Genomic DNA, 56,319 nt, shown 5'->3' with positions numbered 1-56,319 from the left:
CGCCCGCCCCGCGCTCAGCTGCGCCGGATTGGGCCGCGCGGAGCAGCTCCCTGCAGCGAACGCGACCCACCGCTCTCAGGAACCGCCGTCGGTCCACACCGGACCGTCCGCCGCGCCGAGCAGCGCGTCGCGGAGATCCCGCTTGAGGACCTTGCCCGCCGCCGACACCGGCAGCGCGTCGACGACGAAGACGCGGCGCAGCCGCTCGTAGTGCCGGACGGCGCCGTTGATCGCCACCGCCAGATCGGCCACCACCTCCGGTCCCGACCCTGCCGACAGCACCACCGCCGCCGTCGGGACCTCCCCCACCGCCTCGTCGGGCAGGCCGACCACCGCCGCCGTCAGGACCTCCGGACGCGCGACGAGACGCTCCTCGAGCTCGCGGGGGTACACGTTGAAGCCCTTGAACAGCAGCATGTCCTTGACCCGGTCCACCACCGACACCAGCCCGTCGTCGTCGACGACGCCGATGTCGCCCGTCCGCAACCAGCCGTCGACGAGCGTGTCCGCGGTCTCGTCGGGGCGGTCGTGGTAGCAGCGCATCACCTGCGGGCCCCGCGCCCAGATCTCACCGCGTCGCCCCACCGCGACGGGGTCGTCGCCGGGTCGCCCGGAGCTGACCTCGAGCAGCGCGAGCTCGGTGTCGGCGATCGGGACGCCGACCGTGCCGATCCGACGGTGCGCCGAGCGCGCGGACGGCGAGGTGCACAGCGCCATCGTCGCCTCGGTGAGGCCGTAGCCCTCGAGGACGATCGCGCCCGGCATGAGCGCCGCGATCCGCTCGGCCTGCGCGACCGCCATCGGGCTCGCCCCGGAGGTCACCGACCGGACGCTGGACAGGTCGCGGGTGCGGGCGTCGGGGTGCGCGAGCAGCGCGTGGTACATCGCGGGCGCCCCGGAGAGGGTGGTCGCGCGGTGCCGCTCGACGTCGGCGAGGTAGGCCGCGGGGTCGAAGCGGTCCTGGACGACGGCGGTGGTCCCGGTGACGAGCCCGATCGTCAGGCCGTTGGTGCCCATGGCGTGGAACCACGGCGCGACGGCGATCGACACGCCCTCCCCCACGCGCACGGGGTGCTCCTCGGGCGGGGACGTCTGCTCGACGGTGATCCCGCCCCGGACGTCGGGCGCGGGCACGGCGCCGGAACCGGAAGCCACGTACTGCAGGACGTTGGCGACCACGTTGGCGTGCGTGAGCTCCACACCCTTGGAGCGGCCGGTGGTGCCGCCGGTGTAGGCGAGGTGGGCGAGCGCGACGGTCGGGTCGAGCTCGACGTCGGGCGGGGTGTCGGTCGGGTCGGCGGGCAGGTCGAGCCGGCGCCCGTCGGTGCCGATCACGTCGGACAGCGTGGTGTCCCGGCTGATCACCGCGACCACCCCGGCGTCCTGGAGCTGGGCGCGCAGCAGCTCGGGCGGGAGCACCGGGCTCGTCAGTGCCACGGTGGCCCCCGCGAGCAGGATCCCGTGGTAGGCGACGGGCCAGACGAGCGAGTTCGGCAGGTGCAGGCCCACCGCGTCCCCGGGGCGGACGCCGCGGGCGACGAGGGCGTGGGCGACCCCGCACGCCTCGGACCACAGGTCGTGGAAGCTCAGCGCCTCGTCGTGGTGCACCAGCGCGGCGCGGTCGCCGAACCGCCGCGCGGCGCCGTCGAGCAGGGCCCCGACGGGGACCAGCGGGAGGTCGATGGAGATCGGGGAGCGCAGCGTCGAGCCCGTCGTCATGACCGGGGAGTCTGCTCCTCCGCGATGTGGATTTCCTGTCGCTGGACGCCGGCAACGACGCTTTCCTGGCACGACGGCGGCTCAGAACAGGTCCCGCTCCACCCGCCGGTTGCGGCCGCTCCCCTTCCACGCCCACGTCCCGACGACCTGGCCCGCGCGCACCACCGTCGGGCGGAAGATGCCGTTGTTGCCCGGGCAGATGCGGTCGGCGAACGCCACGTCGAGGACCTGGGTGCGGTCGGCGTAGCCGAGGACGAACTCGTCGAACCCGGGGAGGAGCAGTTCGTCCGGGACGGCGGCGGCCGCGAGCCGGTCGGGGGTCTCCGGGTCGTGGAGCAGGCCGTCGGTCTCGGCGAGGTCGGGGCGGGCGCCCTCGATCGCGATGGTGACGTCGGCAGCGGGGATGCCGGTCCAGCGGGCGAGGTCCTTCCGGTCCGCCGGGCCGTGCGAGCGGAAGAAGCGGCGGGCCCACTCGGCGAGGGCCTCGTCGCGGTCGAGTCGCCGGGGTGCGGGCACCCACTCGTCGAGCAGGACGAAGGCCTGCTCCTTCGCCGATGGTCGAGCTCCGCTGCGCTCCGTCTCCGACGGGGTGGCGAACGGTCCCTGGACGAGCAGGCCGCGCTGGCAGAGCACGCTCAGGGCGTGGTAGGCGCGCGACGACGTGAGATCGAGCCCCGCGTCCGTCCAGCACTCGACCATCTCGGCGCGGGTCCGCCGACCGCCGCCACGCAGCGCCTCGGCCGCCACCTCCCCGGCGCGGTCGAGGGTCTCCTCGGCGAGCCCGAGGCCGGCGCGCCGTTGCGCGGCCGCGGCCAGCGGCCGGGGCGTCCCCAGCGGCAGCATCCAGGCGAGGTCCTCGGCCGCCACCACGTGCAGGGTGCCGCGCATCGGCCAGGACCGGACGATCGCGCCCTCGTCGAAGGCGCGGCGGACCGCGTCGACGTCGCCGGTCGTCGTCCGCAGCGCGAGCGACTCCAGCACCCCGGGCAGGTCCTGCCCCTGGGCGCACCCCAGCCACGCCGCCGCCTCCGCGGGACCGGCGCACCGCTCCCCCACCAGCCGCTGCGCGGCCAGCCGGAGGAGCCCGAGTGTGTTCTTCACGAAACCTGATCCTGGCAGCATCTCGTCGCATGACCTACTGCGTCGCCGACTACCTGGCCGACCGCCTCGCCGAGGTCGGGGTCGAGCACGTCTTCGGGGTGCCCGGGGACTACAACCTCGCGATGCTCGACCACGTCGTCGGCCACGACCGGCTGCGGTGGATCGGCTGCGCGAACGAGCTCGACGCCGGGTACGCCGCGGACGGGTACGGGCGGCTGCGCGGCATGGCGGCGTTGGCCACCGCGTTCGGCGTCGGCGAGCTGTCGGCCATCAACGCGGTCGCCGGGAGCTTCGCCGAGCACGTGCCGGTGGTGCACGTCGTCGGGGCGCCGTCGACCGACCACCAGTCCGCGCACCGCATGGTCCACCACTCGCTCGGCGACGGCGTCTTCACCCACTTCATGACGATGCACGAGGGCATCACCTGCGCGCGGGCGGCGCTCACCGCGGAGTCGGCGTGCGCCGAGATCGACCGGGTGCTCGTCGAGGTCCGCGACCGGCACCTCCCCGGGTACCTCCTCATCCCGACCGACGTCTCCGCCGCCGCGGTCGACCCGCCGTCGGGAACCCTTCCCGCGCCGGTGGACCACACCGACCCGGAGGCCCTGGAGGGCTTCGTCGAGAGCGCCCGGGCGCTCCTGGCGAAGGCGGGTTCGGTGGACCGGGTCGGGGTGCTCGCGGGCCTGCTCACTCACCGCGTGGGCGGCCGCGAGGTGCTGCGGGAGCTGCTGGACGCCGGGCCGGTCCGCCACGCCACCGACGTGTGGTCGAAGAGCCTCGTCGACGAGAGCGTCGCGCACTTCGTCGGCACCTACGCGGGTGCCGCGAGCACCGAGGAGGTGCGGGCCGCCGTGGAGGACGCCGCCGCCCTCGTCGTGGCGGGCGTCTACTTCACCGACCTGACCAGCGGGTTCTTCACCCAGCGGATCACGCGGTCACGGACGATCGAGCTCGGGGCGCGAACGGCGAGCGTCGGCGCGGCGACCTTCTCGCCCGTCGAGCTGCCGACCGCCCTCGCCGCGCTCGTGCCGCTGGTGCGCGAGCTCGCCGCGCAGGACGGGGTCACCGCGCCGCGGCCCGCCTCCGCCCCGGCACTCGCGGCCTCGGACGCGGCCGAGCCGCTGACCCAGGACGCGCTGTGGGCCGAGGTGGCCAGATTTCTGCGCGAGGGCGACGTCGTGCTCGCCGACCAGGGCACCTCGTTCTACGGGGCCTCCACCCACCGGCTGCCCCGGGGCGTCGACTTCCTCGGGCAGCCGTTGTGGGCGTCGATCGGCTACACGCTCCCCGCGACGCTCGGCGCCTGCCTGGCGCAGCCCGACTCCCGCGGGGTCCTGCTGATCGGTGACGGCGCGGCGCAGCTGACGGTGGCCGAGCTCGGGACCATCGTCCGGGAGGGGCTGGCTCCGGTGATCGTGGTCGTCGACAACGACGGGTACACCGTGGAGCGCGCGATCCACGGGCCGACCGAGCCCTACAACGACATCGTCCGCTGGGACTGGACCGCCGCCCCCGCGATGTTCGCCCCGGGCGGCGGCGCGACCGCCTGCCGGGCGACCACCGTGGGCGAGCTGCGGGAGGCGCTGCGGGCCGCGCGGGAGGACCCGACGACGACTGCGATCGTGCAGGCCGTGGTGCCGCGGGACGACGTGCCGCAGCTGCTCGCCGACCTGACGAAGGCGCTCGGTCAGGCCGGTTCGCGCTCGAGTTCCTGAGCGAGGAACTCCACGGTCATCGCGTCGACCTGGCGCGCGGCGTCGGTCTGCGGGGCGGGCTCCACGCCCGGCTCGTCGGCCAGCGCGTGCCCCATGTCGTTGACGACCCGCAGGTCGGCGCGCACGCCCTGCTCGCGGCGCATGTCGCGCAGCCGGCCGGCCGGGTAGAGGAACGCCTCCGTGTCGTCGTCCGCGCCGACGATGCAGCGCACCGCCGTGGCGCCGAACTCGTGGGAGCGCCAGACCAGGTCCATCCGGTCGGCCACCGCCGTGGACTCCGGCGTCCAGGTGTAGTCGATCCCGTACTGCCGGGCCAGGAGGTCGACGACCGGCCGCAGCTGCACCAGCGGACTGATCAGCACCGCCGCCCGCGCCTCGACCGCCTTCCCGACGACCGCTCCTCCCGCCACCCCGGCGCCTGCGGAGCCGCCGACCACGGCGACCGGGCCGTCGCCGAGACCGTGCGAGGCGCGGAGCTCGTCGAGCAGGACGGGGAGCTCCGCGACCGCCTGCTCGTTGATCAGCCCGTGCCCGTTGCGCACCGGCTCGGCGAACATCTGCGCCATCAACGCGTCCTCGCCCGGGAAGCGGTCCCCGCACAGCGGCAGCCCCGGGTAGAGCTTCCACGCGTCGAGCCCCGCGAGCGGCAGCGCGGCCGCGAAGGCCCGCTCGGTGCGGGGCGCGTCCATGAGGTGCCAGGCGACGACCAGCGGCGCGTCGGCACGTCCCGACGACGGCGGCTCGAGCACGTACGGAACTCCGGCGGCGGAGGTGCTGTACATGGTCCAATATGGTAGCTGGACGCTGTACAGTTGGGCAATGAGGTCCCCCGGACAGCGCGCCGGCCTGAGCCGCCCCGTCGTCGTGACCGCGGCGCGCGCGGTGCTCGACGACGGCGCATCGTTCTCCATGCGCGCGGTGGCCGGACGCCTGGGGGTCGCCCCGAACGCGCTGTACAGCCACGTCGACGGACGGGACGGGCTGCTCGACGCCGTCCTCGACGACCTGCTCGGGGCCCTGCCCACGCCCGACGACGGCGACCCGCGCGCTGGACTCGTGGAGCTGATGACCGCGACCCACGAGCTGCTCCTGGCCCACCCGCGGCTCGTGCCGCACTTCGTGGCCCGACAGGGCTCCCGGGGCCCGAACGCGCAGCGGCTCGGCGAGACGATGCGGACGTGCCTCGCGGCCGCCGGGGTGCGAGACCGGGCGGCCCAGGACACGGCGGTCCGGGTGCTCGTCGTGCACGCGATCGGAAACGCCGCGCTCGGGGCGGCCGCGGACGGGGCGCCGCTGCCGCCCGAGGTGCTGCGCACGACCTACGCGGCAGGGTTGGCGTGGCTCGTGGACGGGGCGCTGGGGTCGGCCGCTGCTCCTGAGCGAAGGGCCCCTTCAGTCGGGTAGACGGGACGTGGGCGCCCTTCGCCACCACGGCCCGCTGTGAGCGAAGGGGCCCGTCGGTCGATCTGTCCGACGGAAGGTGCCCTTCGCTCAACAGGAGCCGGCCGACTCAGGCGCGCAGTGCCGCCCCGTGCCGCTCCCCCGCGAGGGCGACCGCCGCGTCGCGGGCGGCCCCGGCCTCCTCGAGGGTCAGCGTCCGGTCGGGTGCGCGCAGGCGCAGGGCGAACGCCAGCGACCGCCGGCCCTCCCCCACCTGGGCCCCGGAGTAGACGTCGAAGAGCCGCACGTCCTCGATCAGCTCGCCGCCGCCCTCGACGAGGTCGGCCTCGATCGCCGCCACCGGCACGTCCTCCGGCACGACCAGCGCCACGTCGAGCAGCACCGGCGGGAACGCCGAGACCTCGGGGCGGGCGAGCACCTCGCGCACCGGCAGCCGGTCGAGCTCCAGCTCCATCGCGCACGTCCGCGGCGGCAGCCCGAGGGCCTCCAGGACCTTCGGGTGCAGCTCACCCGCGTGTCCCACGAGGACGCCCTCGACGTGCAGGGCCGCGCACCGACCGGGGTGCCACGGGGCGTGCCGGTCGTTCGACACCGTCGGCGTCGCGCCGTACACCGCCGCGACGGTCCGGGCGGCCTCGACGGCGTCCGACCACGTCGCGGGGCGGCCATCGCCCCACCAGCCCTTGGGCTCCCACGCGCCGGTGAGCACGGCGCCGACCCGCAGCGGCTGCCGCGGGAGCGCGTCGAGCAGGGCGGCGATCTCCGTGTCCGACGGGCGGTGCTCGGTCCCGACGACGGGTGCCTCCAGCGGCGGGCCGTCCGGGCGGGCGACCTGCCCGACGTGGAAGAGGGCGAGGTCGCGCAGGCCGCGGGAGACGTTCCGGACGACGGCGTCGAGGAGGCCCGGGAGCAGGGTCGTCGCCATGAGCGACCGGTCGGCGTCGAGCGGGTTCGCGAGCCGGACCGCGGTGCGGCGGGGGTCGTCGTCGTCCAGGCCGAAGGCGTCGAGCACGGCGGGCGACATGAACGGCGAGGGCAGGACCTCCTGGTAGCCGGCGTCGGCGAGCGCGTGCGAGACCTGCCGGCGGCGGCGCTGGGCCATGGTCAGGCCGGTGCCGCCCGCGAACACCGGGAGCTCCGACGGGATCACGTGGTAGCCCTCGAGGCGCAGGACCTCCTCGACGAGGTCGGCCGGGCGGGTGAGGTCGGGACGCCACGTCGGGGCAACGACCGCGACGCCGTCGCCCCCCACCTCGACCGCGCAGCCGACCTGGACCAGGCGCCGCACGCTCGCACCCCGGGGGTACGTCACGCCGGCCACGCGGTCGGGCAGGTCGAGCGGCACGGTGATCGTCGGGATCGGCGCCTCGGTGCCCTCGGTGAACGACCCCACGTCGGTGACCCCGCCGTCGACCGTGGCGCTCCCGTAGTGCGCGAGCAGGGCCGCCGCGCGATCGGTCGCCGCGCGGGCCACCGCCGGGTCGACCGCGCGCTCGAAACGGCGGGCGGCCTCGCTGGGCAGCTTGTGCCGGCGGGCGGTGCGCGCCACCGACGCCGGGTCCCAGGTGGCGGCCTCGAGCAGGACGCCGGAGGTCGTGGGAGTGACCTCCGTCGACGCCCCACCCATGACGCCCGCGAGACCGATCGGACCGGAGTCGTCGGACACCACGACGTCGTCCGGGTCGAGGGCCCGGCTGACGTCGTCGAGCGTCGTGATCTTCTCGTCGACGCGCGCCCGGCGCACCACGACGTCACCGGTGATGCGCGCGGCGTCGTAGGCGTGCATCGGCTGCCCGAGCTCGAGCATCACGAAGTTCGTGACGTCGACCGCGAGCGAGATCGGGCGGATGCCCGCGAGCAGCAGCCGACGGGTCATCCACCACGGCGTCGGCGCCGTCGGGTCGAGGTCGGTGACCCGGCGGGCGACGAAGCGACGGCACCCCGACGCCGGGTCGACGACGACGGACGCACCCGGCTCGCTCGTTGCCGGGACCCCGTGGTCGATGGCGGCCGGGTCCCCGAACGGCGCGTCGTAGGCCCCCGCGAGCTCGCGGCCCATGCCGCGGATCGACAGCGCGTAGCCGCGGTCGGGGTTGACGGCGACGTCGAGGACCGCCTCCGCGTCGCCCTCGGCGAGCCCGAGCAGGGGCGCCGCGTCGGTGCCGGGCTCCGCGGTGTCCGGCGGCAGCACGAGGATGCCGGCGTGGTCGTCGCCGAGGCCGAGCTCGTCGAGGGCGCAGAGCATGCCGTCGGAGACGCGGCCGTAGGTCTTCCGTGCGGCGATCCCGAAGTCGCCGGGCAGCGTCGTCCCGGGGAGGGCCGCGACGACGAGGTCGCCGACCGCGAAGTTCGTGGCGCCGCAGACGATGCCCTGAGGCTGCCCCGGGTCGCTGCCCCGCGTGCCGACGTCGACCCGGCAGAACCGGATCGGCTTCTTGAACTCGGTCAGTTCCTCGATCTCGAGGACCTTCCCGACGACGAGCGGGCCGGGCACGGCCTCGAGCGCGACGACGTCCTCGACCTCGAAGCCGACCCGGATGAGCGCCTCCGCGAGGTCGTCGGCGGAGGGGTGCTCCGCGAGACCGACGTGCTCGGTGAGCCAGGAGACGGGGACGCGCACGGGTTCTCAGGCCTTTCGGATGACGGGAAGGATCAGGGCTCGACGGCGAACGCGCTGGTGAAGCGGACGTCGCCCTCCACCATGTCGCGCATGTCGGGCAGCCCGTTGCGGAACATCAGCGTGCGCTCGAGCCCCATGCCGAACGCGAAGCCCGAGTAGACGTCGGGGTCGACGCCGCAGGCACGCAGGACGTTCGGGTCGACCATGCCGCAGCCGCCCCACTCGACCCAGCCCGCGCCGCCCTTCTTCTGCGGGAACCACACGTCGGGCTCGGCCGACGGCTCGGTGAAGGGGAAGTACGACGGCCGCATCCGGATGCGGGAGTCGGGCCCGAACATGGCGCGGGCGAACGCGTCGAGCGTGCCCTTGAGGTGGGCCATGGTCAGGCCCTTGTCGACCGCGAGGCCCTCGATCTGGTGGAAGACCGGCGTGTGGGTCGCGTCGAGCTCGTCGGTGCGGAACGTGCGGCCCGGGCACACCACGTACACCGGCAGGTCCCGCTCCAGCAGGGTGCGGATCTGCACCGGCGAGGTGTGGGTGCGCAGCACCTGCTTCGCGCCGGGCGGCTGTACGTGGAAGGTGTCCTGCATCGTGCGGGCCGGGTGGTCGGGCAGGAAGTTCAGCGCGTCGAAGTTGAACCACTCCGACTCGACCTCGGGCCCCTCGGCGACCTCCCAGCCCATCGCGACGAAGACGTCGGCGATCCGCTCGGAGGTCTGGGTGAGGGGGTGGCGACTGCCCCGCGCGTGGCGCGTCGTCGGCAGCGTGACGTCGACGGCCTCCTCGCCCAGCACCCGCTCGTCGCGCTCGGCGAGCAGGACGGCGTAGCGCTCGTCGTAGGCGCTCTGCACCGCCACGCGGGTCTCGTTGACCCGCTTGCCCGCGTCGGCCTTGGCCTGCGGCGGCAGCGACCCGATCTCGCGACGCGCCAGCAGCACCGGCGAGCGGTCGCCGAGGTGGGCGGGCTTCAGCGCGGTGAGGGCGTCGAGCGTGCTGGCGCCGGCGAAGGCACTGGTCGCCTCGTCGCGCGCGGCCTCGAGCGACTCGGGGGCCAGCGCGGAGACCTGCTTGGGGTCGAACGAGTCGTTGGTGCCGGACATGCTCGGCGGACGCTCCTGCTCTGCGACGGTCGGTGCGGTCCGAGTCTATCGAGGGGGTCCGACAGCGTTCACAGCCTGCGTCCCGCCGGCCGTCATCTCCTGCGCCCGCACCGATGCGTAGAGGCAGACCGCCGCGGCCGTCGCGAGGTTGAGGCTCTCGGCACGGCCCCGGATCGGAACCCGCACCCGGTGGTCGGCGGCCGCGGCGACCTCCGTCGGGACCCCGTGCGCCTCGCTGCCGAACACCCAGGCGGTCGGCCCGGCCAGGAGGTCGTCGGTGGCGGGTCCGAGCTCGGTCTCCCCGCCCCCGTCGGCGACGACGAGGGCGAGCCCGGCTCGGCGCAGGAGGTCGAACCCGGCTCCGTCGATGCCGGGAGCCCGCTCCCGCAGGACGGGGAGGTGGAAGAGGCTCCCCATGCTGGCGCGCACGGACTTCGGGTTGAACGGGTCGACGGAGGCGCCGACGAGCAGGACAGCGTCGGCGCCGGCCGCGTCGGCCGTGCGGATCACGGTCCCGGCGTTGCCGGGGTCGGCGACGTCCACGAGCACCGCGACGAGGCGCGGGTGTGGCGGCAGCTCGGCCGGGGGCTGACGACAGACCAGGACGAGACCCTGCGGGTGCACCGTGTCGGTGAGGCTCGCGATCGCCTTCTCGGTGACGAGGGCGGTGCGGATCCCGGCGGCCCGGGACCGGATCAGCAGGTCGCGCTCGCGGTCGGCGACGGACTCGGTGACGAAGAGGTCGGTGACGGCTCCCGGGTCGGACTCGGCCCGGGCCACCGCGTCGTACGCCGGGCGGACCCCTTCGAGGAGGAACCGCCCGGTGTCCTCACGCGCCGCGCGCCGCAGCAGCTTGCGGGCTGCCGCGACGCGCGGGGTGCGCTCGGTGAGGAGCTCGCTCAGGCGGCGTCCTCGGTCTTCTCCGCGCCCTTGGGCACGTCGGCCACCGCGGCCTTGGCGGCCTCGACCAGCGCCGTGAAGGCGGTCGGGTCGGAGACGGCGATCTCGGCGAGGACCTTGCGGTCCGCCTCGATGCCGGCGAGCTTGAGGCCCTGCATGAACCGGTTGTAGGTCATGTCGTTGGCCCGGGCCGCCGCGTTGATGCGGGTGATCCAGAGCTGCCGGAAGTCGCCCTTGCGCTGCTTGCGGTCGCGGAAGGCGTAGGTCAGCGAGTGGAGCTGCTGCTCCTTGGCCTTGCGGTAGAGCCGGGAGCGCTGTCCGCGGTAGCCGCTGGCGGCCTCGAGAACCGTACGGCGCTTCTTCTGGGCGTTGACTGCGCGCTTGACGCGTGCCACGTCGTCCTGCCTTCGATCGTGTCGGGGGCGGTCACCGGGGCGTCACGGCGACCGGATGGTCAGAGGGCTGCTCAGATACCGAGCATCTTGCGGATGCGGCGGTCGTCGGACTTGGCGACCTCCGTCTGACCCGCGAGACGGCGGGTGTGCTCGCTGGACTTCTTCTCCAGCAGGTGCCGCTTGCCGGCCTTCTCGCGCAGCAGCTTGCCGGTGCCCGACACCTTGATGCGCTTCTTGGTCCCGGAGTGGGTCTTGTTCTTCATCCGTCCTCGTCCTGGTCGTCCTGCCGTCCCGGGGTCATGCGTCGCGACCCGGGCGGGGGCGGCTCCCGCCACCGCGGGGCGGGCCGTACCTGACGGTACGGCCCGCCTCCGCGACGTCAGGAGGTAGGCGTGGGCTCGGCGGCTTCGGTCTCCGCCGCGGCCTGGGCCTGCTGCTTCGGCGTCTTCGCGACCTTCTTGTTGGGCGCGAGCACCATGGTCATGTTGCGGCCGTCCTGCTTCGGTGAAGCCTCGACGAACGCGAGATCGCCGACGTCCTCGGCGAGCCGCTGGAGCAGCCGGAAGCCCAGCTCGGGGCGGGACTGCTCGCGACCACGGAACATGATCGTGACCTTGACCTTGTGACCCTGACCGAGGAAGCGGGTGACGTGACCCTTCTTCGTCTCGTAGTCGTGCGGGTCGATCTTCGGCCGGAGCTTCTGCTCTTTGATCACGGTCTGCTGCTGGTTGCGACGCGACTCGCGGGCCTTCTGCGCGCTCTCGTACTTGAACTTGCCGAAGTCCATGAGCTTGCAGACCGGCGGGCGCGCCTGGGCCGCGACCTCGACGAGGTCGAGGTCGGCCTCCCGGGCCAGCCGCAGGGCGTCCTCGATGCGGACGATCCCCACCTGCTCGCCGTTCGGACCGACCAGACGGACCTCGGGCACGCGGATGCGCTCGTTGATGCGCGTCTCTGCGCTGATGAGTTCTCCTCGGGTTCGACAGTGTTTCCGGCCGCAACCCGGCGAGAGGTGTCCTTGTTCCCTCACGACGTCGGGCCCCGCGCCGGTGAGCACGCTGTGCTCGTGACGGGGGCCCTGACTCGTACCGATCGGACTCGTCGTCGGTCGACTTCCCGACGACGGGTCTTTCGGTCGTCCCTCGCGGGACGACTGATGACCGGACCCGGCCACCGGGGGCGGCTCGGGTGGGAGACGGGCTCCACTTGCCGCTCGACGCACACGGTTGCGCGCGACGAGCTGGTCGCTCACACCGAGCGTACCACCCGCCGCGTGTCGGACTCCCCCGGCGTGTCCGCGCCCCGTCCCGAGGGTGACGCCAGGCAGGCTCCGCGGCCTCCCGGGATGCCTGATGTCAACCTCGGCGCGCGGGGTCAGCCCCGCAGCTCGACCGGCCGACGCGAGAGTGACACCAGACAGGCTCCGCGGCCTCCCGGGATGCCTGGTGTCACCTTCACGGCGGGGGTCAGCCCGCCTTGGCGCGCGTGCGCTTGGCCGGCGCCTTCTCCGGCGTGACGAGTTCGGCGAGGAACTGGCCGGTGTAGCTCTCCGGCACGGCCGCGATCTGCTCGGGCGTGCCCTCGGCCACCACCGTGCCGCCGCCGTTGCCGCCCTCCGGACCCATGTCGACGACCCAGTCGGACACCTTGATGACGTCGAGGTTGTGCTCGATCACGAGCACGGTGTTGCCCTTGTCGACCAGCCCGTTGATGACGCCGAGGAGCTTGCGGATGTCCTCGAAGTGCAGGCCCGTGGTCGGCTCGTCGAGGATGTAGATCGTCCGGCCCATCGAACGCTTCTGCAGCTCGGAGGCCAGCTTCACCCGCTGCGCCTCACCGCCGGAGAGCGTCGGCGCGGGCTGTCCGAGCCGGACGTAGCCCAGGCCCACCTCGGTCAGGGTCTTCAGGTGTCGGTGGATCGCGGTGATCGGCTCGAAGAACTCCGCGGCCTCCTCGATGGGCATGTCGAGGACCTCGGCCACCGTCTTGCCCTTGTAGTGCACCTCGAGCGTCTCGCGGTTGTACCGGGCGCCCTTGCACACCTCGCAGGGCACGTAGACGTCCGGCAGGAAGTTCATCTCGATCTTGATCGTGCCGTCGCCCGCGCAGGCCTCGCAGCGCCCGCCCTTGACGTTGAACGAGAACCGGCCGGGCCCGTAGCCGCGGACCTTCGCCTCGTTGGTCGAGGCGAACAGCTTGCGCATGTGGTCCCACACGCCGGTGTAGGTCGCCGGGTTGGAGCGCGGCGTGCGCCCGATCGGCGACTGGTCGACGCGCACCAGCTTGTCGAGGTGTTCCAGACCGGTCACCCGCGTGTGCCGCCCCGGCACCTGCCGGGCGCCGTTGAGCTTGTTGGCCAGGACGGTGGCGAGGATGTCGTTCACCAGCGTCGACTTGCCCGAGCCCGACACGCCGGTGATCGACACCAGGCAGCCGAGCGGGAACGAGACGTCGACGTCGTGCAGGTTGTGCTCGCGGGCGCCGACCACCGAGATCTGCCGCTTGCGGTCCCGCGGGCGACGGATGTCGGGCACCGGGATCGCGCGACGCCCGGAGAGGTAGTCGCCGGTCATCGACGCGGTGTTGGCGAGCAGCTCGGCCACCGACCCCGAGTGCACCACCTGGCCGCCGTGCTCCCCCGCCCCCGGACCGATGTCGACGACCCAGTCGCTGGCCCGCACCGTGTCCTCGTCGTGCTCCACGACGATGAGGGTGTTCCCCAGGTCGCGCAGGCGGGTGAGCGTGTCGATGAGCCGACGGTTGTCGCGCTGGTGCAGCCCGATCGACGGCTCGTCGAGCACGTAGAGCACGCCGACGAGACCGGAGCCGATCTGCGTGGCCAATCGGATGCGCTGCGCCTCGCCGCCGGAGAGCGTGCCGGCGGCGCGGGACAGCGAGAGGTAGTCCAGCCCGACGTCGAGCAGGAAGCCCAGGCGCGCCCCGATCTCCTTGAGCACGGCGCCGGCGATCACCTGCTCGCGCGGGCCGAGGACGAGGCCCTCCATGAACGCGGCCGCGTCGGCCACCGAGAGCGCACACACCTCGGCGATGGACATGTCGCCGAGCTTCTCGTGGCGCAGCGTGACGGCGAGGATCTCCGGCTTGAGCCGCGTGCCGGAGCACACGGGGCACGGCACCTCGCGCATGTAGCCCTCGTAGCGCTCCCGCGCGCTGTCGGACTCGGCCTGGTCGAGGCGGCGCTCGAGGAACGGGACGACGCCCTCGAAGGCGGCGTAGTACGAGCGCTCGCGGCCGTACCGGTTGCGGTAGCGGACGTGCACCTGGTCGTTCGACCCGTGCAGCACCGCCTTCTTCACCGCCGCCGGCAGCTTGCGCCACGGGGTGTCCATGCGGAAGCCGACCGACTCCGACAGCGCGGTGAGCAGGCGCTGGAAGTAGTCCGCGGTCTGCCCCATGTTCCAGGGCGCGATGGCCCCGTCGGCCAGGGAGAGCTCGTCGTCGGGAACGAGGAGCTCGGGGTCCACCTCCATCTTCGTGCCGAGGCCGCTGCAGGCCGGGCACGCGCCGTACGGCGAGTTGAAGGAGAACGCGCGCGGCTCGAGGTCGTCCACCGCGAGCTGGTGGCCGTTCGGGCAGGCCATCTTCTCGGAGAACCGGCGCTCGCGCTCCGGGTCGTCCTCGTCGAGGTCGACGAACTCGAGCACGAGGATGCCCTCGGCGAGGCGCAGCGCGGTCTCCACCGAGTCGGTGAGGCGCTGCTTCGCGCTGGCCTTCACCGACAGCCGGTCGACCACCACCGCGATGTCGTGCTTCTCCTGCTTCTTCAACGTCGGCGGCTCGGCGAGCGGGTACACCGTGCCGTCGACCAGCACGCGGGAGTAGCCCTGCCCCTGGAGCTGGGCGAACAGGTCGACGTACTCGCCCTTGCGCCCGCGCACGACGGGGGCGAGGACCTGGAACCGCCGCCCGGACTCCATCGCGAGGACCTGGTCGACGATCTGCTGCGGGGTCTGCTTCGAGATGATCTCCCCGCAGGTCGGGCAGTGCGGAGTCCCGGCGCGGGCGTAGAGCAGCCGCAGGTAGTCGTAGACCTCGGTGATCGTGCCGACGGTCGAGCGCGGGTTGCGGCTGGTCGACTTCTGGTCGATCGACACCGCGGGCGAGAGCCCCTCGATGAAGTCGACGTCGGGCTTGTCCATCTGCCCGAGGAACTGGCGTGCGTAGGCCGAGAGCGACTCGACGTAGCGTCGCTGCCCCTCGGCGAAGATCGTGTCGAAGGCGAGGCTCGACTTCCCGGAGCCGGAGAGCCCGGTGAACACGACGAGGCTGTCGCGCGGCAGGTCGATGTCGACGCCCGTGAGGTTGTGCTCACGGGCGCCCTTGACGACGAGGCGGTCGGCCACGGATCAGCTCCCCAGGCGGTTCGGACAGGCTGGTGCTCGCCTGTCATACCCCCGGGCACCGACAACATCGTGCGGCCGCGACTCGGCGGGGGTTCTCCTCCACTGTAGGAGCCGTTGTCCAGGTCGCCCGCCGGGCCCGGATCCGGGCGGTCAACGGCCGCTCCACGACGGCGGGCGCGGACACGCCCCGTCGTCGGGAGGGGTGATGTGCGGTGAACGGACGAGCGGGTACGCCTCCCGGGTGACCGGCGGGCGCCACCGGTCTCGACGCATCGAACCCGCCCGACCCGGGCAGACTGTCCGACGTGGAGCTTCTCGACGAGTACACCGGCCACGTCGACCCGGAGGGCCCGGCCGCCCGGCGCGACCTCGACGCCGTGGCGATCACCAAGGTCTCGGTCGGCCCGATGGACAACAACGCCTACCTGCTGGTCGACAAGGCCACCGGGTCGACGCTGCTCATCGACGCCGCGAACGAGGCGGAGCGGCTGCTCGACACCGTCGACACGGTCGCCGAGCGCGGGAACACGAAGACGATCATCACCACCCACCAGCACTGGGACCACGTGCAGGCGCTGGAGGCGATGACGAAGGAGCTCTCGCCGGAGACCTACGCCCACGAGCTGGACGCCCCGGAGCTCCCGGTGGCGCCCGACCACACCGTCGGCGACGACGACGAGGTCCGCTTCGGGGAGTCCTTCGTCGAGGTGATCCACCTCGACGGGCACACCCCCGGCTCGATCGCCCTGCTCTACCGCGACCCGAACGGCACGTCGCACCTGTTCACCGGCGACTCGCTCTTCCCCGGCGGCCATGGCAAGACCGCCACGGTCGACCACCACAACGCCCTGATGAACGACCTCGAGCGCAAGGTGTTCGACCGCCTCGACGACGAGACCTGGGTCTACCCCGGCCACGGCGACGACACGACGCTCGGCGCCGAGCGCCCGCAGCTCCCGGAGTGGCGCGAGCGCGGCTGGTAGATCCCGTTCCCGACGCCGGGTCGGTGCCGGAGGCTCAGGCCCCCGGCATCGCGGCGCCCGGTGCGGGCACGCTCCGGCTCATGAGGGACCGGGCGAGCTCGAGCACGAGGTCGCGCTCGTAGACGACGGCGTACTGGTACTCCCCGCCGAAGGTCTCCCGCGCGACCAGGGCGGCCGACACGTGCGGGCCGACCACGATGACGTCCCACTCGGCGTGCAGCGGGTCGCCCTCGCCGAGGTCGGCGCCGCGGACCCCCGGCAGCGGTTCGGGGCCGGCGCCGAGCAGGACGACGAGGCTCGTCTCGCGGGCCGCGCGCGCGAAGCGCTCGGCCCGTGCCCCGGACGGCACGCCGCCGGGGCCGACGGTGGCGAGCGTGACGGTCGGGCCCTCCGCCGTGAGCGCCCGCCGTTCGAGCAGCTCGGCGGCCAGGGAGACCTGGTCGAGCCCGCCGTGGCGCATGGGGCGGCTGCGCGAGACCGTGGCGAACGGGCTGCGCCGCGTCGGTCCCTCCGGCGCCCGCGCGAGGGGCGCACTCACCGGCGGGATGCGGCGCGGGTCGGGGCCGAGCAGCCCGGGGCGGCCGTAGTACCACCCCTGTCCGAGGGACGCGCCGAGGGCACGGGCGGTGCGCTCGTGCTCGGCGGTCTCGATGCCCTCGGCGAGCACGATCGCGTCGTTCTGCTCCGCGTAGGCGAACACCGCGGTCGCGATCCGCGCCGCGTCGTCGTCGTGCGGGTCCTGGATGAGCCGCTGGTCGAGCTTGACGACCTCGGGCCGCAGGAACGGCATGAGCGCCAGGGAGCTCGGATGGCTCCCGACGTCGTCGAGGGCCACGGCGATGCCGACGTGGCGCAGCCGGGTGGCGAACCACAGCACGCGCGCCGGGTCGGCGGTGAGGGCCCGCTCGGTGAACTCCATGACGAGCCGGCCGCCGCGCCGCGCGAACTCCTGCGCCACCGGGGGCGGCGGGCCGATCGGGATGCCGTCGGGCTCGACGTTGAGGAAGAGCGTGCTCGGTCCGTCGTCACCTGCGGCCAGGGTGGCCTCGAGGGCCCGGATGCGGCAGAGCTCGTCGAGTTCGTCGAGGCGGCCGTCGGTGCGGGCGCGCTCGAAGAGCTGTTCGGGGCGGGCGAGGACGCCCGCCGGCCCGCGGGTGAGGGCCTCGTGGGCGATGACGCCGCCGGTGGCGAGGTCGACGATCGGCTGGAACGCGGTGGTCAGCGCCTCCATCGCGGTGCTGAGTTCGTCGCCCGCCTCGGCGCGGGCCCGCTCGCCGCTCACGCGCCAGATGTCGGTCACGACTCACCCCACTCGCCGTCGCTCACCCGCTCTCCGTGGCCTGGACGTTACCTGGATGAGCCCTTCGAGCTAGCGCCGGACCCCCGACGGGACCCGGACGGACGATGCGAACGACGCTTCGGTCGCGCTCCGTGTGGACTGAGGGACGACGCGGGCCATGAGCGAGCGGGCGATCTCGAGGACCAGCGGCCGGTCGTGGGTCAGGACGTAGTCGAACTCGCGCGTGGTGTCCGCCAGGTCGGCGTCCCGGTCGAGATCGCGGGCGACGAGGGCGGCGGCGAAGTGGGGGCCGACCACGACGACGTCCCACTCGCCGAGGACCGGGTCGTCGGCGTCGAGGTCGGCCCCGCGCAGCCCGGGTTCGGGCTCGGGGTCGATCCCGCGGCCGAGGACGCCGACGAAGGCCGTCGAGCCGGCGAGCGCGCGGTAGCGTCGCCGGACCGCGGGGGTCAGGTTCACGACGTCCTCGTACGCCGCCAGCACCACGACCAGCTCGCCCTGCTCGGCGGCCTGCCGCTCGAGGTGCCGGCTGACCGCGATCAGCAGCGCCTTCGACGCGCGGCGGGGCGTGCGGACGCGGGCGACGGTGGCGAAGGGGCTGGGGAGAACCGCCTCCGCGACCGGGGTCCGCAGCACGGGCGGCCGCCAGGGCGCGGCCAGGCCGGCGAGGTGCTCGGAGCCGGCCGGGAACCCGAGGTGCCAGCCCTGCGCGAGGGTGGCGCCGAGCCCCCGGGCCGTCACGAGCTGCTCCGGGGTCTCGACGCCCTCCGCGAGGACCACCGCGTCGCTCTGCTCGGCGTAGGCCGCGACGGCCGACATGATCTCCGCGACCTCCCGCCGGTCGCGGCCCTGCACCAGGCTGAGGTCCAGCTTCACCACCTCGGGCCGCAGGAACGGCATGAGCGCGAGCGAGGCGGGCGCGGCGCCGACGTCGTCGAGCGCGATCCGGAAGCCGTGCGCGCGCGCCTCCTCGGCGAAGGCCAGCAGGCGGGCGGGGTCGGCGGTCAGGTCGCGCTCGGTGAGCTCGACGACGATGCGCACCCCGCGCTCGACCAGCGCCGTGGTGGCCGGGCCGGGGGTGAAGGTGATCGGTGCGGCGAGCGGCTCGACGTTGACGAACAGCCCCAGGGGCCCGGTGAGCCCCGCCTCGGCGGCGACCTCGACGGCGCGTCGACGGCACAGGTCGTCGAGCTCACCGAGGCGCCCGCAGCTGCGGGCGGCGGCGAACATGCGGTCCGGCCGGGCGAGCGGCCCGCCCACCGGACCGCGCGCCAGCGCCTCGACGCCGACCACGGAGCCGGTCGCGATGTCGGCGATCGGCTGGAAGACCGGGACGACCGCACGCTCGGCGAGCAGACGGTGGAGCGCCGCCTCCTCGATCGAGGGCGCGCCAGGGTCGTCGGACACTCGCGCTCCCTCCCCCGGTGACACGAGCGACACCGACCGTACGCCCCTTGGTCCGGAAGGGCGACGCAACGGGTCCACGGCCCCCGATGGTGGTCACGCGCCGAGCACGGCCCTCCCCGGCGACGGGCCGATGCGCCAGAATGGAGGGCGTATGGACGGGACGACGCGCGTGGACCGCTGGCTCTGGGCGGTGCGGCTGAGCAAGACCCGGGCGGACGCGGCGACCGCGTGCCGCGGTGGGCACGTGCGGGTCAACGACAAGCCTGCGAAGCCGTCGACCCCGGTGCGCGCGGGCGACACGGTGCGCACCCGGCTCTACGACATCCCCCGCATCGTCGAGGTCGGCACCGTGATCGAGAAGCGGGTGGGCGCTCCGGTGGCCGTCACCTGCTACGTCGACCACACCCCGCCACCGCCGCCGAAGGAGACCGTGGTCGCCGTGGCGCAGCGCGAACGCGGCGCCGGCCGCCCGACCAAGCGCGACCGACGCCGGATGGAGGCCTTCGAGCAGGCCTCGCTCCTGCACACCGTGGACCACGAACTCGAGCCCGGGTCCGAGGACTGACGGCTCCTACTGACCGTTGCGGGTCACCGAGTAGGACGTCGTCTCCAGGCCGTCGCCGCCGATCCACGGCTCGAACCCGGCCTGGACGCTCGTGAGGTACCAGCCCTGCTTCGCCTGGCCGCGCTTCTGCGCGTCGGTGACGAACGACGTGATGTTCAGGTCCTTCACCGACGTCGTCTGCTGCTGGCGCACGTAGGAGATCGTCGGCAGGTCGGCCTTGCCGAGCCAGACGTCGTAGCCGACGCCGTCGACGGTCGCGGTGCCGACCTTGTTGCCGATCGGCTGGACCCGGTCGGTGTGCTTGAGCCAGATCATGAGTTCGAGGCCGGTCGGGCGGCCGTCCTTGCGGGCGGTCGGGTCGAGCCAGATGTCGTAGGCGACGTTGTAGTCCCCGGACGCCGGCGTCTTCACCGACCAGGACGAGCGCAGGTCCCCGAGGTCACTGATCGGCCGCGGGAACGGCGTGCCCTTCGTGCAGTTGCCGTAGTTGCACCCGAAGACGATCGACGGGTACGACGCCGGGCCGCTGTTGTTGCGGTGCTTGGCCTCGACGCGGAAGGCCGCGCTCGCCCCGGTCGGACCGGCGCTCGGGCCGTCGTAGGCGACGATGCACTGCGCGGTGCTCGCGCCCCACAGCGAGTTCTGGACCTCGTACCGTCCGCCCGCCACCGGCGTCGACCCGAACTTCTCGCAGACCTTCTTCTCGGCGCGCGCGGGTGCGCCCGCGGTGGTGGCAGCGTTCGTGGCAGCGGTCGTGGCAGCGGTCGTGGTCGGACCGGAGGTGGCCGGGGTGGAGGTGGCCGAGGCGGAGGTGGCCGGGGCGGAGCTCGTCGGCGTGCTGCTCGACGGCTCCTCCGCCGACGGCGTCTCCGTCTGGGTCGGCGTCCCGGTCGGGCTGACCGGCGTGAGGGTGCTCGTGGGCGACTCCGACCCCGGTGCATCGGTGGTCACCGCGGCGGGCACGGGCTGGGCCGACGCGGCGGAGGCCCCGTGCGGCAGGCCGGTGAGGACGGCCAGCGCGACGAGCGCCAGTCCCCCGCCCAGCGTGCGCACCGCGTCCGCCCGACGGCTCGCCCGCCGCTCGTGGCGTGGAGTCACGACCGTCCACGCCCCGGCCCGCCGGGCCGCGCCCGAGCGACGGTGCCGCCCGACCTGCCGTCGGGAATCCTCCGGCGTCTCGCTCGCCGTCGATGACCGACCGTTCATCCGCGCCGTCCTCCCCGTTGGACCGTTCAGCGCGCAGAAACGTACGTTCGGCGCAGTCCAGTGCGCCAGGCGGCGTCAGCCGTTCGGGCGGACGCGTGGAGCCTTCACACCCACTCGGGTGACGCTCAGACGCCGTTCCGCGTGGCGTTGAAGGCGTCGGTGGACAGCCCGGTACCGCCGACCCAGGGCTCGAAGCCCGCCTGGAGGTTCGTCAGGTACCACGAGGGCTGCACGACGCCCTGCCGCTGGGCGTCCCGGACGAAGTCGGTGATGGGCAGGTCGAGCACCTGGCGGACCGACTGCTGTCGGACGTAGGAGATGACCGGCACGCCGTTGTTGTCGCCGGTGAAGACGTCCCAGGCGGCGCCGCCGAGGTCCACCGACCCGCGCTTCGAGCCGATCGGGTCGATGCCCCCGGCACGGACCGTCCAGATCATGAGCTCGGCGCCGGTGTTGTCGCCGTCGCGGCGCGGGGTCGGGTCGAGCCAGATGTCGTAGGAGGCGTTGTAGCGCCCGGAGTCCGGCACGGTCACGGCCCAGCTGGAGCGGACGTCCCCGAGGTCGGAGAGGGGGCGCGGGAACGGCGTGTTCCGGGTGCAGGTGCCGTGGTTGCAGCCCCACACGATGCTCGGGTAGGCGGCCGGGCCCGAGTCCTTGTCGTGGTTCGCCTGCACGGCGAAGCCGGTGTCGAACGCGGTGGTGCACTGCGGCGTCTCGGCGCCCCACGCGTCGTTCTGCACCTCGAAGCGGCCGCCCGCGACGGGCACCGAGCCGAACTTCTCGCACACCCGCGGCCCGGTCCGGCTCCCGATCGCCGAGAGCGGCGCGAGGAGCCTCGGCACCGCGGCGGCAGCGTTCGGCAGCGCGGGCAGCGGCGCCGGGAGCGGCGCGGCGCCTGCGAGGGGCTGCGACCCGGCGTCGGCGGTGCGGTCGACCGTGATCGGCGGCACCGTCTCCGGCGCCCCGCCGCATGCCGCGAGCAGGGTGAGCAGCGCGACGGCGACGACCAGCAGTAGGCGCCGGGCCCCGCGGGGTTGACCCATACGGGGGAGGCTAGAGCAGGCGGTCGGGGTGGTAGGAGCCGGGTTCGACGCCGTGTCGTCGCAGGTCGTCGGGCAGGGCGCGGCCGAGCAGCACCGTGGCGGCGAGTGCGGCGGCCGCGGGCGCCGTCTCGATCCCGGACCCGCCCTGCCCCGCCACGACCGCGAGTCCGGGCGCCCGCTCGCCCACCACGAGCGTGCGGTCCGGTGCGAAGGTCCGCTGGCCCGCCCAGGCCGTCACCACCGAGCGTGGTGCGAGGGTGGTCACCGCGGCCACCCGCTCCAGCGCGAGGGCCACGTCGAGCTCGTCGGGCCGGGCGTCGCCCGGGTCCTGCGGGGTCTCCTCGGAGGGGCTGACCAGCAGGTACTGCCCTTCGGGCTTGGCGTACCAGGAATCCGAGGCGCTCACCGCGAACGGGTCGTCGGCCCGCACGTCCGCGCGGACGATCGCGATCGTGCGCCGGTAGGCCTGCAGGCCCAGCAGCGGCGCACCGGCGAGCGCGAGCAACCGGTCGGTCCAGGCGCCCGCGGCGAGGACGACGAGGTCGGTGTCGAGCCCGTCGTCGGGAAGGTCCAGGTGCCATCCCGTCCCCGTCGGCGCCATCCCGACGACGGGTGCCGCCGTGCGGATCTCCCCTCCCGCGGCCCGGAAGCACCGGCGGTAGTGCTGGTGCAGGCCGATCGGGTCGGCGTCGTGCGCGTCGGCCACCCACCCGGCGGCCCGCACCGCGTCCGGGCGCAGCGCCGGCCACCGGCGGACGGCGTCGCCCGGGGTCAGCTCCTCGACGGGGTCGAGCGGGAGGATCTCCGCGCGGAGGGTCCGCTCCTCGTCGGGCGTGCTCGCGACGTGCAGCACGGGACGGGGACGGAGGAACGCGTGGCCGGCCTCCTCCGCGAGCGCGTCGAACCGGTCGCGGGAGGCCGCGACGAGGGCGCGCATCGGTCCGGAGCCGTGGCCGGGGATGTAGCTCGCCGCCGAGCGGCCGGTGGTGTGGCGCGCGAGCTCCGGCTCGGCCTCGAGCAGGACCGGCCGCTCGACGCCGGCGGCGGCCAGTTCGGCCGCCACCGACATCCCGGCGATCCCGCCGCCGACGACGACCACCCCGGCGGTGCTCACGTCCGCAGGTCCAGCCCCAGATCGAGCGCCGGGGACGAGTGGGTGAGCCCGCCGACGGCCAGGAAGTCGACCCCGGCCCGCCCGTAGTCCGCGGCGGTGTCGATCGTCAGACCGCCCGAGGCCTCGAGCCCGCAGTCGGGAGCCGCCGCGTCCCGCCGTCGGACGGCCTCGGCGCAGTCGGCGGCGCCGAAGTTGTCCAGCAGGATCAGCTCCAGGCCCAGCCCGAGCGCCTCGTCGAGCTGGTCGAACGAGTCGACCTCCAGCTCGCAGGGCAGCTCGGGGGCGGCGGCGCGCGCGGCGCGGACCGCCGCGGTGACCGATCCGGCCGCCGCCACGTGGTTGTCCTTGATCAACAGGGCGTCGCCGAGCGACATCCGGTGGTTGACCCCGCCGCCGCAGCGCACCGCGTACTTCTGCAACGCCCGGAGGCCGGGCACGGTCTTGCGGGTGTCGCGGATCCGGGCGGGGGTCCCGGCGACGGCGTCGACCCACGCGCTCGTGGCCGTGGCGACGCCGGAGAGCTGGCACAGCAGGTTGAGCGCCGTCCGCTCGGCGGTGAGCAGGGTCGTCAGCGGGGCCCGCACGGCGAGCGCCACCTCCCCCGCCGCGAGCCGCGAGCCGTCGTCGCGGGCGTCGAGGATCTCGAGGTCCGGGCCGCAGACCCGCTCGAGCACCCGCACCGCGACGCCGACGCCCGCCAGCGTGCCCGCGGGCCGCGTCCGGAACTCACCGACCGCGACCGACCCCGCCGGGACGCAGGCCGCCGTGGTCCGGTCGGGACCGTCGCGGAGGTCCTCGTCGAGCGCGCGGTCCACGACCGCGTCGATCTCGGCGACGTCGAGTCCCTCGGGCAGGAGAACAGCGGTCATGCGGCACCTCCCAGTGCGGTGTCCAGCGGAGCCACCCGCAGCGTGCCGTCGACGAGCGTGACCGCCGCCGACGTGCCCTGCCACCGGTCGTCGCGGCGTGGGAAGTCGCGGCGCAGGTGGCAGCCGCGGGACTCGGTGCGCCACCCCGCCGCCGCGAGCACCGCGCCCGCGGCGAGGGTGAGCGCGGCGTCCTCGACGGCCGCGCGGCCGTCGAGCGCGCGGAACGTCGCCGCCCCCTCCAGGACGTCGGAGGTCGCCGCCAGCCCGGCCGCGTCACGGCCGATCGCCGCCCCACGGCTCATCGCGCGCTGCAGCGTCGCCCGGTCGGCCGCGGGGGCCTTCCCGACGACGGGTGCGGTCGGCTCGGCCACCGACCGCGGGCCCGTGAGCGCGGCCGCGACGTCGGCGCCCGCCCGCCGGCCGACGACGAGCCCCTCGAGCAGGCTGTTCGAGGCGAGCCGGTTGGCGCCGTGCAGGCCGGTCCGGGCGACCTCCCCGGCCGCCCACAGCCCGGGCACACCGGTGCGCCCCGTGGTGTCGGTGACGACCCCGCCGCAGGCGTAGTGCTGGGCCGGCCGCACCGGGATCGGGTCGCGAGCGAGGTCGACGCCGATCGCGTCGCAGGACGCGGCCACCGTCGGGAAGCGGCGACGCACGTCCGGGACGGCGGTGGCGTCGAGCAGCACGTGCTCGGCGCCGGTCCGGACGAGGACCGCCGTGATCGCGCCGGCGACCACGTCGCGCGGGGCGAGGTCGCCCCGCGGGTCGACGTCGTCCATCACGCCCCGGCCCGACAGGTCGACCAGGTGCGCACCCTCCCCGCGCAGCGCCTCGGTGACCAGCGGCGCCCGACCGACGAGCCCGGGGACGAAGAGCGCCGTCGGGTGGAACTGCACGAACTCGACGTCGGCGAGGGCAGCGCCGGCGCCGAGCGCGAGCGACCACCCGTCGGCCGTGGCCACGGCAGGGTTGGTGGAGGTCTCGTAGAGCCCGCCGATGCCGCCGGTGGCCAGCAGCACGGCGGGCGCGGCGAGCACGCCGAGCCGGCCCGCGTCGTCGACCACCTCGAGGCCCGTGACCCGTCCACGGTCGCGGCGGACGGCGACGGCCGTGTGGTGCGCGAGCACCGTGACCGCGCCGGGGAGCGCCGCGAGCAGCGCCCGCTCCACCTCGGCGCCCGTCGCGTCGCCGCCCGCGTGGATGACGCGGGTGGTGCCGTGGCCGCCCTCGCGGGTGCGCGCGAGGCGCGGGCCCTGCACGTCGAACAGGGCCCCGCGCGAGCGCAGGTCCTCCACGGCCGCGCGGCCTCCCCCGAGCAGGTCGCGGGTGGCGGCCTCGTCGACGAGCCCGCCGCCGGCGGTCAGCGTGTCGGCGACGTGCGCGTCGACCGAGTCGCCCGCGATGTCCCCGAGCACCACGGCGATCCCGCCCTGGGCCCAGCGCGTCGAGCCCTCGTCGGGCTCGTCCTTCGTCACGACGAGCACCCGGAGCCCGGCACGCGACGCCTCGGTCGCGGCCGACAGGCCCGCGACCCCGGAGCCGACGACGACCAGATCGGCGGCCGCGCTCCAGGGAGCGCCGGGCGATCCCGCGCGAGCGTGCCGTTCGCTCGTGCCGGGCGTGCTCACTCCGCACCCCCGGGCTGCCCGATCTCGATCATCCGCTGCACCGACGCGCGGGCCCTCGCGGCCGTCGCCGGATCCACGTGCACCTCGTCGCGGCCCTCCTGCAGCGACCGCAGCAGGGCCCCCGGGGTGATCGTCTTCATGTAGCCGCAGGCCGCGCGGGCGTTCACGGGCCGGAAGTCGACGGCCGGGTTGGCGCGGCGCAGCTGGTGGAGCATCCCGACCTCGGTCGCGACGAGCACCGACGACTTCGTCGTGTTCTTGGCGGCGTCGAGCATCCCGCCGGTCGACAGGATGTGGACCTGCTCCGCCGGGACCGCGCCCTCGCCCGCGAGGTAGAGCGCCGAGGTGGCGCAGCCGCACTCGGGGTGGACGAACAGGTCGGCGTCCGGGTCGGCCTGGGCCTGCGCGGTGAGCTCGGCGCCGTTGATCCCCGCGTGCACGTGGCACTCGCCGGCCCACACGTGCAGGTTCGTCCGTCCGGTCTCGCGGCGGACGTGCGCGCCGAGGAACTGGTCGGGCAGGAACAGGACCTCGCGGTCCGGGTCGATCGACGCGACGACCTCGACGGCGTTCGACGAGGTGCAGCAGACGTCGGTCTCGGCCTTCACCGCCGCCGTCGTGTTGACGTAGGAGACCACCACCGCGCCGGGGTGCTCGGCCTTCCAGGCACGCAGCTCGCCGGCGCTGATCGAGTCGGCGAGCGAGCAGCCGGCCCGCGCGTCCGGGATCAGCACCGTCTTCTCCGGCGCGAGGATCTTCGCGGTCTCGGCCATGAAGTGGACGCCGCAGAAGACGATCGTCGAGGCGTCGGAGGCGGCCGCGAGGCGGGAGAGGGCCAGCGAGTCGCCGGTGTGGTCGGCGACGTCCTGGATCTCCGGGCGCTGGTAGTTGTGCGCGAGCACCACCGCGTCCCGGGCACGAGCGAGCTCGCGCACCTGCGTGGCCCAGGCCTCGATCTCGTGCGACTCGGAGAGGGAGCGCGGTTCGACGAGATCGGTCGGCGGCTGGTGCACGGCGTCATCGATGACGGTCATGACGGTCCTCCCCCGACCCGACCCACCCCTCGTCGGGAAGATCAGCCGGTTCTGTCCGAGGTTTTCGCCTGTTGGTCGAAAACATGGGCGACGGTACGCGGCGTGCCCGAGGCGCGCCACCTCTTCGACCGGTGGGGATGACGGAGCACACACCTGGTCACGGACCGCTACCGTGGCGCGTGTGGAGGCCGAGGGCCTGATCGCCCACGACGTGCTGGCCGTCGTGCTGCGGATGGCACCCAGCTCGCCCGAGGTGCTGCTCTGGCAGCGGGCCCGCGAGCCGCACTCCGGGCGCTGGGCCCTGCCCGGCGGCCGGCTCGGGGCGACCGAGGACGTCGAGGCGTCGGTGCGCCGCCACCTCGCGGAGAAGGTCGACCTGGGCGAGGTCGCGCACGTCGAGCAGCTCTCGGTGTTCTCCGACCCGCACCGCGGCCCCGCGCCCCGCCGCGTCGCGACCGCGTTCCTCGGGCTGGTGCCGAGCGACGCCGACCCGGCCGTCCCCGACGACACCGCCTGGCACCCGGTCGACGCCCTCCCGGAGACCGCGTTCGACCACGGCGAGATCACCGCGGACGGGCTCGAGCGGCTCCGGGCGAAGCTCTCCTACACCAACATCGGCTTCGCGCTGGCACCCGAGGTCTTCTCGATCTCCGAGCTGCGTCGGCTCTACGCGGCGGCGCTGGGCCACCGGGTGTCGGCGACGAACCTGCAACGGGTGCTCACGCGCCGTGGCGTGCTCGTGCCGACGGGCACCACGGCGGCCCCCGGTCCGTCCGGCGGCCGCCCGGCGGCGCTCTTCCGGTTCTCCGAACGCCGGCTGCGGGTCACCGACCCGTTCGCGACGCTGCGCCCGCCGGACTGCTAGCGGTACCCCACGCGCGCCGCCCGTACCTCCGGCGCACGCTCACCCGGCGACGGGCGCCTCCGGGCCGTAGCGTGAGCGCCGTGCCCCAGACGCTGCCCCTCTTCCCGCTGGGCACGGTGCTGCTGCCCGGGGCGCCGCTCCCGCTGCACATCTTCGAGCCCCGGTACCGCCAGCTGACGATCGACCTGGTCACCGGAGCGTTCCCGGGCAAGCAGTTCGGGGTCGTCGCGGTGCGTGAGGGATGGGGTCCCGACGACGGCGTCGAGGGGCTCCACGAGGTCGGCTGCACCGCCGCGCTCCGCGAGGTCCGCCGGCTTCCCGACGGCCGGTTCGACATCCTCACGATCGGCGACCGGCGGTTCCGGCTGCTCTCCGTCGACGCCACCTCGGCGCCCTACCTGACCGCCGAGGTCGAGTGGCTGCCCGATCTCGAGGGCGACGACCCGGTGGCCCTCGAGCCCCTGGAACGCGCCGCCCGCGCCGCCCACCGCCGCTACTGCACCGCGGCCTGGACCTATCGGCGTCAGGCGGAACGGGACGTCGACGGGGTCGACGACGCCACCGATCCCACCGACGCCGAGGACGACCTCGACGACGACCTGGACGACGTCCAGGCGCCCCCGATCTCGACCGGTGCCACCGAGGTCGACGTCACCGTACTGCCGCACGTCCTCGCCGCGGACTGCCTGCTCCCGCTGACCGACCGCCAGGAGCTACTCGAGCAGACCTGCCCGAAGGCGCGGCTGGAGCTCGTCTCGCACGCGATGAGCCGGGAGGCCACGCTGCTCGGACGCCTCGGCGCCGTGTGGGCGCCGACCGCGAAGTTCATGGTGCCGTCGAGCGACAACTAGGTGCCCCGCAGGTGAGCACTCACGGTCCCCACGGCGACCTCGGCTGATCACCTGGCGTACGCCCCATGTCGTCCTCGCCGAGCGCGATCGCGCACAGGAGGTAGGCGAGCACCGCCCCGAGGCCCGCTCCGAGCACCGTCCAGAACGAGCCGATCGTCGCGGGCACGGTCACCAGGGTCGCGGGGATCGGCGCGCCGGCGATGGCGCTGCCGGTCGCCTCGGCACGGTCGAGGAGGACCCCGATCGGGCTCCGGTCGGTCAGCGGCCCGGCGAGCGCCGTCCCGACCGTGGCGGCGATCCAGGCGCCCGCCGTCGTCGCCACCGCCGACCCGAGCAGCATCACCGGCCCGCGGCGGTCCGCCCGCCGCCAGGCCAGCACCCCCACGACCACCCCGTAGGCGGTGGCCAGCAGGAAGAAGATCGCGGTCGCGTCGAAGACGTGGTCGGACTCGGAGGCGAGCGCCGAGCTCGCGCCCGACGCCGTCGTCACCGTGGCCTGTCCGGGCGCGACCAGCGCCCACAGCAGACCGAGCAGCACCCCGGACAGCGCGACCACGACCATCGTCAGGGCCGTCGGGCGCAGGTCGCCCACGAGCTCGCTGCGTGCCAGCACGCCGCGCGGCTCCTCGGCGACGAACTCCTCCGCTGGGAGCGTCACCGCTGCGCGGCCTCCGCGCTCGTCCGCTCGCCGTGGCGACTGCAGCGCGCGGTCCAGCCCATCGGGTCGACCTGAACGACCATCCGCCGGGCGCACTCGGCGCAGTACCGGGGCGGGTCGATCAGCGACAGCCGCGCCCGGCACCGCTCGTGGTCGCCGGTCGCGGTCTCGCCGCCGCAGAAGGAGCAGAACATGTCGGGTTACAGGGTGTCGTTCAGCGCCTTGATCGGCATCTTCAGGGTCTCGAGCATCTCGAGGTCCTGCTCCGCCGGCCGGCCCAGGTTGGTGAGGTAGTTCCCGACGATGATTGCGTTGATCCCGCCGAGCATCCCCTGCTCCGCGCCGAGGTCGCCGAGCGTGAGCTCCCGGCCGCCCGCGAAGCGCAGCACCGTCTTCGGCATCGCCAGGCGGAACGCCGCGATCGTCATCAGCGCGTCCGGGCCCTGCGGCACGTCGAGGTGCGCGAACGGGGTGCCGGGGTTGGGGATGAGGAAGTTCATCGGGACCTCGTCGGGGTCGAGCGAGGCGAGCTGCACCGCGAACTCCGCGCGCTGCTCGAGCGACTCCCCCATCCCGACGATGCCGCCGCAGCAGACCTCCATGCCCGCCGCGCGGACCATCTGCAGCGTCTCCCAGCGCTCCTCCCACGTGTGGGTCGTGACGACCTCCGGGAAGTGGCTGCGGGCGGTCTCGAGGTTGTGGTTGTAGCGGTGCACGCCCATGGCGGCGAGCCGGTCGACCTGGTCCTGGGTGAGCATGCCCAGCGAGCAGGCGACGTTGATGTCGACCTCGGCGCGGATCGCCGCGACCCCGACCCGGATCTGCTCCATGAGCTTCTCGTCCGGCCCGCGCACCGCGGCGACGATGCAGAACTCGGTGGCCCCGGTCTTGGCGGTCTGCTTGGCCGCCTCGACGAGCCGGTCCTTGTCCAGCCACGCCGCGCGCACCGGGGAGTCGAACAGCCCCGACTGGGAGCAGAAGTGGCAGTCCTCGGGGCAGCCGCCGGTCTTGAGGCTGACGATGCCCTCGACCTCGACGTCCGGGCCGCACCAGCGCATCCGGACCTCGTGGGCGAGCGCCAGCGCCTCGGTCAGCCGCTCCGCCGGCAGCCGCAGCACCTCGAGGACCTGCGCCTCGGACAGCCCCTCACCGCGCTCGAGGACCTGCTCCCGGGCGACGGCGAGGATGTCGCCGCCCTCTCCCGTGGTGCCGGTGGCGGTGTCGGTGCTCGCCGTCGTCACGCGTCGCTCCTCATCCTCGGGGGGTCGGACGGTCCGGAGTCTGCCTCACCGTGGCGGTCGCGTCCCACCGCCCACCCAGGACGGGATGCAGACCACACCGCGCCGCGGTTTCGAAGGCCCCCGGATCGGTCCCGCCGAGGTCGGCCGGCAGCACGCCGAGCAGGGGCGCGCCGGTGACCCGGGGCAGGTCGTCGAGGTTGGTGCGCTCGGCGAGGTCCGGCCCGGCCGGGTAGGCCCCCACCACGGTGCCGAGGAGTTCCCGACGGCGGGTCGCGAGGGCCTCCGCGGTCAGCGCGGCGGAGTTGAGGACCCCGAGCCCGGCCGTCGCGACGAGCAGGACCGGCAGGTCGAGGTCGGCGAGGGTCTCCCCGTCGTCGTTGAGCCTGACCAGCAGTCCCCCGGCGCCCTCCACGAGGACGAGGTCGGCGGTGACCCCGGCCAGCGCCCGCTCGACGTCGACGATCCGCAGCGGCGGGAGGCCGGATCGGCGCGCGGCCGTGGCGGGGGCGAGCGGCTCGGGGTAGCGGGCGAGCTCGAGCGTGGTGACCCGGCCCGCCGTGAGCCGCTCGACGTCCGCGAGGTCGCCCGGCTCCCCCGGCGCGATCCCGGTCTGAGCGGGCTTCACGACGACGACCCGTTCCCCCGCCGTCGCGGCCAGCGCGGCCACCGCCGCCGTGACGACGGTCTTCCCGACGCCGGTCCCCGTCCCGGTCACGATCATCGTCCGCACGGGCGGCGAGCGTAGGCGATGGCGCCGTCCCCGCCGAATGTGATATCACTTTGATGTCTTCACGACAGCTGACCCAGGAGGTCGCCATGTCCACGACGGTGCCGTCGGTCCCGATCGACATGCCGGAGGCCCGCACGCGGGAGTTCCCGGCACGGGACGTCTCCGGCTGGGGGGTGCTCGGGCTCGCGGTGGTGCTCGTGGTGGCCGCCGTGGCGGTCGGGATCGGGCTCGGGGCAGGGCCCGGTCCGCTGCTCGCGGTACTCCTCGTGCTGGTCGCGGTCGTGCTCCTGCGGGGTCTGGTGGCGGTGTCCCCCGGCGAGGCGCGGGTGGTGCAGCTGCTCGGGCGCTACCGGGGCACGGTGCGCACCGAGGGTCTGCGGTGGGTCAACCCGTTCACCACCCGCCGCTCGCTGTCCACCCGCATCCGCAACCACGAGTCCGACACCACGAAGGTCAACGACCTCGACGGCAACCCGATCGAGATGGCCGCCGTCGTGGTGTGGCGGGTCGAGGACACGGCGCGGGCGGTGTTCGAGGTCGACGACTTCGTCCGGTTCGTCGACATCCAGACCGAGTCGGCCGTGCGCCACATCGCGGGCTCCTACCCCTACGACACGGTGGACACCGACCGCCGCTCGCTTCGGGAGAACGCCGACGAGATCACGGCGATGCTGTCCGCCGAGATCGCGGCCCGGGTGGACTCGGCCGGCGTGCACGTCATCGAGTCCCGGATCACCCAGCTCTCCTACGCCCCGGAGATCGCGCAGGTCATGCTCATGCGTCAGCAGGCCGGGGCCGTCGTGGCGGCGCGGAGTCGACTCGTGGAGGGCGCGGTCGGCATGGTCGAGGCGGCGCTGGCCCGGCTGGAGGAACGCGGCACGGTCGACCTCGACGAGGAGCGGAAGGCGACGATGGTGTCGAACCTGCTCGTCGTGCTCGCCGGGGACCGCTCCGTCCAGCCCGTGGTCAACGCCGGCTCGCTGTACCAGTAGATGGCCGAGCGCAAGAAGCTGCTCCTCCGCCTCGACCCGGCGGTGCACGACGCGATCGCCCGCTGGGCCGGCGACGACCTGCGCAGCGTCAACGCCCAGATCGAGTTCCTCCTCCGCCGGGCCCTCGACGACGCCGGCCGATCACCCCGGGACGCCCGACCGATGCGTCGGCCGGGCCGTCCGCCCGCGGACGAGGAGTCGTGAGCCGGCGACGACGGCGCCGATCGCTCGGAACGGGGAGCTCAGTCCCGGCCCAGCACCACCCCGCCGCACCAGGCCTCGTCGTCCCAGGACCCGGCGTCGGGAACCGACCGGGGCAGGCAGCAGTCGCGGGCCAGCAGGTCGGCCGCCGTCTCCCGGCGCACGAGCACCCGGGCGACCCCGTCGCGGACACCGACCAGCGGCGGGCGGCCGACCAGGTTGTACGACGACGCCATCGCGTGGTGGTAGGCCCCGGTCCCGGGCACGGCGACCAGGTCGCCGACGGTCACGTCCTCGGGCAGGGCGACGTCGCGGGCCAGGACGTCGCCCGCCTCGCAATAGCGCCCCACCACGGTGGCGGGCTTCCAGGCGGCGCACGTGGTGCGGCCCACGAGGTGCGCGTCGTAGGCGGCGCCGTAGAGCGCCACGCGCGGGTTGTCCCCCATCCCGCCGTCGACCGCGACGAACCAGCGGCCGCTGCCGGCGCACTTGGTGGCCTGGACCCGGTACAGCGTCACCCCCGCCCGCGCGACGATCGCCCGGCCCGGCTCCACCCCGAGGCGCAGCGGCGGCAGGCCCCGGGCGGCGCAGCCCCGGGCGACGGCGCCGGTGACACGACGGGCGAAGCCGGCCAGGTCGAACGGGGTCCCGCCGGTCACCGCGTGCCCGCCGCCGAGATTCAGCTCGGAGAGTCCCGCGGGCAGCTCGGCGGCGAGGTCGAGCAGCGGGTCGACCGCCCGCTCCCACACCGCGGTGTCGGCGATCTGCGACCCGAGGTGGCAGTGCAGCCCGACCAGCCGCAACGCGCGACGCCCCGCGATCGCCCCGGCCACCGCGGCCGCACGGCCGCCCGCGAGCGGGACGCCGAACTTCTGGTCGTCGCCCCCGGTCCGGATCGCGGGATGTCCGCCCGCGTCGACGCCGGGCGCGATCCGCAGCAGCACGTCGACCACGACCCGGTGCCGCGACGCCACCGCGGCGAGCCGGTCGGCGACGTCGAGGGAGTCGACGACGACGCGCCCCACCCGGGCGCGCACCGCCGCGTCCAGCTCGGCCTCGGTGGGGGCGTTGCCGTGCACGACGATCCGGTCGGCGGGCATCCCCGCCCGCAGCGCGAGGGCGAGCTCGCCGCCGCTGCACACGTCCAGCCGGACGCCCGCCTCGACCAGCAGCGGGACGAGGCCGGCGCAGAGCAGCGCCTTCCCCGCGTAGGCGACGTCGGCGTCGGGCAGGGCGGTGCGGTAGCCCCGCAGCCGGGCGGCCACGTCGTCGAGGTCCAGCACGGTGCCCGGGGTGCCGAAGCGGGCGGCCAGGGACGCGAGGCCCACTCTCCCGACCGCGAGGTCACCGCCCGGCGCGGGCGTGGTGGTCAGCGGCCAGGCCGCCGGGTCGACGTGCTGGTAGAGCGTGCTGCGCAGGCTCGGGATCACCGTCTCCAGGGTCACGACGACGAGCCTGCGGTCACCTCCCGCGCCCCGCGGCCGTCGTGCACACGGCGTTCACGACGGCGGGTCGGGCTTTGACGGGTCGGATCTACAGCCAGTCGCGCACGCGGACCGCGTTCGGAACCGTGACCGGCCGCTCGGCGGCCTCGACGTCCGGGCGCGGCGTGCCGTCGACGTCGTGCACGGCGCCGCAGCAGTGGCAGCGCAGGTAGTCGGAGGCCTCGGCCAGCGGGCGACGACACCGGCCACAGTGCCAGAGCCGGAACGCCTGACGGCTGTCCGTGACGATCACCGCGATCTCCTCCACAATCGATTCAGAGCTGTTCGGACCAGGATGCCATCCCGGGTCGCCCCGTCCGGACCGGGCCTGCGCCCACGATCGGGCCCAACACCTCGTGCAGCACCCGGTCGACCAGCGCCAGGTCGTCGTCCGACAGGTCCGCGCGGGCGGTCAGCCGCAGCCGCGAGGTGCCCTCCGGGACCGACGGCGGGCGGAAGCACCCGGCCCGCACCCCGGCGGCGGCGCAGGCGTCCCGCGCGGCGACGGCGAGCTCGGGGTCGCCGAGGACGACGGGGACCATCGCCGCCGTCGGGTCGGCCACCCCGAGCGACGGCGCCGCCGAGCGCGCGGAGGCCGCGACCGCGGCCGCCACCCGGTGCAGGGCCGTCACCCGGTCCGGCTCGGCCCGCAGCACGTAAAGCGCGGCGAGGGCGGCGCCCACGCTCGTCGGCGCGAGGCCGGTGTCGAAGATGAACGCCCGCGCCGCGTCGACGAGATGCGCGACCACCGCGGCCGACCCGAGCACCACCCCGCCCTGCGACCCGAGCGACTTCGACAGCGTCGCCGTCGTCACGACGTCGGGCTCCCCCGCCAGACCGGCCTCGGCCACGAGGCCGGCCCCGCCCGGGCCCCGGACGCCCAGACCGTGGGCGTCGTCGACCAGCAGCACCGCACCCCGTGCCCGGCACACGGCGTGCAGCTCGGCGAGCGGGGCGAGGCCGCCGTCGACGGAGTCGACCCCGTCGGTGACCACGAGCCGGCGGGACTCGTCGGCCGCGGCGAGCACGGCGTCGACGTCGGCCGGGACGGCGCAGCGGGCGACCACGACGCGGGCCCGCGAGAGCCGCGCCGCGTCCACCAGCGAGGCGTGCGCGGCGACGTCACTGACCACCAGCGCCCCGCGGCCCGACAGGGCGGTCACCGCGCCGAGGTTGGCCGTGTAGCCGCTGGAGAAGACCAGGGCGTCGGGGGCGCCGACGAGGTCGGCGAGGCCCTCCTCCAGCTCGGCGTGCAGGCGGGTGGACCCCGTGACCAGCCGCGACCCCGTCGACCCCGCACCCCAGGTGCGGGCGGCGCTCACGGCGCCCTCGACCACCCGCGGGTCGCGGGCGAGGCCGAGGTAGTCGTTGGACGCGAGGTCCACCAGCGGCTCGACCACGTCACGCGGCGACAGCACACGGCGCAGGCCGGCGGCCCGTCGGTCGCGCGCGGTGTCGGCCAGCCAGGCGAGGGGATCGTCCACGGACGGACAGCCTAGGGACCCCACCGGCACCGACCCGGCGTCGGGAACCTCCCGCGGTGGCAGGAAAGCGTCGTTGCCGTCACCGGGCGACAGCAACGACGCTTTCCTGCCACAGGAGACGGGTCACAGAGCGGGAGCCGCCGGGAACGCGGTCGTCGACGGCTCCGACCGGGTCGCCGACGCGCCCGCGCCGAGGCGGTCGGTCGAGGCCGGGACGAAGCGCTCGCCGTCGAGGACGAACATCCGGGCGGTGGGGATGTCGAAGAACAGCCCGACCAGGCGGACCCGGCCCTCGGCGACCGCCGTCGCGACGCCCGGGTGCCGGGCGAGGCGGTCCAGCTGGACGGCGACGTTGACCATCGCGAGCTGGTCGACGTCGCCCCAGCCGCCACTGCGGGCGTGCTCCCCCACCGGGTGCTTCGCCGCCCAGCGCGACCTCGACTCCGTCGCGCCGGCGAGCCAGCGGCCCAGGGCGGAGTCGGGAACGACGTCGCGGTTGACCGCCTGCATGGCGCCGCAGCCGGAGTGGCCGCAGACCACGAGGGTGGGCACGTGCAGGACGTCGAGGGCGTACTCGACGGTCGCGCCCACCGAGTCGTCGGCCTCGGTGCCGAGCGGCGCGAGGTTCCCGACGTTGCGCACCGTGAACAGGTCACCGGGGCCCGACGAGGTGAGCACGTTGGGCACCACCCGCGAGTCGCTGCAGGTGAGGAACCACGCGTGCGGGGCCTGCCCGTCGGCGAGGTCGGACAGGTACGGCGCGACCAGGCCGGCCGCCCGGCGGTGGTACTCGCGCAGGCCGGTCAGGATCGGGTCGACGTCGTCGGAGTGGGTGTGGCCGTCGTGCTCGTGGTGGCCGTGCCCCCAGCCCTCGCCGTAGGTCGCGTCGTGCCGGGCCTGCCACACCGACCACGGGGAGAGGAACCGCGGCACGGGGCCCGGGCGCCGGTCGCCGGGGCCGCCGGCGGTCGACTCGCGCCGGGCCACCAGCCCCATCGTGCCGACCTCGTCGATGCGGACGGTGCCGCCCGCGAGCCGGTGGCGCTCCTCCCACTCCGAGAGGTGGTCGTACGCGGCGTGGTCGAGGTAGTCGGTGACCAGGTCCACGACGACGTCGGCGCCCTCGGGAATCTGGGCGAGGCGGCGCGAGAGGCGCGGGACCGACAGGAAGCACAGGGCGCCCTCGACGACGACGTGCCAGGTGCCGCCCGCCTTGCGCCAGGACCGCGACGGCCCGGGGTCCTGGGCCCGGGGCGCCTGCACCTCGATCGAGGCCCACACCACGCGGCGCAGCACCATGAGCAGCGCGAGCCCGAGCCCGACGAGCACGCCGGTGAGCAGGTCGACGAAGACCACGCCGAGGATCGTCACGACGTAGACCGGCAGCTCGCCGTGACGGTGCAGCTCCCGCATGTGGCCGACGTTCACGAGCTTCGTGCCGATGTGGACCAGCAGCCCGGCGAGCACGGCCATCGGGATCTGCTGGACCAGGCCGAGCAGCGCGACCGAGAAGACCACGACCCAGACACCGTGCAGGATCGCCGAGACGCGGGTGCGCCCGCCGGCGGCGACGTTCGTGGTGCTGCGGACGATGACGCCGGTGATGGGCAGACCGCCGAGCAGGCCGGAGAGGGTGTTGCCGGCGCCCTGGCCGACGAGCTCGCGGTCGAGGTTCGTCTGCGAGCCCGGGCGCATCCGGTCGACCGCCACCGCGGAGAGCAGGCTCTCGATCGAGGCGATGATCGCGACGGTGAGGACGCCGACGAGCACGCCGCCGAGGTCGGAGGTCGGCAGGACCGGCAGGGCGATCGCGTCCAGCACGTCGCCGCCGATCTCCACCCGGACGACGGGGAGCGCGAACACCGAGGCGACGACGGTCAGCGCGACGACCGCGAGCAGGGGCGCGGGGATGCCCCGGACCCACGACGGGACGGCCTTCGGCAGCTTCGGCCAGGCCAGCAGGATCGCGATGACGGCGAGCCCCAGCAGGGTGGCCGGGCCGTGCGCGGAGATCAGCTGACCGGGCAGCGCGATGACGTTCTCGAAGGCACCGCCCTGCTGCTCGCCGCCGAGGACGACGTGGAGCTGGCCGAGCACGATCGTCACGCCGATGCCCGCGAGCATGCCGTGGACGACGGCGGGCGAGATGGCCAGCGCGGCCCGGCCCACCCGCGTGCAGCCGAAGACGATCTGCAGCAGGCCGGCCGCGACGGTGATGGCGCAGGTGACGCCCCAGCCGAAGCGGTTGACCAGGTCGGCGACGATCACGGTGAGGCCGGCGGCGGGACCACTGACCTGGAGTGCGGAGCCGCCGAGCGCGCCGGCGACGATGCCGCCGACCGCGGCGGCGATGAGACCCGCGGTCAACGGGGCCTCGGAGGCGACGGCGATGCCCAGCGACAGCGGCACGGCGACGAGGAAGACCACCAGCGAGGCGGGCAGGTCGTAGCGGATGTTCCCGCGCAGGCTCGCGAGAGCGGCGGCGGGGCCGCCGCCGGACGCACCGCGGGATACGGGGGGCGGCGGGGCCGGCGTCGCCGGGTCCGGGGTCGTGGCGTCCGACGCGTGGGGCGGCGGGGACTGGGGAGCGCTCATGGGCGGGTACGTCCTCCGGACGGATCGTCTCGGCCGCGTGCGGCGTGGTCGCCGGCGGCGCGGCCCGGGGCGGTCCGAGCGGTCTGCGTCGCCCGCCGTCGTCGTCGACGGCGAGTGCGGCAGTCGTCTCGGCTGCTCGGTCACTGCGTGTGTACGAGTGGCTCGGGCTCCGGCGCGAACCGGATCTCGTTCCGCCGAGGAGTCTGCCCTGCCGCGGGCACCTGGCCGCCGGTTCACCTGCCGTTCACGTGACTCCCGGTACCGGCAATCGGCCGACACCCCCGCGACGCGCCGCGGGGAGGGACTGGAGGCCGGCGACTGATCACGGACCGCGTCGCTGAGCCGTTCGGCCGCGTGACTGCGCTCGCAGTGGTGCGCCGATCAGGTGAACAATGGCTTTACCGTCTCTTGAAGCGTCGTGTTGCCGGACTTTGCCCACCGGAGTGGTCCGGACCTCACGTCGGGGACACACGGGGTCATGCGGCGGTGGCGGCGCTCACGACGGCCTCCGCGATGCGGGCCACGTCGTCGGCCCCGGCGATGAACGGCGGCATCGTGTAGATCAGATCCCGGAAGGGCCGCAGCCACACTCCGTGACCCTCGGCGGCGGCCTGGGCGGCCGGGACGTCCACGGGGTGGTCGAGCTGCACCACCCCGATCGCACCCAGCACCCGCACGTCGCGCACCCCGGGGAGCGCGCGGGCCGGCGCGAGACCCGTCGTCAGGACCTCGCCGATCCCCCTGACCTCGCCCCGCCAGTCGCGGCGCAGCAGTTCGCTGACGCTCGCGAGCGCGACGCGGGCCGCGAGCGGGTTGCCCATGAAGGTGGGGCCGTGCATCAGTCCGCCCCCTCCCGGTTCGGAGCTGACCGCCGAGGCGACGGCCGGGGTGCACAGCGCCGCGGCCATCGTCAGGTAACCGCCGGTGAGGGCCTTCCCCAGGCACAGGACGTCCGGCGCGACCCCGGCGTGGTCGGCCGCGAACAGCTCGCCGGTGCGGCCGAACCCGGTGGCGATCTCGTCGAACACGAGCACGAGGTCGTGGCGGTCGGCGATCGCGCGCAGCGCGGCGAGGTGGCGCGGGGAGTGGAAGCGCATGCCGCCCGCGCCCTGGACGACCGGCTCGACGACGATGCCCGCGAGCTCGTCGGCGTGCCGCTCGGCCACCGCGGCGAGGTGCTCGTCGTAGGCCGGGTCGTAGCGGTCGCCGTGATCAGCGGGTGGGGCGTCGGCGAACACCTGCTCGGGCAGGAAACCCTGCCAGAGGGCGTGCATCCCGCCGTCGGGATCGCAGACGCTCATCGCGGCGAAGGTGTCGCCGTGGTAGCCGCCGCGCCAGGTCATCATGCGCGTGCGCCCGGGTCGTCCGCGGGCGCGCTGGTACTGCAGGCACATCTTCACCGCGACCTCGATGGAGATCGACCCGGAGTCGGCGAGGAAGACGTGCTCCAGGGGCGCCGGTGTGATCTCGACGAGCCGCGTCGCCAGCTCGACCGCCGGGTGGTGGGTGAGGCCGCCGAACATGACGTGGCTGACGTGGTCGGCGCGCAGGGCGGCGTCGAGCGCGGGGTGCCGGTAGCCGTGGACCGCCGCCCACCACGAGCTCATCCCGTCGACCAGCTCGCGCCCGTCGTCGAGGGTCAGCCGCACCCCCCGCGCGTCGGTGACCACCAGCGGCTCGCTGCGCCCCGGCATCGGACCGTAGGGGTGCCAGACGTGCTGACGGTCCAGGTCACGCAGAGAGTCCGACACCGGCGCACGGTAGCTCTCACCTAAGATCGACCCTCATGGCGGCGGGGGCGGGCGAGGCGTTCTCGCGGCGCCGTGAGGTCGCGGCCACGAGCGCCCGGTCCCTCCTGCTCACCGTGCTGGGCGAGTTCGTGCTCCCGGCGGGCGAGCCGGTCTGGACCCAGACCCTGCTCGACGCGCTGGGCCACGTCGGGGTCGAGGAGAAGTCGGCGCGGCAGGCGCTGGCGCGCACGGCCGCCGACGACGTGGTCGTCTCCGAGCGTTCCGGACGCCGGGTGCGGTGGTCGCTGACCCCCGCCGGGCGCCGGCTGCTCTCCGAGGGCGCCGCCCGCATCTACGCGCACGGCACGCTCCGCGAGGCGTGGGACGGCCGGTGGCTGGTGCTGGTCGTGAGCGTCCCCGAGGCCCAGCGGGCGCTGCGGCACCAGCTGCGGACCCAGCTCGCGTGGGCCGGCCTGGGGTCGCCCGCGCCCGGGGTGTGGGTGTGCCCGGACGCCGCGCGGGTCGACGAGGCGCACCGGGCCCTGGTCGACGTCGGGCTCGACTCCTCGGCGCTGGTGGTGGTCGGCGGCACCCACGGCGGGCTCTCCGCCGCCGAGCTGGTCGCCCAGGCCTGGGATCTGCGCGAGGTCGAGGCGCGCTACGCGGAGTTCGTCGAGCAGTTCGCGGATCTCGAGCCCGGGGCGGACGAGTCGGTGCTCGGCGCGCAGGTCCGGCTCGTCGACGCCTGGCGCCGGTTCCCGTTCCTGGACCCGCAGCTGCCCGCCGAGCTGCTGCCCACCGACTGGGTGGGCGCCCGCGCGGCCGAGGTGTTCCACGCCCGGCACGAGGCGTGGACCCCGGGGGCCCAGGCCGCCTTCGCGGAGCTGGGTCGCTGAGACGTCAGCGCCGCCCGCTCCGGACGTCGGCGCCGTCGCGGTACGCGCCGAGCGGACAGTCGGCGCAGGTGTGCCCGCCGGTGCGGCGGTAGGCCAGGCAGCAGGTCCGCCGGCGGTGCTCGGGCGGTCCGGTCTGCACCCCCGCCAGCGGCTCCGCGGCGAGGAGACCGCCGGCGAGCTCGCGCGCGACACCGCCCCGGTCGGGCCGCACGCGCTCCACGACCCGCGCCACCTTGACCACCGCCGCCGCGACCTCGCCCCACAGCAGGCGCCCGGAGACCGCCGCCACCCCGCCGAGGGCGTCGACGAGGGCCGCGAGCGGGCCGAGGAGCTCCCCGGCCACGTCCTCGACGCCGTGGCACGCGACCGCGCGAGGTCCGTCGGTCCACCAGCCGCCGGTCCCGGTCCCGTCGGGGGCGAGCCAGCGGAGATCGCTCCGCGCGAGCCGGAGCACCACCCCGTCGAGCGCCGCCGCGCCCAGGACGGGGGCGACCAGGCGCGCCGTCATCGCCCCGTGCAGCCACGACGCCGCGACCCGGTCCTCGGTGGTGCCGAGCAGGTCCCGGCCGTGGGCGACCTGGGCGCGCAGGACCGCCGGCTCCGTCAGCAGTCGTGCGAGTGGGACCGCGGACGGGTCGCCCGGTCCGGTCGCGAGGGTGAAGGCCGGGCCCAGCGCGGCGAGCTCGGCCAGCACCGTCCGGGCGTCCCGCACGGTCACAGCGGCGAACCGGCCGCGCACCAGTCCTGGGTGGAGCGGTGGCGGCCGAGGCCGAGGACGACGAACTCGTCGGCCCGCCCGACCGCCTGCACCCCGAGGTAGCGCAGCGCCCGGACGATCGGGCTGCCGCTGGTGGGGTCGGCGGTCGAGACGGGGAACGGCTCGTCGGGCAGCAGCAGCTCCGGTCCGAACACCACCTGGCAGTCCAGCCACGCGGCCGCGGCCTGGTGCCCCAGCCCCCCGGTGTAGGCGGCCTCGAGGTAGACCACCGCCCCCCGCCGGGACGCGGCGGTGAGCAGGGCCGCCACCCCGGAGGAGAGCCGCTCGAAGTCGCCGTCGGGATCGACCGGGAACCCCGGCAGGTCGATCGCGGCGTACAGCTCGTCGCACAGCGGGAGCAGCGCCAGCTCCCCGCCCTGCAGCAGCGAGGGCCGCGCGTGGCCGACGGTCTCCACGACCGGCGCGAGGGTCTCCGGCTCGGCGATGATGCCGTGCAGCTCGTAGGTGGTGTCGACGACCGTCACTCCAGGATTCCGAGGTGCTTGAGGACGTGCGCCGCCGAGGTCGCCCGGACGTCGGCGACCATCGTCCGGTACTCCTCGGCGAACAGACCGGCGTGCCGGGTCATGCGGTCCGCCTCGACGAGCTCGACGGCCTTCTCGAGGTGGGCCCGCGCCAGCCTGTCCCGCCAGAGGGAGTGCCGGATGTGGACGTACTCCTCGTCCACCGCGGTGATGCGCAGGGTCTTGCCGCCGGCCACCGTCGGGATCTCCCCGCCGTCGCCGAAGTCGCGTTGCAGGCCCGCCCAGTCCAGCGGCACGGCGTCACTCCCCCTCCGTCGGGTCGCCGACGTGACGGACGGCGAGTTCGGACATGTGCCGCAGGACCGTCGCCCGGCGCTGCGCCGCGTCCGGGACGTCGCACGCGCAGGCGGCGGCGAGCTCGTCGTCGTCGACCCCCTCGACGCAGCACAGGACGAAGACCGTCTGCAGGGCGGGCGGCAGGTCGGTGAGGTCGTCGCGCAGGGCCCCGAAGGACCCGCGGCGGGCGCGCCCGGCGAGCGCGTCCTCGATGCCCGCCTCGGCGAGCTTCGCGATGCGGCCGGAGTAGGGCAGGCCCCAGTAGCGGAACACCCCGGGCCGCGCCACCAGGCCGCCCGCGACGTGCACCGCGACCCCCTCGGCGACCGCGGGGTCGCCGAGCCGGACGCGGCAGGTGTAGGAGACGGCCTCGTACGTGGCCGTGACGCGGTCGATCCACTCCGCGTACGCGGGGACGAGGTCGTCGCGGTCCACCACGGTGCCTAGCCCGCCGGGGTGGCCGGGGCCGACCGGCGCTCGAAGCCGCCCACGCGCCAGAGCAGGGCGGCGCCGCCCCACACCAGGACGAAGAAGCCCACGATGAGGTAGCCGAGCAGCTCGAAGTCGTCGGCGATCGAGGCGAACCCCGCGAGCGCGGTGACCCCGAGGTCGTCGGCCAGCACGCCGGCGAGGTAGACCGCCGCGATGAGCCCCGCGACCGTGACGGTCGCCGCCGTCGTCGCGATGTTGTAGAAGAGCCGCCGCGCCGGGCTTCGGTTCGACCAGGAGTAGGCGATCCCCATGAGCAGGCCGTCGGCCGTGTCGAAGGCGCTCATCCCGGCGGCGAACAGCACCGGCAGGGTCAGCGCGGCGAGCAGCGGCGCGCCGCCCGCGGTCGACGCGGACGACGCCGTCGAGGCCGAGAGGGTGAGCAGGGTGACCTCGGAGGCCGTCTCCAGGCCGAGCCCGAAGAGCAGGCCGAGCGGGTACATGTGCCACGAGTGCCGGATCAGGGTGCGGGCCCGGCCGCCCAGGATGCGGTTGACCAGGCCGCGGTTCAGCAGCTGCCGCTCGAGCTCGGCCTCGTCGAGCTGCCCGCGCCGCATCTTCCGCCAGGCCCCGACGATGCCGACGAGGACCAGGGCGTTGAGCACCGCGACCAGGGCGAGGAACACCATGGCCACGACCGTCGAGACGGTGCCGCCGATCTCGCGGAAGGTGTCGACCCCGCTCGAGCTCGCGAGGCCGGCGGCGAGCGCGACCACCAGCCCGAGGATCACGACCACCGACGAGTGGCCCATCGCGAAGAAGAACCCGACCCCGACCGGGCGCCGCCCCTGCGCGACCATGAGCCGGGTGGTGTCGTCGATCGCGGCGATGTGGTCGGCGTCGAACGCGTGCCGGACGCCGAGCACGTAGGCCAGGACCCCGGCCCCGGCGAACGCCCCGGCCCCGAGCGGACCGGCCGTCAGCGAGAGGTAGAGCGTCCAGCCGAGGACGTGCAGCGCGGCGATCACCGCGACGATGGTCGAGAGCTGCACGCGGTCGCGGCGTGACCAGCTCAGCGGGGACGGGGCGATCGTGGTCACGCGGCGTTCCTCTCCGGGGGCGTGCAGGTGCGCCGGGGCGCCCCGCCGACGGCGGGGCGCCCCGGGGCGGTCAGCGGGTCAGGGCGTCTCGACGAGCGTCTGGACCATCGGCGCGATGTGCGCCTGCTGGACCTGGGTGATGTCCGCCGAGGGGGTCGCGTCGCCGCGGATCGCCGCGTGCGGCACCACCACCCAGCACGCGCAGCCCCAGATGCACTCGCCGGCCATGCCGTCGAAGCGGATCGACTGCTCGGAGAGGATCACCCCGAGGTCGAGCAGCCACGAGTGCATCATCAGCTTCGTGTCCCAGTCCTCGATCTGGTCGTAGGCGTCCCGGGCCTCGAAGAAGGCCGTGAGGTCGGTCTTGGCCACACCGGGGATGATGATGTTCGAGTACACGGTGAGCTCGTCGAAGAACTCGCCGTTGCTGGTGACGAGGGTGCCGTCGTCCCCGTCGAGCAGGTACTCCCCCAGCACCGACTCGAGCTTCTTCTGCAGCGTGTCGTTCCACATCTCGCGCGGGCCGACCGTGTTGCACTCGATGTAGTCGGTCTTGAAGCCCTCCTTCAGCCCGGAGAACTTCGGGATGTAGTCGATCCACTTGGTGACGACCTCACGCCACCGGCTCCGGGGCTGGCCGGGCAGCACCTCGACGCCGGGGTGGGTGTACTTCGCGACGTCGTAGACCGTCCAGGTGCGGTCGCCGGAGATGTTGCGCTCGTGCGGGGCGCCCGTGAAGCCCGCGGGCCGCAGCATCTTGAACAGCAGGCGGCCGTAGTCCTGCACGACGAACCGGGTGAACGAGTCGTCGACGAACTTGCGGGTGACGCCCTTGCGCAGGCCGTCGCGGATCGCCGGGGTACCGGTCTTCGTGTAGGAGCCGAGGCGCTGCCACGCGTGCTCCTGGGGCAGGGCGAGGAAGCCACCGGTGAAGGGGTTCTTGTAGAGGTCGCCCCAGACCGCCATGACGCCCTGGTTCTTCTCGTCGTCGAGCATGCAGTCGATCTCGTTGATGACGGGGTAGAGCGCGGCCTTGCCGCCCGCGTGCTCCTCGTCACCGGAGAACGGCAGGACGCCGACGCCGATCACCGGGATGCGCCGGCCGAGCTTCACGTTCGACAGGTGGCGCACCATGTCGACGACCATCCCGGACCCGGTGCCGCCGGCGAGGGAGAAGAAGACCAGCACCATCGAGGGGAGCTTGGTCTTGTTGATGGAGTCGACGAAGAGGTCGAGCTCCTTCTCCAGGGTCTTGTCGCCGCCGTAGTAGTAGTGGCCGTAGATGGCCTTCGCGATCGCCCGCGGGCAGGTCTCGCCCGGCTTCGGCATCTCCACGTCCGCCGGCAGCCACGGCTCGTAGTTCGGGTTCCAGTAGTACCGCGGGTACTCCATCTTCAGGTACTCGCGCCAGCGGTTGAGGCTGGTCCGGAGCTCCTCGGAGCTGGGGGTCTCCAGCGCCACCGTCCGCACCTGGTGGCGGTCGGTCGGGATCTCCCGCTCCTGCAGGCGCTGGGTGAAGCCGCCCGCGTACTCCTTGAGCTCGTGCATGTCCTGCTCACCGATGTCGACGGCGAGGCCGGTGAACCGGGCGCGCGGGTCGTCGAGCATGTCCTCGATCTCGCCGGTGCGCAGCAGGGCCTCGACCATGTAGGCGCCGGTCTTGCCGATGCCCAGGGCGTGGATGCAGTGCGGGGACTGGCTGCCCGTCGCGGAGTGGTAGAGCGACATTCCCATGGTGGAACCTTTCTGTCGCGGGCGCGCGGGAACGCGCCCGGTGCCGCTGGGGCTGGGTGGAGGGCGTGACGGGGCCCGCTCGGACCGGGCCCCGCCACGCCGTCGGTCGACCGACGCCGGAGGTCAGTCGACGTAGCCGAGGTCCTTGAGGACCGTCGCGGCCGTCGTCGGCCGCTCGTCGGCGATGAACGTGCGGTAGTGATCGATGACCGACGCGTAGTCGCGGGTCATCCGGCCCTCGTCGAGCAGCGTCATCGCCTTCTCGAGGTAGGCCCGGGTGAGCTTGTCCGACCAGAGACGGTGGGACACGTAGATGTACTCGTCGTCGGCCCCGGTGACCTGCAGGGTGCGGGCCCCGGGCATCGACGGCAGCTGCGCCCCGCCGCTGTAGCGGGCGACGATCTCCGACCAGGGGACGGCCACCGGACTCAGCCGCCGACGAAGGGGGCGATGGGCTCGGGGTCGGCGAGCGACTCCGTGACGGCCTCGGCGCCCGGCTCCGCCGCCTCCCCCCGGATCGCGGCGTGCGGCACGACCACCCAGCAGGCGCAGCCCCAGATGCACTCGCCGCCCATCCCGTCGAACCGGATCGAGGGCTCGCAGAGCATGACGCCGAGGTCGAGCAGCCACGAGTGGATGAGCAGCTTGTCGTCCCACTCGAGGGTGTCGTAGTAGTCCCGCGCCGGGACGAAGGCCGCGAGGTCGAGCTTGCTCGCGCGCGGGATGACGACGCTGACGAGGTCGTCGCCCCCGGGGAGCCCGAGGACGACCGGGTCGACCCGTCCCGTCGCCGCCCCCGACACCGCCGCCGACACCGACTCCGCGTCCGCCGGATCGAGGTCGCCGGTGAACACCCGGGCCTCCAGGTACTCCGTCGAGAAGCCCTTCACCAGGCCGGAGGTGCCCAGCGAGTCGATGTCGGCGAGCTTCCGCACCGCGAGCATGTTGATCCAGCGGTCGCCCTGCTCGCCGCGGATCGCGGGGTGCCAGGCGTCGGCGGGGACCGCGAGCCAGTTCAGCGCCTTGAGCGTCTCGTAGAGGTGCACGCTCGCGTCGCGGGTGAGGAAGGAGCCGATCCCGGCGTCGACGTAGGCGTGGGTGGCGGCGAGGTCGCCGGTCATCTCCTGCACGTCGTTCTGGTCGACCATGAAGAAGCCACCGGTGAACGGGTTCTTGTAGAGGTCGCCCCAGACCGCCATGACCCCCTTGTTCTTCTCGGTGTCGATCATGCAGTCGAGCTCGTTGATCACCGGGAACAGCGAGCCGTCGGCGTACTCGGCCGGGTCGGCGCCGTTGGGCAGGATGCCGAGGCCCACCACCCAGGGCCGGCGCCCCAGCTTGATCGACGACAGGTGCCGCGCGATCTCCACGACGATGCCGCTGCCGACGCCCCCGGCCATCGAGAAGGCGACGACGACGAGCGGGGTGGCCTCGCTGGACATGACGCTCGCGGCGAAGTCGTCCAGTGCGCCCGCGATCTCGCGGCCCTGGTAGTACTCCGCGCCGTAGATCGCCTTCGCGACGGCGCGGGAGTAGTGGCCGTCGGAGGGGGCGATCTCGACGTCGGCCGGCAACCACGGCTCGTAGTTCGGGTTCCAGTAGTACCGCGGGTACTCCATCTTGAGGAACTCGCGGTAGCGGTTGAGCGCGTAGGAGAGGTCGGCGTTCGTCGGGACCGGCAGGGACACCGTCGCCACGTGCGACTGCTCCGCCGGGAGCGCGCTCGCCGCGTCGCGCACCTGGGCGAGGTCCTCGTCGCCGATGTCCACCGCCAGCGCGGAGAAGCGCGTGCCCGGCTCGGAGAGGAAGCCGTCGGGCTGGTTGCGCATGATCGAGGTGATCAGGTCCGCCCCGGTGGCGCCCAGCCCCAGCACGTGGAGGGAGAACGGTCCCTCGTGGTCGCCGGCGCGGTGCACCCCCTCGGAGCGCAGCGCCTCGATGCGCGCCATCGCGGTGTCACCGTGGTCGTGGTCGTGGTCGTGATCGTGGTCGTGCTCGGCGGCCATGGCCGGGTCCTCCTGGATGCGCTACGGGACGGGAAGGGCGGGGCCACGAGGGCGCGCGCCGTCCGCGGACCGGCCACGGCGTCGTCGCCGCCCGGGTCCGCCGGTGTGCCTGCTTCAGGGGGTCAGGCCCCGTTCGGGATGCCTTCCATCGGGGCCTCCGGGGTCCCGATGTACTCGCGGGTCATCTCCTCGACCTGCTTCTGGGCGAGCGCCGGGTCGGTGACCCAGGTCTTGTAGAAGTCGAACGGGCACTCCGCGACGCCCTTGTCGCCGTCGCCGGACTGGATCACGCCCGTGTAGCCGCGGTGCAGGAGCTTGAACAGGTGGTTCTGCGACTGCCAGTTCTTCCGCGCGTCACGGATGAGCGAGATCGACAGTTCCGCGTACTGCACGCCCATCTCCTCGGTGCCGCACTCGCCGAGGGTGCGGCCGTCGAAGCCGACCACCGAGGAGTGCCCGAAGTAGGAGTAGACGCCGTCGAATCCGGTGGCGTTCGCGACGGCGACGTAGACGTTGTTCGCCCAGGCCATCGACTTCGCCATCATGATCTGCTGTTCCTTGGCCGGGTACATGTAACCCTGCGGCCGGACGACGAGCTCGGCGCCCTTCATGGAGCAGTCGCGCCAGATCTCGGGGTAGTTGCCGTCGTCGCAGATGATGAGGGCCAGCTTCAGGCCCTTGGGCCCCTCCACCACCGTGGTGTGCTCGCCCGGGTACCAGCCCTCGATCGGCACCCACGGCAGGATCTTGCGGTACTTGTTGACGATCTCGCCCTCGGCGTTGATGAGGACCAGGGAGTTGTACGGGTTCTTGTTCGGGTGGTCCTCGTGGCGTTCCCCGGTGAGGGAGAAGACGCCCCAGACCCCGGCCGTCCGGCAGGCCTCGGCGAAGATCTCGGTCTCGAACCCGGGGCACGACGCGGCGTTGTCGAACATCTCCTGCCGGTCGTACATGATCCCGTGCGTCGAGTACTCGGGGAAGATGATCAGGTCCATGCCGGGGAATCCCTGCTTGATCCCGACGACCATCTCCGCGATCTTCTCGCAGTTCGCGCGAATGCCCTCCCGGTCGTGCAGGCGCGGCATCGTGTAGTTGACGACCGCGACGCCGACGCCGTCGTGGCTGCTCGAGATGTCTCCGTGACGCATGCCCGTTCCACCTGTCGTCCGTGAGGAATCCACCCGCTGGTGGAACCGACCGTACGAGCCGCGGCGGCAATGACAATATTTCCAGAGTAGAAGTAACCCGAGCGCAACCTGATGACAGGGGAGAGCTTCGTCTCAGAGGGTGCGGCAGCTCAGGGCGTGCGGGAGCTCAGGGCGTGCGGGAGCTCAGGGCGTGCGGGAGCTCAGGGCGTGCGGACCCGCTCCTCGCCGCCGATCGCGCTCTCGAGGCGCGTCAACAGCCCGATGAGGTCGATCCGGTCGGCCGTACCCAGGTCGGCCAGGACGGTGCCGAACGCCTCGTCGAGGTCGGCGGCGGCGCTCGCGACCACCCGGTGGCCCGCCGCCGAGATGTGGACCAGGACGCGGCGTCGGTCCCAGTCGTCGCTCCGACGGAAGGCGAAGCCCTCCGCGATCAGCCTGTCGACCACGCGGGTGGCGGTCGGGGCGGGGACGGCGGCCCGCACGGCGATCTCACCCATGCTGTGGCCCGGGGCGTCCAGCCCGTCCTCGCCGACGCCCTCGTCGAGCAACATCAGCGTGCGCCACTGCTCCCGGCTCAGGTTCGAGGCGGCGGTGACCCGGGCGAGGCAGGCGTTCACGGTGCGGTCGGCGAGATCGAGGAGGTCCACCACCCGGTGACCGGTCGCACGCGGCCGACCGCCCATCGTGACCTCCCGGGGTGTTGACCTGCTCGAAACGATACAAGGTTCCCGGAAAGAGACCCGGCGGCGCCATACTGCGTCCGACCTCGACCCGCCCGGGGGTGCCCATCGTGGCCGATCTCTCCTCCCTTCCGCCGATCCCGGCTCCGCGGCGCGCCGACGACGAGGTCCGCGTCGCGCTCGTGACCCCTGCGCAGGGTTCCGCGGGCATGTTCGGCCTGTCCTGCCGGATGTGCGCGGAGCTCGCCACGGTCGAGGTGAACGCGGCGGGCGGGCTCCTGGGCCGACCGGTGACGCTGCACCACGTCGACGGCGGCGCGGAGCCCGGTGCCGTGGCCGACGAGGTCGCCACGCTGGTCCGCGCGGGCCGGGTCGACGCGGTGGTGGGCTGGCACATCTCGGCGGTCCGGCACCGCATCGCCCCGCGCGTCGCCGGCCAGGTCCCGTACGTCTACACCGCGCTCTACGAGGGCGGTGAGCGCACGCCGGGCGTGCTCGTCACCGGCGAGACCCCGGCGAACCAGCTGGCCCCGGCCCTGGACTGGATGCGCTCCGAGCTCGGGGTGCGCCGGTGGGCCGTCGTCGGGAACGACTACGTCTGGCCGCGGGCCTCGGCCGCCGTCGCGGCGCGCTGGGCCCGCAGCCACGACCGCCCGCTCGCCGACCAGATCTTCGTGCCCCTCGGTACCCGGGACTTCGAGCCGGTGCTGCGCCGCGTGGAGCGCAGCGGCGCCGACGGTGTGCTGATGCTGCTCGTCGGGGAGGACGCGGTGCACTTCAACCGCGCCTTCGCCGCAGGCGGCCACCACCACCGGCGCACCCGCCTGTCCACCCTCATGGACGAGACGATGCTGCTCGCCTCCGGTGCCCGTGCCACGCAGTGGCTCTACTCCGCGGCCGGGTACTTCGAGGACCTCGCGACCAGCGACGCCCTCGACTTCACCGCGCGGTTCGGCCGGCGGTTCGGCGTCCGCGCCCCGGTGCCCTCGAGCCTGGGCGAGTCCTGCTACGAGGGGATGAACCTCTACGCCGCGCTCGTGCGCCGGGCGGGCTCGCTGCGCCGCGAGGACCTGCTGGCGGTGAGCGAGGAGGTCCGGTACGGCGGGCCGCGCGGGGACGTCGTCGTGCGGAGCGCCCACGCCGTGCAGGACGTCTACCTCGCCGAGGCACGGGGGGTGCACTTCGACGTGCTCGACCGCCTCTCCTCCGGGGTCAGGGAGAACTGAGGTAGCCGAGGTCGGCGAAGATCACCGCCGTCAGGTTCGGGCCCCGCGTGCACCCGGTCTCCACCCGGGGCCCCGACGCGTAGTGGCGGCGCAGTCCCTCGGCGAACGCCATCGGCCTCGGATCGAGCCGGCCGTCACGGAGGAGGGCGAGCGCCGTGTCGAGGTCGTCCCGGGAGACGCAGTCGCGCCAGAGCCGCTGACTCAGGCAGATGCGATCGTCGTCGACCTCCTCCACCTGCACCCGGGAGGTCCCCTGCAGGGACGCCAGCGAGGGCCGTCCGGCGTAGCGCGCGCGGACCTGCTCCCAGTCGAGCCGGTCGTTCCCGTCCTGCGTCGTCACGCCGACCATACTTCGCGACCATCGTGACGATCGCGTAAAACAGTTCCGAAATGGAACTACCGCTCTGGCGTCGGGGTCCGCCCGCTCGGCACGCTCCGATCGACCACCACTCGATCGCGCCCTGGGGGACGACATGACCGACAGCCTCTACACCCGACTCGGCGGGACCTACGCGATCGCCGGCGCGGTCGACGTCCTGGTCGACCGGCTCTTCGAGAACGCCGGCGTCATCGCCAACCCCGGCGTCGCCGAGCACCACGTCGCCGCCAACGGCCCCGGCTACAAGTTCCTCGTCACCGCCTGGTCCATCGAGGCCGCCGGCGGACCCAAGTGCTACCCCGGCCTCGACATGATCGCCGCCCACACCTCGCTGCACATCACCGACGAGCAGTTCGACGCCGTGTACTACGAGATCCAGGCCACCCTGCGCTTCCTCGGCGTCCCCGAGCCCGAGACCGCGGAGTTCATGGACATCATCGAGCACTACCGCCCCGAGGTCGTCGCACAGCAGAAGGTCGAGCAGGCCGGCACCCTGGAGCCCGCCGCGTGAGCGGAGTCAGGGCGTCGGGAGCCAGATCTCCCAGGCGATCCCGTCCGGGTCGGCGAAGGAGATGAACTGCGCGTAGCCGATGTCGCGGACCGGGCTGTGCTCGACGCCGTGCGCGGTGAGCTGCTCGCCCCACGCGTCGAGGGCGGCGCGGTCGGCGACGGTCAGCGCGACGTGGTCCAGCCCGGTGCGCTGCGGGCTGAACCGCTCCCCCGAGCCGTCGAGGGGCTCGTGGATCCCGAGCGTGATCCCGGAGTCGGGGTGGCGCAGCAGCTGCCGCGGGTGCCGGGCCGCGGGCGGGCCCTCGAGCCGTTCGGTGACCGCCTCGAAGCCGAGGACCCGGCCGTAGAACTCGGCGCTCGCCGCCATGTCCCGCACCACGAGCGCCACGTGGGCGATCGCGCTGAACGTCGTCATGGCGCCCGGACTACCCGCGCAGCCCCGGGAAGACGCGCGCCGCGTTACCCCCGAGGACGGCGTCGGTGAGGTGCTCGGGGAGGCCGAGGTCGCGGATCGCTGCGACGTTGCGCGACGGGCTCGCGGCGGGCGAGTCGGTGCCGAAGATGGCCTTGGCCGCGATGCGCTCGACGCCGAACGCGGCATAGTAGGTGGGGAGGCGCTTGGGCGGGAGGCCGGCGAGGTCGAGCCAGAGGTTCTCCCGGGTGAGGGCCAGGGAGGCCGCGACGTCGTAGCTCCAGCCGCGCCCGCCGTGGGCGAGGACGACCACGAGCTCGGGGAAGTCGCGCATGACGTCGTCCATGAGCACCGGGTCGCCGTGCCGGGACGTCGCGCCGGGGAAGAACGAGGGGCCGGTGTGCACGATCACCGGGATGCCCCGCTCCGCGCACCGGGCGTAGGCGGGGTAGAGCTCGCGGTCGTTCGGCGCGATCCCGGCGTGCACGGGATGGATCTTGAGTGCGACGGCGCCGTGGTCGAGCTGCCGGTCGAGCTCCCTCGCCACCGGGTGGTGCACGTGCGGGTTGACGTTGGCGACGATCCGGAAGCGCTCCGGGTCGTGCTCGACGATCGGGAGCATGTCCTCGACGGTCTGCCAGCCGGTGGCCTTGGGGCTGTACTCGCAGAACAGCAGCACCCGGTCGACGCCCTCGCCGGCGAAGTAGCCGCTGACCCGCTCCGGGATCGGCGCGCCGTCGTCGTCGTACAGCGCCGCCCACGCTCCCGCGTCGCCCGCGGGCCCGATCCACGTCTCCCACGACACCTTCAACCGGGCGAGGTGGGCGACGTGGACGTGGGCGTCGACGATCATGGGCCCTCCGGGCTCGTGAGCAGAAAGGGTCGTTATAGCAGCCGTTTCTGCGCACGAGCGCGGAGCGCACCCCTAGTCGAACAGGTCCGGGTCCGTCCGCACGATCTCGTCCCAGATGGGCTGGAAGGAGAACCAGCCCGCGTAGTGGGTGCCGGTCTGCTCGGCGGAGAACTTGGCGTTCTCGTGGTCGATCTGGGTCGGCGTCCCGGCGGCCTCGGCGAGCAGCTGGGCCTGGCAGTTGCGCTCGGTGTTGATGAACCACCAGGCGGCCTCGGCGACGGTCTTCCCCACGCTGAAGATGCCGTGGTTCTGGTGGAACACCATCTTGCGGCCGGTCAGCCCGGTGGCGAGCGCGCGCCCGACCTCCGGATCCAGCACCACCGCGCCGCGTCCCTCGCTGACGACGCCGTGCTGCTCGTAGAGGGTGCAGGCGTCCTGGGTGATCGGGTCGAGCGGGCGGCCGAGCGAGGACCACGCCTTGCCGTACACCGAGTGCGCGTGCGCCGCGGCCACGATCTCGGGGTGGGCGTGGTGCACGGCGGAGTGGATGACGAAGCCCGCCTGGTTGACCGGCTTGTTGCCGTACACGACGTCGCCGTCGTGGTTCACCGCGATGAGGTCGGAGACCCGGATGTGCCGGAAGCTCATGCCGAACGGGTTGACCCAGAACATGTGCGGGTCCTCGGGGTCGCGCACCGTGATGTGCCCGGCGATCCCCTCCCCGAAGCCGAACCGGCCGAACACCCGGAACGCGCCCGCGAGCTGCTGCTTGCGGTGCAGCCGCTCCTCCTCGACGTTCGTGAACGTCGGCGGCTGCGGCATCGCGATGCCCTCCTGCGAGGGGCGGAAGCCGGACATCTCGTCGGAGCTGGGGCGGTCCTGCGTCGGTGCGGCCATCCCACGACGGTGCGCCGCGGGGCGCGCACGGGTCAAGACCGGAGGATGATCGGGTCCATGCCCGCACCCGGCACCCCGCTCGAGAAGCTCGGATTCCTCACGATCGGCACCTTCTCCCCGGACGATCCGCGCCCCGGCCACGAGAGCCTCCTGGAGGAGATCGTGCTCGCCGAGGAGCTCGGTTTCGACTCGGTGTGGCTGCGCCACCGCCACCTGCAGCACGGGGTCTCCTCCCCCGTGACGCTGCTGGCCGCGGCCTCGCAGCGCACCTCCCGGATCCAGTTCGGCACGGCGGTGACCCCGCTGGGCTGGGAGAACCCGCTGCGCTACGCCGAGGACCTCTCCACCCTCGACGTCCTCTCCGGCGGTCGCATGAACCCCGGCCTCTCGGTCGGCCCGCCCGGGCACTTCGACGACGTGAAGGACGCGCTCTACCCCGACACCGCCGAGCACGAGGACTTCACCTACACCCGCGTCGCGCGGCTGCTGTCGCTGCTGCGCGGCGAGCGCGCCAGCACCTTCTCCGGGGTCGAGGGCATCGAGGTGTTCTCCGACCACGTCCAGCCGCACGCCACCGGCCTCGCCGACCGCGTCTGGTACGGCGCGGCGAGCGACCGCTCCGCGATCTGGGCCGGGGAGCAGGGGCTCAACCTGCTGACCTCGTCGGTGGTCCGCGTGGGCGAGGACCAGGAGCCCGACTTCGCCGCCATCCAGTCACGCACCATCTCGATCTACCGCGACGCCCTCCCCGCCGGCGCGCCCGGACGGGTCTCGCAGGGCCTCGTCGTCATCCCGACGGACACGGCCACGCCCGAGCAGAAGGCGAAGTACGCGGAGTACGTCGAGGGCCGCACGCCACGCACCACCTCACCCCAGGGCCCGGGGCGGCTGCTGTTCGCCCGCGACGTCCTCGGCACCTCGGAGGAGGTCGCGGAGGCGCTCTACGCGCACGCCGCGTTCCGCGAGGTCGACGAGGTGGTGTTCGCCCTGCCGTTCGGGTTCGCGCACGAGGACTACGTGCAGATCCTCACCGACATGGCCACGCATCTCGGCCCTGCCCTGGGCTGGTCCCGCGCGGCATGATCGGCCCATGCCCGAACCCGGCGTGCCCCTGGAGCGGCAGGGCTTCCTGACCCTCGGCACCTACGACGGCGCCGACCCCGCGCCCGGCCACGAGTACCTGCTGCGCGAGATCGTGCTCGGTGAGGAGCTCGGCTTCGACTCCGTGTGGCTGCGCCACCGCCACTTCCAGTCCGGCATCTCCTCTCCGATCGCGATCCTCGCGGCCGCCTCGCAGCGGACGTCGCGGATCGAGTTCGGCACGGCGGTGACCCCGCTGGGCTGGGAGAACCCGCTGCGCTACGCCGAGGACCTCGGCACCGTCGACGTGCTCTCCGGCGGGCGCATGAACCCGGGCCTGTCCGTCGGGCCGCCGATCCACTGGGACGACGTCAAGGCCGGGCTCTACCCCGACACCGCCGACGTCGAGGACCTGACCTACCACCGCGTGGAGCGCCTGCTCGCGATGTTGCGCGGCGAGCCGGTCAGCACGTTCTCGGGCGTCGACGGCATCGAGTCGTTCTCCGACTACGTCCAGCCCCGCTCCCCCGGCCTCGCCGACCGCGTCTGGTACGGCGGCGGCAGCCGGCGCTCCGTGCGCTGGGCCGGCGAGCAGGGGCTCGCCATGCTCACCAGCAACGTCATCCAGACCGAGGGGCACGACCTCGGCGACGACGCCTCCCGCGTGTTCCCCCTCATCCAGGCCGAACAGATCCAGCTGTTCCGGTCCGTGCACCCGCTCGGCGCGGCCGCCCGGGTCTCGCAGGGCCTCGTCGTGATCCCGACCGACTCCGCCACCGCCGACCAGAGGGCCCGCTACGCTGCCTTCGTCGAGCACCGCACCCCGCGCACCGCGGTCGCCCACGGCCCCCGGCAGATGCTGTACGCCCGCGACCTCATCGGCACCTCCGAGGAGATCGCGGAGGCGCTGTACGCGAACCCGGCGTTCCGGGAGGTCCGCGAGGTGGTCTGGGCGCTGCCCTTCACCTTCGAGCACGAGGACTACGTCCAGATCCTCACCGACATGGCCACGAAGCTCGGCCCGGCGCTGGGTTGGAGCCCGCGGTGAGCCTGGTTCCCGACGCCGGGTCGGTGCGGGTCTCGCGCGACGGTCCCGTCACCACCGTGACCCTGCACCGCCCGGAGCGGCGCAACGCGGTCGACGGCCCCACGGCACTGGCGTTGGCCGAGGCGTTCCGGACCTTCGACGCCGATCCGGCCGCGTCGGTCGCGGTGCTGCACGGAGCCGACGGGGTGTTCTGCGCCGGGGCGGACCTGACGGCGGTGGGGTCGTCCTCCGGCAACCGGACCGACCCGGACGGGGACGGGCCGATGGGGCCGACCCGCCTGCGCCTGTCGAAGCCGGTGATCGCCGCCGTGTCGGGGCACGCCGTGGCGGGCGGGCTGGAGCTCGCGCTGTGGTGCGACCTGCGGGTGGCCGACGAGACCGCCGTCTTCGGCGTGTTCTGCCGCCGGTGGGGCGTGCCGTTGATCGACGGCGGGACGGTGCGGCTGCCGCGCCTCATCGGGGCGAGCCGGGCGATGGACCTGGTGCTGACCGGCCGGCCGGTGGACGCCGCCGAGGCGTTGTCGATCGGGTTGGCCAACCGGGTGGTGCCGGCCGGGTCGGCGCTCTCGGCCGCGCAGTCCCTGGCCCGCGAGCTGGCCGCGTTCCCGCAGGTGTGCCTGCGCGCCGACCGGGCGTCGGTGCTCGGGCAGGAGGGCCTCGACGAGGAGTCCGCGTTGGCCGCCGAGTTCTCCGGCGGGATGGCGGCGCTCCTGGCCGAGGGGGTCCCCGGCGCGGCCCGGTTCGCGGCGGGCGCCGGACGACACGGGACCTTCGACTCCTCGGACTGAGCGGCGGGCCCCGCTCCTCGCGAGAGCTACACCAGGCAGGCTGCAGCGCCTCCGAAGCTGCCCCACGTGAACCTCGCGACGGGGCGCCAGCGGGACACCCCCCGCGAGACGCACACCAGGCACGCCCGAGAGCCGGCGGATTCAAGGAGCGGACGCAACATCCTCGAGTTGAGGGTGGGTGTCGGTGTGGGTGGTGTCGCTGTTCCGCGGTGGGTGCGTCGGGAGTTCTGGCGGGCTCGCCGTGACGGTGTGGATCACGG

Annotated in this window: 55 protein-coding genes; 14 read left to right on the top strand and 41 right to left on the bottom strand. The window is 73.9% G+C overall.

What is annotated here, in order from left to right; genetic code table 11:
* Positions 1-75 precede the first annotated feature (75 nt).
* Together QSK00_RS29390 and QSK00_RS29385 are read right to left on the bottom strand one after the other, a co-directional pair.
* Entirely contained in the window at positions 76-1,719 is a 1,644-nt protein-coding gene (locus QSK00_RS29390; protein WP_285596913.1) for a class I adenylate-forming enzyme family protein, read from the bottom strand.
* A gap of 81 nt (positions 1,720-1,800) precedes the next feature.
* Positions 1,801-2,820 carry a winged helix DNA-binding domain-containing protein gene (locus tag QSK00_RS29385; protein WP_285596911.1) on the bottom strand — a complete coding sequence of 340 codons (1,020 nt, stop codon included), beginning with the start codon at positions 2,818-2,820 and terminating at the stop codon, positions 1,801-1,803.
* 29 nt (positions 2,821-2,849) lie between these two features.
* Here QSK00_RS29385 and QSK00_RS29380 point away from each other — a divergent pair, with 29 nt between their 5' ends.
* Entirely contained in the window at positions 2,850-4,535 is a 1,686-nt protein-coding gene (locus tag QSK00_RS29380) for an alpha-keto acid decarboxylase family protein (protein WP_285596909.1), read from the top strand.
* Here the strand turns inward: QSK00_RS29380 and QSK00_RS29375 are convergent.
* Entirely contained in the window at positions 4,508-5,317 is an 810-nt protein-coding gene (locus tag QSK00_RS29375; protein WP_285596907.1) for an alpha/beta hydrolase, read from the bottom strand. The genes QSK00_RS29380 and QSK00_RS29375 overlap by 28 nt on opposite strands.
* Before the next feature lie 37 nt (positions 5,318-5,354).
* Here QSK00_RS29375 and QSK00_RS29370 point away from each other — a divergent pair, with 37 nt between their 5' ends.
* On the top strand, positions 5,355-5,939 hold the full coding sequence (locus QSK00_RS29370; RefSeq protein ID WP_285596905.1) for a TetR/AcrR family transcriptional regulator: 585 nt from the start codon (positions 5,355-5,357) through the stop codon (positions 5,937-5,939).
* Between the two features lie 106 nt (positions 5,940-6,045).
* Here QSK00_RS29370 and pheT read toward each other — a convergent pair whose 3' ends face one another.
* The 7 genes from pheT to uvrA all read right to left on the bottom strand — a co-directional run bounded on the left by pheT (position 6,046) and on the right by uvrA (position 15,315).
* Entirely contained in the window at positions 6,046-8,556 is a 2,511-nt protein-coding gene (gene pheT / locus QSK00_RS29365) for a phenylalanine--tRNA ligase subunit beta (protein ID WP_285596903.1), read from the bottom strand.
* 32 nt (positions 8,557-8,588) lie between these two features.
* The gene (gene pheS / locus QSK00_RS29360; RefSeq protein ID WP_285596902.1) at positions 8,589-9,656 is read right to left on the bottom strand and encodes a phenylalanine--tRNA ligase subunit alpha; all 1,068 of its coding nucleotides are present in this window, start codon (positions 9,654-9,656) and stop codon (positions 8,589-8,591) included.
* A gap of 45 nt (positions 9,657-9,701) precedes the next feature.
* A complete protein-coding gene (locus QSK00_RS29355) occupies positions 9,702-10,559 on the bottom strand; it encodes a TrmH family RNA methyltransferase (RefSeq protein ID WP_285596934.1) in 858 nt (285 codons plus the stop codon).
* Positions 10,556-10,951 (bottom strand): 50S ribosomal protein L20, encoded by a 396-nt coding sequence (rplT, locus tag QSK00_RS29350; RefSeq protein WP_285596899.1) that lies wholly within the window; start codon positions 10,949-10,951, stop codon positions 10,556-10,558. Before rplT ends, QSK00_RS29355 begins: the two co-directional genes overlap by 4 nt.
* A gap of 71 nt (positions 10,952-11,022) precedes the next feature.
* Positions 11,023-11,214, bottom strand: a complete 192-nt coding sequence (gene rpmI, locus QSK00_RS29345; RefSeq protein WP_018335621.1) for a 50S ribosomal protein L35 — start codon at positions 11,212-11,214, stop codon at positions 11,023-11,025.
* 116 nt (positions 11,215-11,330) lie between these two features.
* Positions 11,331-11,981, bottom strand: coding sequence for a translation initiation factor IF-3 (infC, locus tag QSK00_RS29340; protein ID WP_502872095.1), 651 nt, complete (start codon positions 11,979-11,981; stop codon positions 11,331-11,333).
* 436 nt (positions 11,982-12,417) lie between these two features.
* Positions 12,418-15,315, bottom strand: coding sequence for an excinuclease ABC subunit UvrA (gene uvrA, locus QSK00_RS29335; RefSeq protein WP_285596895.1), 2,898 nt, complete (start codon positions 15,313-15,315; stop codon positions 12,418-12,420).
* 305 nt (positions 15,316-15,620) lie between these two features.
* Here uvrA and QSK00_RS29330 point away from each other — a divergent pair, with 305 nt between their 5' ends.
* On the top strand, positions 15,621-16,298 hold the full coding sequence (locus QSK00_RS29330) for an MBL fold metallo-hydrolase (RefSeq protein WP_285596893.1): 678 nt from the start codon (positions 15,621-15,623) through the stop codon (positions 16,296-16,298).
* A 34-nt stretch (positions 16,299-16,332) separates the two neighbouring features.
* Here QSK00_RS29330 and QSK00_RS29325 read toward each other — a convergent pair whose 3' ends face one another.
* Complete coding sequence (locus QSK00_RS29325; RefSeq protein WP_285596891.1) at positions 16,333-17,598, bottom strand: sensor domain-containing phosphodiesterase; 1,266 nt, start codon at positions 17,596-17,598, stop codon at positions 16,333-16,335.
* Positions 17,599-17,667: 69 nt separating this feature from the next.
* A complete protein-coding gene (locus tag QSK00_RS29320; protein ID WP_285596889.1) occupies positions 17,668-19,005 on the bottom strand; it encodes a sensor domain-containing phosphodiesterase in 1,338 nt (445 codons plus the stop codon).
* Between the two features lie 151 nt (positions 19,006-19,156).
* On the opposite strand from QSK00_RS29320, the gene QSK00_RS29315 reads away from it, so the two are divergent.
* Positions 19,157-19,570, top strand: a complete 414-nt coding sequence (locus QSK00_RS29315) for an RNA-binding S4 domain-containing protein (RefSeq protein ID WP_285596886.1) — start codon at positions 19,157-19,159, stop codon at positions 19,568-19,570.
* 6 nt (positions 19,571-19,576) lie between these two features.
* On the opposite strand, the gene QSK00_RS29310 is transcribed toward QSK00_RS29315, so the two are convergent.
* From QSK00_RS29310 to nadA, 6 genes are all read right to left on the bottom strand, one after another.
* Positions 19,577-20,776 carry a GH12 family glycosyl hydrolase domain-containing protein gene (locus tag QSK00_RS29310; RefSeq protein ID WP_285596884.1) on the bottom strand — a complete coding sequence of 400 codons (1,200 nt, stop codon included), beginning with the start codon at positions 20,774-20,776 and terminating at the stop codon, positions 19,577-19,579.
* A 125-nt stretch (positions 20,777-20,901) separates the two neighbouring features.
* Complete coding sequence (locus QSK00_RS29305; RefSeq protein WP_285596882.1) at positions 20,902-21,819, bottom strand: GH12 family glycosyl hydrolase domain-containing protein; 918 nt, start codon at positions 21,817-21,819, stop codon at positions 20,902-20,904.
* A gap of 10 nt (positions 21,820-21,829) precedes the next feature.
* A complete protein-coding gene (locus tag QSK00_RS29300; RefSeq protein ID WP_285596881.1) occupies positions 21,830-22,933 on the bottom strand; it encodes an NAD(P)/FAD-dependent oxidoreductase in 1,104 nt (367 codons plus the stop codon).
* Positions 22,930-23,802, bottom strand: a complete 873-nt coding sequence (gene nadC / locus QSK00_RS29295; protein ID WP_285596880.1) for a carboxylating nicotinate-nucleotide diphosphorylase — start codon at positions 23,800-23,802, stop codon at positions 22,930-22,932. The genes QSK00_RS29300 and nadC overlap by 4 nt, the downstream gene beginning before the upstream one ends.
* Positions 23,799-25,430, bottom strand: coding sequence for an L-aspartate oxidase (gene nadB, locus QSK00_RS29290; protein WP_285596879.1), 1,632 nt, complete (start codon positions 25,428-25,430; stop codon positions 23,799-23,801). Before nadB ends, nadC begins: the two co-directional genes overlap by 4 nt.
* Positions 25,427-26,464 (bottom strand): quinolinate synthase NadA, encoded by a 1,038-nt coding sequence (gene nadA / locus QSK00_RS29285; protein ID WP_285596877.1) that lies wholly within the window; start codon positions 26,462-26,464, stop codon positions 25,427-25,429. The genes nadB and nadA overlap by 4 nt, the downstream gene beginning before the upstream one ends.
* A gap of 232 nt (positions 26,465-26,696) precedes the next feature.
* Here nadA and QSK00_RS29280 point away from each other — a divergent pair, with 232 nt between their 5' ends.
* Both QSK00_RS29280 and QSK00_RS29275 read left to right on the top strand, forming a co-directional pair.
* A complete protein-coding gene (locus QSK00_RS29280) occupies positions 26,697-27,329 on the top strand; it encodes an NUDIX hydrolase (protein ID WP_285596930.1) in 633 nt (210 codons plus the stop codon).
* Between the two features lie 71 nt (positions 27,330-27,400).
* Positions 27,401-28,180 carry an LON peptidase substrate-binding domain-containing protein gene (locus tag QSK00_RS29275; protein WP_285596875.1) on the top strand — a complete coding sequence of 260 codons (780 nt, stop codon included), beginning with the start codon at positions 27,401-27,403 and terminating at the stop codon, positions 28,178-28,180.
* A 19-nt stretch (positions 28,181-28,199) separates the two neighbouring features.
* Here the strand turns inward: QSK00_RS29275 and QSK00_RS29270 are convergent, their stop codons facing one another.
* The 4 genes from QSK00_RS29270 to bioD are packed head-to-tail and all read right to left on the bottom strand — an operon-like array spanning position 28,200 to position 30,809.
* Positions 28,200-28,838, bottom strand: a complete 639-nt coding sequence (locus tag QSK00_RS29270; RefSeq protein WP_285596873.1) for a DUF2567 domain-containing protein — start codon at positions 28,836-28,838, stop codon at positions 28,200-28,202.
* Entirely contained in the window at positions 28,835-29,032 is a 198-nt protein-coding gene (gene bsaP, locus QSK00_RS29265) for a biotin synthase auxiliary protein BsaP (RefSeq protein ID WP_285596870.1), read from the bottom strand. Before bsaP ends, QSK00_RS29270 begins: the two co-directional genes overlap by 4 nt.
* A gap of 6 nt (positions 29,033-29,038) precedes the next feature.
* On the bottom strand, positions 29,039-30,079 hold the full coding sequence (gene bioB, locus QSK00_RS29260; RefSeq protein WP_285596868.1) for a biotin synthase BioB: 1,041 nt from the start codon (positions 30,077-30,079) through the stop codon (positions 29,039-29,041).
* A 10-nt stretch (positions 30,080-30,089) separates the two neighbouring features.
* Complete coding sequence (gene bioD, locus QSK00_RS29255) at positions 30,090-30,809, bottom strand: dethiobiotin synthase (protein ID WP_285596866.1); 720 nt, start codon at positions 30,807-30,809, stop codon at positions 30,090-30,092.
* Positions 30,810-30,895: 86 nt separating this feature from the next.
* On the opposite strand from bioD, the gene QSK00_RS29250 reads away from it, so the two are divergent.
* Positions 30,896-31,801 (top strand): SPFH domain-containing protein, encoded by a 906-nt coding sequence (locus QSK00_RS29250; protein WP_179793573.1) that lies wholly within the window; start codon positions 30,896-30,898, stop codon positions 31,799-31,801.
* Positions 31,802-32,005 (top strand): type II toxin-antitoxin system antitoxin, encoded by a 204-nt coding sequence (locus QSK00_RS29245; protein WP_179793574.1) that lies wholly within the window; start codon positions 31,802-31,804, stop codon positions 32,003-32,005. It abuts the gene before it with no gap.
* Between the two features lie 38 nt (positions 32,006-32,043).
* Here the strand turns inward: QSK00_RS29245 and lysA are convergent, their stop codons facing one another.
* The 5 genes from lysA to QSK00_RS29220 form a co-directional block, all read right to left on the bottom strand.
* Entirely contained in the window at positions 32,044-33,447 is a 1,404-nt protein-coding gene (gene lysA, locus QSK00_RS29240) for a diaminopimelate decarboxylase (RefSeq protein ID WP_285596862.1), read from the bottom strand.
* Positions 33,448-33,535: 88 nt separating this feature from the next.
* Positions 33,536-33,739 (bottom strand): hypothetical protein, encoded by a 204-nt coding sequence (locus tag QSK00_RS29235; protein ID WP_285596860.1) that lies wholly within the window; start codon positions 33,737-33,739, stop codon positions 33,536-33,538.
* Positions 33,740-33,761: 22 nt separating this feature from the next.
* On the bottom strand, positions 33,762-34,970 hold the full coding sequence (locus QSK00_RS29230) for an 8-amino-7-oxononanoate synthase (RefSeq protein ID WP_285596859.1): 1,209 nt from the start codon (positions 34,968-34,970) through the stop codon (positions 33,762-33,764).
* A gap of 123 nt (positions 34,971-35,093) precedes the next feature.
* The gene (locus QSK00_RS29225; RefSeq protein ID WP_285596857.1) at positions 35,094-37,565 is read right to left on the bottom strand and encodes a SulP family inorganic anion transporter; all 2,472 of its coding nucleotides are present in this window, start codon (positions 37,563-37,565) and stop codon (positions 35,094-35,096) included.
* Positions 37,566-38,041: 476 nt separating this feature from the next.
* Positions 38,042-39,316, bottom strand: coding sequence for an adenosylmethionine--8-amino-7-oxononanoate transaminase (locus QSK00_RS29220; RefSeq protein ID WP_285596855.1), 1,275 nt, complete (start codon positions 39,314-39,316; stop codon positions 38,042-38,044).
* Between the two features lie 35 nt (positions 39,317-39,351).
* Between QSK00_RS29220 and QSK00_RS29215 the strand changes: the two genes are divergently transcribed.
* On the top strand, positions 39,352-40,191 hold the full coding sequence (locus QSK00_RS29215; protein WP_285596853.1) for a PaaX family transcriptional regulator: 840 nt from the start codon (positions 39,352-39,354) through the stop codon (positions 40,189-40,191).
* A gap of 4 nt (positions 40,192-40,195) precedes the next feature.
* On the opposite strand, the gene QSK00_RS29210 is transcribed toward QSK00_RS29215, so the two are convergent.
* The 10 genes from QSK00_RS29210 to QSK00_RS29165 all read right to left on the bottom strand — a co-directional run bounded on the left by QSK00_RS29210 (position 40,196) and on the right by QSK00_RS29165 (position 48,869).
* Positions 40,196-40,909: a (2Fe-2S)-binding protein gene (locus QSK00_RS29210; RefSeq protein ID WP_285596851.1), complete on the bottom strand. Its 714-nt coding sequence runs from the start codon at positions 40,907-40,909 to the stop codon at positions 40,196-40,198.
* Positions 40,906-41,433 carry a hypothetical protein gene (locus tag QSK00_RS29205; protein WP_285596849.1) on the bottom strand — a complete coding sequence of 176 codons (528 nt, stop codon included), beginning with the start codon at positions 41,431-41,433 and terminating at the stop codon, positions 40,906-40,908. Before QSK00_RS29205 ends, QSK00_RS29210 begins: the two co-directional genes overlap by 4 nt.
* Positions 41,430-41,729 carry a hypothetical protein gene (locus QSK00_RS29200; protein ID WP_285596847.1) on the bottom strand — a complete coding sequence of 100 codons (300 nt, stop codon included), beginning with the start codon at positions 41,727-41,729 and terminating at the stop codon, positions 41,430-41,432. The genes QSK00_RS29205 and QSK00_RS29200 overlap by 4 nt, the downstream gene beginning before the upstream one ends.
* Positions 41,730-41,733: 4 nt before the next feature.
* Positions 41,734-42,207: a hypothetical protein gene (locus QSK00_RS29195; RefSeq protein WP_285596846.1), complete on the bottom strand. Its 474-nt coding sequence runs from the start codon at positions 42,205-42,207 to the stop codon at positions 41,734-41,736.
* Positions 42,208-42,212: 5 nt separating this feature from the next.
* Positions 42,213-43,298 (bottom strand): HoxN/HupN/NixA family nickel/cobalt transporter, encoded by a 1,086-nt coding sequence (locus QSK00_RS29190; RefSeq protein WP_285596844.1) that lies wholly within the window; start codon positions 43,296-43,298, stop codon positions 42,213-42,215.
* A 78-nt stretch (positions 43,299-43,376) separates the two neighbouring features.
* Positions 43,377-45,032, bottom strand: coding sequence for an FtsZ/tubulin family protein (locus tag QSK00_RS29185; protein WP_285596842.1), 1,656 nt, complete (start codon positions 45,030-45,032; stop codon positions 43,377-43,379).
* A 123-nt stretch (positions 45,033-45,155) separates the two neighbouring features.
* Positions 45,156-45,455: a hypothetical protein gene (locus QSK00_RS29180; protein WP_285596840.1), complete on the bottom strand. Its 300-nt coding sequence runs from the start codon at positions 45,453-45,455 to the stop codon at positions 45,156-45,158.
* Between the two features lie 5 nt (positions 45,456-45,460).
* Positions 45,461-47,038 carry an FtsZ/tubulin family protein gene (locus QSK00_RS29175; RefSeq protein ID WP_285596838.1) on the bottom strand — a complete coding sequence of 526 codons (1,578 nt, stop codon included), beginning with the start codon at positions 47,036-47,038 and terminating at the stop codon, positions 45,461-45,463.
* Positions 47,039-47,160: 122 nt separating this feature from the next.
* The gene (locus QSK00_RS29170; RefSeq protein ID WP_285596836.1) at positions 47,161-48,186 is read right to left on the bottom strand and encodes an aliphatic amidase; all 1,026 of its coding nucleotides are present in this window, start codon (positions 48,184-48,186) and stop codon (positions 47,161-47,163) included.
* Between the two features lie 200 nt (positions 48,187-48,386).
* Positions 48,387-48,869, bottom strand: coding sequence for a MarR family winged helix-turn-helix transcriptional regulator (locus QSK00_RS29165; protein WP_285596834.1), 483 nt, complete (start codon positions 48,867-48,869; stop codon positions 48,387-48,389).
* A gap of 107 nt (positions 48,870-48,976) precedes the next feature.
* Between QSK00_RS29165 and QSK00_RS29160 the strand changes: the two genes are divergently transcribed.
* Positions 48,977-50,092, top strand: a complete 1,116-nt coding sequence (locus QSK00_RS29160; protein WP_502872094.1) for a substrate-binding domain-containing protein — start codon at positions 48,977-48,979, stop codon at positions 50,090-50,092.
* Here QSK00_RS29160 and QSK00_RS29155 read toward each other — a convergent pair.
* Complete coding sequence (locus QSK00_RS29155; RefSeq protein ID WP_285596830.1) at positions 50,079-50,432, bottom strand: hypothetical protein; 354 nt, start codon at positions 50,430-50,432, stop codon at positions 50,079-50,081. The genes QSK00_RS29160 and QSK00_RS29155 overlap by 14 nt on opposite strands.
* A 133-nt stretch (positions 50,433-50,565) precedes the next feature.
* Between QSK00_RS29155 and QSK00_RS29150 the strand changes: the two genes are divergently transcribed.
* Positions 50,566-50,982, top strand: a complete 417-nt coding sequence (locus QSK00_RS29150) for a group I truncated hemoglobin (protein ID WP_285596828.1) — start codon at positions 50,566-50,568, stop codon at positions 50,980-50,982.
* Between the two features lie 6 nt (positions 50,983-50,988).
* On the opposite strand, the gene QSK00_RS29145 is transcribed toward QSK00_RS29150, so the two are convergent.
* The 3 genes from QSK00_RS29145 to QSK00_RS29135 all read right to left on the bottom strand — a co-directional run bounded on the left by QSK00_RS29145 (position 50,989) and on the right by QSK00_RS29135 (position 53,143).
* On the bottom strand, positions 50,989-51,396 hold the full coding sequence (locus QSK00_RS29145) for a VOC family protein (RefSeq protein ID WP_285596826.1): 408 nt from the start codon (positions 51,394-51,396) through the stop codon (positions 50,989-50,991).
* 10 nt (positions 51,397-51,406) lie between these two features.
* Positions 51,407-52,246, bottom strand: coding sequence for an amidohydrolase family protein (locus tag QSK00_RS29140; protein WP_285596824.1), 840 nt, complete (start codon positions 52,244-52,246; stop codon positions 51,407-51,409).
* 72 nt (positions 52,247-52,318) lie between these two features.
* Complete coding sequence (locus QSK00_RS29135) at positions 52,319-53,143, bottom strand: class II aldolase/adducin family protein (protein ID WP_285596821.1); 825 nt, start codon at positions 53,141-53,143, stop codon at positions 52,319-52,321.
* A 57-nt stretch (positions 53,144-53,200) separates the two neighbouring features.
* On the opposite strand from QSK00_RS29135, the gene QSK00_RS29130 reads away from it, so the two are divergent.
* From QSK00_RS29130 to QSK00_RS29120, 3 genes are read left to right on the top strand one after another with little or no spacing between them, the layout of a single operon-like run.
* Positions 53,201-54,226 (top strand): LLM class flavin-dependent oxidoreductase, encoded by a 1,026-nt coding sequence (locus QSK00_RS29130; protein ID WP_285596819.1) that lies wholly within the window; start codon positions 53,201-53,203, stop codon positions 54,224-54,226.
* 7 nt (positions 54,227-54,233) lie between these two features.
* Entirely contained in the window at positions 54,234-55,271 is a 1,038-nt protein-coding gene (locus QSK00_RS29125; RefSeq protein WP_285596817.1) for an LLM class flavin-dependent oxidoreductase, read from the top strand.
* Positions 55,268-56,059, top strand: a complete 792-nt coding sequence (locus tag QSK00_RS29120; protein ID WP_285596815.1) for a crotonase/enoyl-CoA hydratase family protein — start codon at positions 55,268-55,270, stop codon at positions 56,057-56,059. Before QSK00_RS29125 ends, QSK00_RS29120 begins: the two co-directional genes overlap by 4 nt.
* Positions 56,060-56,319: the final 260 nt, after the last annotated feature.

The organism is Actinomycetospora sp. NBRC 106378 (assembly GCF_030269685.1).
In the GTDB taxonomy this organism is placed as follows: Bacteria; Actinomycetota; Actinomycetes; order Mycobacteriales; family Pseudonocardiaceae; genus Actinomycetospora.
This window is presented reverse-complemented; position numbering and strand designations above follow the sequence as displayed.

Excerpts from the sequence above, each read along its gene's own strand:
- nadC (WP_285596880.1), bottom strand. The coding sequence starts at position 23,802 with ATGACCGCTGTTCTCCTGCCCGAGGGACTCGACGTCGCCGAGATCGAC.
- QSK00_RS29185 (WP_285596842.1), bottom strand. The coding sequence starts at position 45,032 with ATGGGAATGTCGCTCTACCACTCCGCGACGGGCAGCCAGTCCCCGCAC.
- QSK00_RS29175 (WP_285596838.1), bottom strand. The coding sequence starts at position 47,038 with ATGGCCGCCGAGCACGACCACGATCACGACCACGACCACGACCACGGT.
- QSK00_RS29225 (WP_285596857.1), bottom strand. The coding sequence starts at position 37,565 with ATGAGCGCTCCCCAGTCCCCGCCGCCCCACGCGTCGGACGCCACGACC.
- QSK00_RS29125 (WP_285596817.1), top strand. The coding sequence starts at position 54,234 with ATGCCCGAACCCGGCGTGCCCCTGGAGCGGCAGGGCTTCCTGACCCTC.
- QSK00_RS29315 (WP_285596886.1), top strand. The coding sequence starts at position 19,157 with ATGGACGGGACGACGCGCGTGGACCGCTGGCTCTGGGCGGTGCGGCTG.
- QSK00_RS29130 (WP_285596819.1), top strand. The coding sequence starts at position 53,201 with ATGCCCGCACCCGGCACCCCGCTCGAGAAGCTCGGATTCCTCACGATC.
- QSK00_RS29375 (WP_285596907.1), bottom strand. The coding sequence starts at position 5,317 with ATGTACAGCACCTCCGCCGCCGGAGTTCCGTACGTGCTCGAGCCGCCG.
- QSK00_RS29310 (WP_285596884.1), bottom strand. The coding sequence starts at position 20,776 with ATGAACGGTCGGTCATCGACGGCGAGCGAGACGCCGGAGGATTCCCGA.
- QSK00_RS29215 (WP_285596853.1), top strand. The coding sequence starts at position 39,352 with ATGGCGGCGGGGGCGGGCGAGGCGTTCTCGCGGCGCCGTGAGGTCGCG.
- QSK00_RS29165 (WP_285596834.1), bottom strand. The coding sequence starts at position 48,869 with ATGGGCGGTCGGCCGCGTGCGACCGGTCACCGGGTGGTGGACCTCCTC.
- QSK00_RS29245 (WP_179793574.1), top strand. The coding sequence starts at position 31,802 with ATGGCCGAGCGCAAGAAGCTGCTCCTCCGCCTCGACCCGGCGGTGCAC.
- QSK00_RS29170 (WP_285596836.1), bottom strand. The coding sequence starts at position 48,186 with ATGCGTCACGGAGACATCTCGAGCAGCCACGACGGCGTCGGCGTCGCG.
- QSK00_RS29250 (WP_179793573.1), top strand. The coding sequence starts at position 30,896 with ATGTCCACGACGGTGCCGTCGGTCCCGATCGACATGCCGGAGGCCCGC.
- QSK00_RS29140 (WP_285596824.1), bottom strand. The coding sequence starts at position 52,246 with ATGATCGTCGACGCCCACGTCCACGTCGCCCACCTCGCCCGGTTGAAG.
- QSK00_RS29280 (WP_285596930.1), top strand. The coding sequence starts at position 26,697 with ATGGCACCCAGCTCGCCCGAGGTGCTGCTCTGGCAGCGGGCCCGCGAG.
- pheS (WP_285596902.1), bottom strand. The coding sequence starts at position 9,656 with ATGTCCGGCACCAACGACTCGTTCGACCCCAAGCAGGTCTCCGCGCTG.
- QSK00_RS29135 (WP_285596821.1), bottom strand. The coding sequence starts at position 53,143 with ATGGCCGCACCGACGCAGGACCGCCCCAGCTCCGACGAGATGTCCGGC.
- rpmI (WP_018335621.1), bottom strand. The coding sequence starts at position 11,214 with ATGAAGAACAAGACCCACTCCGGGACCAAGAAGCGCATCAAGGTGTCG.
- QSK00_RS29145 (WP_285596826.1), bottom strand. The coding sequence starts at position 51,396 with ATGACGACGTTCAGCGCGATCGCCCACGTGGCGCTCGTGGTGCGGGAC.
- nadA (WP_285596877.1), bottom strand. The coding sequence starts at position 26,464 with ATGACCGTCATCGATGACGCCGTGCACCAGCCGCCGACCGATCTCGTC.
- QSK00_RS29390 (WP_285596913.1), bottom strand. The coding sequence starts at position 1,719 with ATGACGACGGGCTCGACGCTGCGCTCCCCGATCTCCATCGACCTCCCG.
- QSK00_RS29305 (WP_285596882.1), bottom strand. The coding sequence starts at position 21,819 with ATGGGTCAACCCCGCGGGGCCCGGCGCCTACTGCTGGTCGTCGCCGTC.
- bsaP (WP_285596870.1), bottom strand. The coding sequence starts at position 29,032 with ATGTTCTGCTCCTTCTGCGGCGGCGAGACCGCGACCGGCGACCACGAG.
- QSK00_RS29380 (WP_285596909.1), top strand. The coding sequence starts at position 2,850 with ATGACCTACTGCGTCGCCGACTACCTGGCCGACCGCCTCGCCGAGGTC.
- QSK00_RS29150 (WP_285596828.1), top strand. The coding sequence starts at position 50,566 with ATGACCGACAGCCTCTACACCCGACTCGGCGGGACCTACGCGATCGCC.
- QSK00_RS29370 (WP_285596905.1), top strand. The coding sequence starts at position 5,355 with ATGAGGTCCCCCGGACAGCGCGCCGGCCTGAGCCGCCCCGTCGTCGTG.